The following is a 57,671-nucleotide window of genomic DNA, read 5'->3' as shown; positions in this document are numbered from 1 at the left end:
ATGCTTTCATCGGACATGGCGGGAACATACGCACCACCCGCGGTGCAGGATCCCATGACAACGGCAATCTGCGGGATGCCCTTGGATGACATGGTTGCCTGATTAAAGAAGATGCGCCCGAAATGATCGCGGTCAGGGAAAACATCATCCTGACGGGGCAAGTTGGCGCCGCCACTATCGACCAGATAGATACAGGGCAGATTGTTTTCCAGCGCGATTTCCTGTGCACGAAGATGCTTTTTGACAGTCATCGGATAGTAGGAACCACCCTTGACCGTCGCATCGTTGGCGACAATGACGCATTCAACACCCGAAACACGACCGATGCCTGTAATGATGCCTGCTGCCGGGACATCCTCGTCACCATACATGCCGTATGCGGCAAGCTGGGAAAGTTCAAGGAACGGGGAGCCGATATCAAGAAGCTGGCGAATACGTTCACGCGGCAACAGTTTTCCGCGGCTTGTATGCCGGTCGCGTGCGCGTTCCCCGCCACCAAGTTTGACTGTCGCGATCTGGTCACGCAGATCGGCAACCAGCTTTTCCATGTGTTCGGCATTGTTGCGGAATTCTTCCGAACGGGAATTTACCGCAGATTTCAGTACCGTCATTGTCCGTCTACACCGTTTGTTATGGGCAAAATTGCGCCCGAGTGAGTGGCGTTCATGAGGTTGTTATGGGGTAAGTTTACGTAAGCGTCAATATTAAATCGGTATTTCAGTACCGGAATTGTATATATACAATAAGTTCAACCGTTATTCGCAGTTTTCTGCGGTTTTTACGTTTGGGTGATCCGGTGTGCCGGTCCGGGCGACACCGTATTCCATATCCATATTGCACCGGATTTCGTGAAATCCAGTGGTCGGGTCGTGCTGATTGCGGTTGTTGGCGTTTGGCCGTGGCAATCCTAGATGGATTGGTTGTCTGCTGTGCTTCGGCGCAGTGAAATCCACTGTTCCAGCTGATCTAGCCGGTCATTCCCGAAAAACGGTTCATCTTCATAAAAGAAGAAGGGGGAGCCGAATGCACCAAGGGCAATGGCCTCGTCGGTGACTTCGCGTGTGCGATCTTTCCAGCGTTGCGATTCGACCGCCAGGCGCATTTCACCGGGATTGATGGAATGGCGGGTCGCCGCGGCAAAGACGTTTTCCGGGTTTGCCATATCCAGCCCGTCGGCGAAATAGCCACGATAGATATCCTTGGCAAACCGGCGTGCCAGTGCCGGGGATCGCGAATCAAGCCAGTAAAAGGCCCGCGTCGGCACAAGGGCGGAATAGGGGAAGTTTTCCGGGATGTTGAACGGTGTCCCTTGCAGGCGTGCGCACCGTTCCATGTCGTGGCGGAAATACTTGCCGCGAATCGGTTGGCTGAGAAGTGGCGTTTGGCCGGTATGTTTGAATGCGGCTCCGATCATGAAGGGGCGCCAGATTACGGTAACCCCGACACGCGATTCGAATTCTTCCATCCGTTCGGCTGCAAGGTAACCGTAGGGTGAAGAGAAATCGAAATAGAAACTGACCTCGGACATGTTCCTTCACCTGCTTTGTTTGGTTTCTTATGGGCAATAGCCGGTTGTGACAGAGTTTTATCCTGTCTGTGTTGCCGCGATTGTGCGGCATTAAGCTATTGCAAAGCAACCAAAAAGCAGATGATCAGGGGATTGTGATGCCCGGACGCACTTTTACTTCTTCCATGACGACATATGTATGAGTCTGGCTGACGCCCTGTACCGATGACAGGCGTTCAAGGAACTCGCGATAGGCATACATATCTTCAACCCGAAGTTTTGCCAGATAATCGAAGCCGCCTGCGACCATGTGACATTCTTCGATTTCCGGCAGCTTGCGGATTGCTGCGGCAAAGACGTCAAAAACATCCGGCGTGGTGCGATCAAGCGTGATTTCAACGAACACGACCAGTGATTGATTGAGTTTGCGCGGGTCAAGGGTCGCCATATAGCCGGTAATAAAGCCGTGCTGTTCAAGGCGGCGAACGCGTTCAAGGCATGGTGTCGGGCTAAGATTGACGCGACGGGAAAGCTCGACATTGGACATGCGTCCGTCGTTCTGAAGTTCGCGCAGGATCTGTTTGTCGATCTTGTCGAGGCTTTTTTGGTTCTTCTGCATATTAAATGACTTACCAGTGTTTGTGACTGCACAAAGGCGAATTGTTTGGATGATATATCGTATTTCTTGAAAAATTGGCAGCACATTTTTTGGGTGAAATAATAATGTCTGTCGTCATAGAGGTGCCATCAGGCTCTGAAGGTAGTGCATTGTGCTGCTTGTGGGGTCAGAGACAGTCAATAATACAGGGAGAGGTCGAACTAGATGTTCCGCGCTGAATTGCCCCAACCAAATGCCATCCGTAGCCAGATCCGCGACGCTTATCGTGCCGACGAAGAATCTGCGGTCGAACGCCTGATCGAAAAAGCCCGTCTGACGACCGAGGAGACGGCACGTGTGCAGTCACGTGCCTATCAGCTGGTCGCCAATGTCCGCAAAGCCGACAACGGCAAAAGCGGCATCGACGCGTTGCTTCATGAATATGAATTGTCGAGCAAAGAGGGCGTCATTCTGATGTGCCTGGCCGAAGCCCTGCTTCGTGTGCCCGATGCGGTAACCGCCGACAAACTTATTCAGGACAAGCTGTTTGACGCGAACTGGCAAAGCCATCTGGGCAATTCAGACAGTTTCTTTGTCAATGCCTCGACCTGGGGCTTGATGCTGACCGGTAAGGTCATCAAGTTTGGCAAGGCGGAAAAGGCCGATCCGGGCCGTTTGCTTAAACGCATGATCGCCCGTTCGGGCGAGCCGGTCATTCGCAAGGCCTTCAACCATGCCATGCGCATCATGGGGCGCCAGTTCGTTATGGGCCGCACCATTGACGAGGCATCCGAACGCGCCAAAGTGAATGAGGAAAAAGGCTATCGCTATTCCTATGACATGCTGGGCGAAGCCGCCCGCACCATGGAAGATGCTGACCGTTACTACAAGGCATATGAAATCGCGATCCATGACATTGGCCGCGTCGCCAATGGCCGTGGTCCGATCAACAGCCCGGGTATCTCGGTCAAGCTGTCGGCGATCCATCCGCGCTATGACTTTGCCAATTACGAGCGCGTCAAAAATGAACTGATCCCGCGCCTTAAACAATTGGCACTCCTCGCCAAGAAGTACGATATCGGCTTCACGGTTGATGCCGAGGAAGCCAACCGCCTTGACCTGTCGCTTGATGTGATTGGTGCTGTGTTTGCTGATCCGGAACTGGATGGCTGGGAAGGCTATGGTCTGGCGGTGCAGGCCTATCAGAAACGTGCTTATTACGTTCTGGAATGGCTGGCTGATTTGTCGGTTCAGGTCGGTCGCAAAATGATGGTGCGCCTTGTGAAAGGTGCCTATTGGGATACCGAAGTAAAATTCAGCCAGGAAAACGGCTTTGAGGGCTATCCGTGCTTTACGCGTAAAGCTTCGACCGACGTTTCTTATCTGGCCTGTGCCAAGCTGATGCTGTCACGCCGCGATGCTTTTTATTGCCAGTTCGCAAGCCACAATGCCCACACGGTGGCATCGGTTCTGGAAATGGCGGGCAATGACCGCACGTTTGAATTCCAGCGCCTGCATGGCATGGGCGAAGCGCTTTATGAGCAGATCGTCGACAAGGCCGGTGAAAATGTTCCATGCCGTGTCTATGCCCCGGTCGGCACCCATGAAGACCTTCTGGCCTATTTGGTGCGTCGTCTTTTGGAAAACGGTGCAAACACCAGCTTTGTGAATCGTATTCAGGATGAACAGCTGCCGATCGAAGAAATGATCGCCGATCCGATCGAAAAGATGGCCGCACTTCCGCGCAAAGGTCATCCGAAGATCCCGGCACCGGTTGATCTTTATGGTGCGGGCCGCGTCAATTCGTGCGGTATCGATCTGACTGATACCAACAAGTTGCTTCCGCTGAATGCCAAGCTTGCCGAAATTCAGGGCAAGACCTGGAATGCCGCGCCGCTGATTGACGGCAAGCTTGTTTCAGGTACGCCGGTTGATGTCGTCAATCCGGCGAAGCTTGGCGAAAAGGTCGGTGATCTGGTTCAGGCAACTTCTGACGACGTCGAAGCCGCAGTGGTTGCTGCTGTCAAAGGGTATGAAGTCTGGAATAGAACACCGGCTTCTGACCGTGCGGCCGCATTGCGTCGTTTGGGTGATCTGCTTGAAGAAAACATGGACGAGTTTATCGCCCTGTGCCAGCGCGAAGCAGGCAAGCTTTATTCCGATGGTGTTGCCGAAGTTCGCGAAGCGGTTGATTTCTGCCGCTACTACGCTAACCGCGCCGAGGAAACCTTCCGCGAGGGAACCGCACTTGAAGGCCGTGGTGTGATCGTTTGTATCAGCCCGTGGAACTTCCCGCTTGCGATCTTCCTTGGTCAGGTGACCGCTGCACTGGCAGCAGGTAATGCTGTCATTGCCAAACCGGCAGAGCAGACTTCACTGGTTGCCGCCCGTGCCGCAGAGCTGATCCTTGAAGCAGGTGTTCCCGGTGCCGCATTCAATCTGGTCCCCGGGCCGGGGCGTGTGATTGGTAATCAACTGATCAATGATCCGCGCATTGCAGGTGTGGCCTTTACCGGTTCGACCGAAACCGCACAGGTGATCAACCAGGCGCTGGCAAAGCGTCCGGGCGTTCCGTTGCCTCTGATTGCGGAAACTGGTGGCCAGAACGCCATGATCGTTGACTCGACCGCATTGCCGGAACAGGTGGTGCAGGACGCGATCATTTCCGGCTTCCAGTCCGCTGGTCAGCGTTGCTCGGCCCTGCGTGTCCTGTTCGTTCAGGAAGATATCGCAGACAAGCTTTGCCACATGCTGGTTGGTGCGATGAAAGAGCTGCGGGTCGGTGATCCGAAGTTCCTTGATATCGATGTCGGTCCGGTGATTGACGAGAAATCGCGCAAAACCCTCGAAGCCCATGCCGAGCGAATGAAAAAAGAAGCCAAGCTGCTTCATGCCTGTGACGTTCTGCCGGAATGCAATGACGGTACATTCTTTGCGCCGCATTGCTTTGAAATTCCGTCGATTGATGTTCTTGAACGCGAAGTCTTCGGGCCGGTTGTGCACGTCGTTCGGTTCAAGGCGCGTGATCTTGACAAGGTTCTTGATCAGATCAATGCGTCCGGCTATGGCCTGACCATGGGTATCCATTCCCGTATTGACGGCACCGTGCGCCAGATTTCGCAGAAGCTGCGTGTTGGCAACTGCTATGTGAACCGTAACATGATCGGTGCCGTGGTTGGTGTGCAGCCATTTGGCGGGCAGGGCAAGTCGGGAACCGGTCCAAAAGCCGGTGGTCCGCACTATGTCGAACGTTTCGCCAAACCGATTGCCGTTGCCAATAGTGTGGCTTCCGATCCGGTTTCTGACGATCGCGCACCGATCATCGTCAAGGATGTCATTCCGTCCAGTGAATATGCCGCAATGTTGGCAGCACAGGAAGAATGGCAGGCTGTGGATGGTAATGAACGTGTCCGTATTCTGGAAAAGCTTGCGGCGAAACTGAACGCATCGGGCAAGGAAGAGCTGGCCGGTGGGGCAAACCACGTTGCCAACTTTGCCGCCCTTTCGGAAAACGGTTTCGTTGCCCCCAAACGGATGCCTGGGCCGACCGGTGAAACCAATGACCTTTATTGCCTTGGTCGTGGTGTCTATCTGGTGCAGGTCGACAAGGAGGCCGAACCAACCCGTGTGATCCGCCATCTTGGTGCCGCACTTGCTGCTGGTAACGCGGTTATTCTGGCAGGTGATCAGAAATGGCTGGGCGACATTCCGGCACTGGTGATCGAGGCAGGCCTTCCGGCCAAGCTGGTCAAGGCGGTTGGCACCAATACCGGTCTGGGTGCCATGTATGATGGCGATATTGCCGGTGTGTCCTGTGTAGCATCGCTTGATCGCGTCACATCATTCAAGCAGCTTCTGGCCAAACGCGATGGCGCAATCCTGTCGCTGATTTCTGACAGTGGTACCGAGGATGACGGTGCACTTCCTGATGAAGCTTTCCTGCATCGCTTTGCCACGGAAAAAACCATCACGATTAACACCACGGCCGCAGGGGGCAACGCATCCCTGATGTCGATGGACGAGAATTGATCTGGCTGTAACGAAAGCTGGATCAGAAAAGGTCCGGGAAACCGGATGATGAGCCTGCAAGATAGCAATATCTAGACTTTGGACCGGAAAGAAATTTCCGGTCCATTTTTCTTTTATTCATGTTCGGTTATGTAAGGTGCGGTGCCGCAGTTTTTTATGGCGGGCTTTTTTTTGTCAAATTTCATTGCGATAGATAAAACAGGAACAGATCGGGGTTTGCCGCGTTGGTCTTTTTAGATCACATGATCAGGGCAGATACAGACCGCCATCATTTTGAACCATGCCAACGGCATGAAAAGGAGAACATTGATGATCAAGGTTAACCGAGGCTTGCGCAGTGTGTTGAAGACCATATCTGTCTGTGCAGTTTTGGCAGCGCCTCTTGCCGCTTGCGGGCCGCTTCAAATGCCGCTTGAAGACCGTACCGGCAATGATCAGTGGCTTGATACCCAGATCAAGTCAGGCATCCTTGGCGAGTTCTCCAAGGTCGATCATACCTATCTGATGGATGTGAATGTCGACATCTGGAAACAGAATGTCATGGTAACCGGCATGGTCGATTCCAAAGGCAAATATTATGATGTGACCTCGCTGGTCAAACAGGATACCCGCATCAAGAATGTTTATGATCATCTTGTGATCGCCGATCAGGAAACCATCGATTCCTATCACAAGGCAGAAGATGAATATGGCAAGAACGCCGTACCAACGGATTCGGCCACCCAGTCGGTGTCTGACGTCTGGATCGAAAGCCAGATCAAGGCATTGTTATTGGCCGAAAAAGGTGTGAGCTCGGTCAACTATCGTTGGCAGTCGGTACAGAATATCGTCTACATGATGGGTGAAGCGCAGACCGAGGAAGAGCTCAATAAGGTGCTTTCCATCGTGCGCCGGATCAAAGGTGTGACCAAAGTGGTAAGCCACATCAGCGTTGCCTGATCTTACTGTAAGTAAACAGTTTTTCGAAAATTCCCCGCAGAGATTAAACTCTGCGGGGAATTTTTTATCTGCAAAGTTTGCGAAAGTGTTTGAAAACTATTCGCAGTTACCTTAGATGTGAGTGCACGTAATTAATAACTGATTGCAATCGCACCTATGTATGTCTGCATCTGCAACGCGCTAAGGGAAAAAGACGTCCGTCGTGCCGCCGAAGAAGGTGGTGCAACACGTCCGGCAGAAGTATTCCGCTTCCACGGCTGCGCACCACAATGTGGTAAATGTGCCTGTCACATGCGCGCTGAACTGCTTCAGGCGAAAACCTGTGGCAATTGCGATTGCGAGGATGCAGCAGCGGTGACCGCGAATATCGCGCCGATTGCAGCAGAATAAAATCACCCGATCCGATCAGGATATGAAAAAGGCGAAGCCGTTTGGGCCTCGCCTTTTTGTTTGCCGGTTTTAATCCCGAAACGATGCGGAAGATCAGGCTGCTTTGCGGATCAGGCCAAAGCGTTCTTCTGCCAAACGATCAGCGACAAAGCCGGTCGACAGGTTTTGCTGTTTGGCGCGTTCAAATATTTCGCGCACGGTGCTGGCGATGCCTTCGATATGCTTGTTGGTTTCGGCAACCGATTTGCCTTCGCGGCAATAATGGACTTCAACCACACCGCCGGCATTGATCACATAATCAGGTGCATAAAGAACGCCCTTTTCACGCAGCATTTCGCCATGGCGATCATGTTGGAGCTGATTGTTCGACGCCCCGGCGATGATCCCGGCCTTGAGGGTATCAATGCTGCGATCATTAATGATGCCACCCAGCGCGCAAGGGGCAAGAATATCCGCATCTGCGGCAAGGATATCCTCGACGGAAACGGCCTTGGCGCCAAACTCGTTCACCGCAGCGGCCACACTGTTGTTGTTAAGGTCCGCAACAATCAGTTTCGCACCGGCTTCATGAAGCATGCGGCACAGGTGATATCCGACATGACCAAGGCCCTGAACAGCAACGCGCATACCTGTCAGGTTATCGGTGCCTAGTTTAAAGCGTACTGCTTCCTTCAGGCCGATGAAAACGCCATAGGCCGTGAAGGGTGACGGGTCGCCGGTTCGGGCCGGGTCAGAGCCATCATTGATGCCGCCAACATGTTTGGTCTGGCTTGCGATTTGTTCCATGTCTTCGGGGCTGGTGCCAACATCTTCGGCAACGATGTAGCGTCCGCCAACCTGTTCAACGGCGCGACCCATGGCGCGGAACAGTTCCGGTGTTTTCTGGCTTCTGGGGTCGCCAATAATCACGGATTTGCCGCCGCCAAGTGGAAGGTTGGCAAGGGCAGACTTGTAAGTCATGCCGCGTGACAGGCGAAGCACATCATGAATGGCTTCCTGTTCGCTGGCATAGGGCCACATGCGACAACCACCAAGCGACGGACCAAGATTGGTGTTGTGGACGGCGATGATGGTTTTCAGGCCAGTGGCTTTGTCATTGGCAAACACGACCTGTTCATGGCCATCAAATGCGGTATCGGAAAAGACGTTCATCCTATTGCAGCCTCCTGGCAGCATCATTGTTCTGGTGCAGGCTTTTGCCTGCTTATTCTTTTATGTTTGATGCATTGGCCGCCGGATCAATTTCAAATTCATCGCAACCTGAAAAAAGAACGTTTCGGTTGGGGCAGGAAGGCCGGGGTGGAATTTTATGATCATTGCGGATGCGGTTTGAAATATTATTTCGCGACCTGTGCGGTGCAGCAAAAATTCTGGAGGGAAAATTACTCAAATCGGTCATCCGGGTGATTCTTTTTTCTTCTGATATTTGGCTTTCAAAATCGTCTTTGGCGATTAATTGGGGGATCGGGACAGACCATTTATTTTCCAGAACAGCAATTCGGGCGTGATTTCTGCTGATTGGTGTAGGGCGGGCGTTGCAGGGTGATGCAGCCATGACATTTTCGCACTTGAAACAGGAGCAATTAACCTAGAAATACAAATCAACCGGACGATTTACGGCTCGTTAAGGCACGAAACGTAAACTGATGGTTGGGTATCTTGTGGTTGAGATTCCCTGTTCAGGACACGACGGCGTCTGGGCGGCGCCGACGGACAAAAGTAAGGAGATCGGCGGAAATGTCTGCATTTACAGACCATCGCCAGACCGTTTTCGAAGTTGAGCTGCACAACCAAGCCGTTCGCGAATGCGTCAAAGAAAACCGTTCCCACGATATCTTTGACGACCGCTGGGCGGATGTGCAGACCCGTGAGATCGCAGCATGCGACGAGATCAAGGCCCTTGCCATGATCGAAAACACTTATCCGTCTTGTGACGGGTTTGTTGTCGATCACGTCAAACGCCTTGGCTAAACGGACAAGAAATCTGGTTACTGATCTGATCAAAAACCAAAACGAACGGGGCGGGAAAATTGGAAAATTTCCCGCCCCGTTCGTTTTCAGGCCTGAAGATCAATTTTAACCAATCCGGTCAGCCGAGCGCGCGATCAACAAAATCAAGACGATCCTGTCCCCAGAACATTTCATTGCCAATAAAATAGGTCGGGACGCCAAAGATATTGTGGTCGCGTGCAGACTGGCTGTTGCTGTCATAGGTTGCGGTGGTTTCGGGAAGGTCCGCGTTTTCAAGATACTCCGGCGATAATCCGCACGAGATCAGGGCTTCGCGGACAATTGCCGGATCGGCAATATCGCGTTCACGCAACCAGATATCGCCCATCAGGGTCTCCGTCAGTTGGGAGACGTCCTTGCCATCTTCCTGAGCCGCAATGATTGTTCGTGCTGCAAGGGCCTCATCGACCGGAAAGAATTTGGGATGCAGGTTGATCGGAATGCCAAGGAACTCGGACCAGCGTTTTAGTTCAACCAGCCGGTAATCCTGACGGGGTTTGGGGCGTTTTGCCAGCGGCACGCCACCACCATGCTCCCAGACATCGGCGGCACGACACGGCTTATGGATGATTGTTGTGTTGTGCTTCTTTGTGATGTCGACCGCACGGCGAAATCCGAAAAATGACCAGGGTGATTGAACAAAGAAATAATGAATGATGGGCTCGGACAAACTTGCCTCCTGTGTCTACAGCGCAGATCATGTTTTATCGATGCGCTACAGTGCCCAAGCATGACCAAGTCGTCAAATATCAGGCGGTGATTTTTGACAAGAGAACCATCATAAATTCGTGATGAAGTAGGGGCGGTGCGGTTCAGTAATCCTGCCACCAGGCATATTCATCAAGCCCACCCAAAAGCACGCCGTCAAAGCCCAGTTTCATGATGCCGCCAAGGTAGCTTCCTTCGCTGCCATAAATCAGGTTTTGCCATTCACGCTTCCAGAAATAAACGTGATGTTCCTGCCCCCAACGCGACAGAAGATTGCCTTCGCCGATAAAGTCGGGTGATCCGGTGCGCCAGTTGCTTTTCCAGTAATACCGGAATGTTTCGGCTGTCCCGATATTGAGATAGGCCATAATCGTGCGCGGTGTGCCGGTCCTTTTATAGCGCAGCCGCTTCATGTCATCATAGGTCAGCGGGATGGTACCGCGGTGGAACGGATCAATGATCAGCGTGTCATAGTTGGTTTCAACAAGCGCATCCAGATAGGCTTCTTTGGTACCATAGGGCGAGCTGTCCAAGACCAATGCAAAGTTCTTGGCCTGCCTTAGATTATCGATGACATGCGGGTTCGATCCGATCGGTGTTCTGGGAACTTTGGCCAGGCTCGAAAGCTGCTTTCCGGGCGGGGGGGCTGCGTAATAAAGCGCGTCCAGACCAGACAATTGTTCGCGTGCGGCCTGCATTTCATCGGAATTGTTCGTGTAATCAACGACCAGATATTGCAGGCCTTCATATTTAAGCCGTTCCAGATAGCCAAGGATATACTTGGTTTCTGCTTCCTTGGTCTTTTCGCCGTAATGCTCATATCCGTAAAACGGCGCCTCGCTCAGAATGCCATCAAGGGCACGCAAATAATCACGTGCGGGCTCGGCTGTGCCACGGGTTGCAAACAATGTGGTTTCAAGAAACTCGGTCAGTTCCAGCCCGTTCATTGCGATGACTGAAAAGTCATTGCGATAGCTTTTTGCCCAGCGACTGATCGCAATGACGTAGGAACGCATTTCCTCGGTGAACTGAACACGGGGTTTGCCGTTATCTGAGTCAAGGTTTCTGCCGTTGCTCAGGCTATTTGGGGCTGGAATAAACGGTTCAAGTTGCTGGGCGTGCAGGGAAAACGGACGGGATGCCAATATCGCACTGCCAAGTCCCAGCGCGCTGCCAGCCAGAAAACGACGACGGGACAAGTCCGGGCCGGATCGCAGCGTTTCTTGTTCTGCGATTGTACCCCTGTTTTGCGATGTCATGTCCTGGCGCCGTTTGACCATAATTTACCCGCCGCTGTTTATCTCAGACGGCATCAGGATGCCGCCAAAACTTCGCCTTGTTGCGTGATCAGGTTTGCGACCTGTTCCCCGATTGCAAGGGATGCTGTCAGGCCAGGTGATTCAATACCATAGAGCATTACAAGTCCATTAAGACCGTGCGACTTTTCGCCGGCGATCATGAAGTCGCGGGCAGCTTCGCCGGGGGCCTGGATTTTTGGGCGAACGCCGGCATAGCCGGTTTGAAGCGCATCTTCGTTCAGGTCCGGATAGTATTTCCGGATCGCTTCGGCAAATGCAGCTCGGCGTTCCTCGGGAACGTCATAGTTGGGTTGGTCGACCCAGGTTACATCCGGGCCAAACCGCGCCTGACCGCCCAGATCGAGCGTCAGATGAATACCAAGCCCGGCCTGTTCCGGTGCCGGATAGATCAGGGTCGAAAATGGTGCCTTGCCCGACAGGGTAAAGTAACAGCCCCGCGCATAATGCTGCGGGGGAACAGTATCCTGACCAAGGCCGGTAAAGTTTCGGCCGATGGTTTGAGTGTGCAAGCCGCCTGCGACAATCAGTTCCGCGCAGGTCAGGCTCATTTCCTCGCCATCGGCATCACATGTGGTCACGCTATAAAGACCATTCGCGTAATCCACTGATGTGACTTTTGAATTCAGGGCAAGCGTTGCGCCATGATTTTCCGCTTCGCCCAGCAAGGTGACCATCAGCTGATGTGAGTCAACGATCCCTGTTGACGGGCTGTTAAGGGCACCAACACAGTTCAGGGCCGGTTCACGTTCGAGTGCCTCGGTCTGGGAAAGCCAGACAAGGTCTTCTACGCCATTTTCGCGGGCCTTGTGTTCAATGCCGCGCAGGGCTTCCAACTGATCTTCGGCAGTCGCAACAATCAGTTTGCCGGTCCGTTTGTGGCTAATGCCGTTTTCTGCGCAATAGCGATACAGCATCTCGCGGCCCGATACACACAGTTTGGCCTTCAGGCTGCCCTTCGGATAATAGATGCCAGCATGAATGACTTCGCTGTTACGTGCGCTTGTTTCGGTACCAATGGAATCATGCTGTTCAATGATCAGGACTTCGCGGCCGGTGCGGGCAAGAGAACGTGCACAGGCCAGTCCGACGACGCCGGCGCCGATGACGATGGTTTGGATATCTGCGGTCATTTTGGTCTTAACTCTCGGGCGGAAATTCGGGTTCTTGTATCTGGATGGTCATCAGTTGTTCTGGCGGAAATAGACCGCCTGACCCTGATTATCCTGACCGTCGCCGGTCACGGATGCAGCGCTTTCACTGGTGTAATAGCCGCGGGCAAAGCTGCTGTCATTGCAGTAAACATACCAGCTGCCGAACGGCAATGTACTGGTTTCATATGCCCCACCTTCATGACGCCAGATGCCTTCGCAATGGCGCTGGGCGTCATCGAGTATCATGGTTCCTTCGCCTGATGGCTGGTCAAAAAGCAATTTTCCGGTGCCGCGAACACCTTGCCAGTTTGTGATAATCGCAATGCCGTCGCTGGGTGGTAAAGCACCGGTTTCAGCCGACGGTGCAACATCCCCGGTGGCAGCGACTTCGGTTGTTGCCGGTGCATTTTCCGGTAGTGCGATCATCATCCGGCCAAAGAACGATGCTGCAAATTCCTGGGCATCAATCATCGGAATGAAGGATTGCGGGGACAGGGCTCCGTTTTGCGCCTGAACACGGGCGGGGGTACAATAATATCCCAATATTCTGCTACCGCGCTGGGCTTGTGTTTGCGGGTCCCATTGACCGACAAATGCAATACATTGCGATCCCTGGCGAATGAAGGGTGCCATCGCAACCGGTCCATAACGGGTATCCTGGACAAAGTTTACGCCATTGATGCTTGTTCGATCCTTTAGGGTATCGAACATTTCCAAAAGCCGTTCCGGTGCCATGGCGGTACTGAACTTAAAGCCCGGCGCAGACGTGGTGTAGACGGTTTCGAGATACAGATCACTTGCCGCATTTTGCGGTTCGTTCTGGGTGCGGGGTGCAAACCAGCGACCGACAAATACCGTGCTGTTGTCGCGATACTGCCGCAAAAAGGCAGTCTGGCCATCGATGCTGGTGGAAAACGTGACGGGGCTTTGAGTGTCGGGAATTTGTTCAAACCCGCCAGCTTGCTGCGCGAAGGCCGCGTGCGAGGCTGAAATTACCAAGCCGGCAAAAATGCCGCCAATCACTGTCGCCCGATACCCCACATCGTGTCCTTTCATTTTGTTTTCAGGCGCATTTTTGCGTTGCGCTACCCTTATCTTTACCTTTGTGTTCCTAGATTGGCTAGAGGTCAGTCTTCGGACATTTTCAAGATGGGTTTCTTTTACCTTGATTTTTACCGGTAAAGTGGCTCATTGGGGGAAGATTGGTCGTGGGGACAGAACCAATAAGCCTGAATAACGGAGCAAACATTCATGACGGTGCAAGAGACCAGCGCAAGCGGGGACAGCGCAGGCCAGCAGACTGCGACGGACAAACAACCGCAGTCCAACCGCGCCCATGTGATCGTTATTGGTAACGAAAAAGGCGGGTCGGGCAAATCGACAACCGCGATGCATCTGATCGTTTCCCTGATGAAAATGGGATTCAAGGTCGGATCGCTTGATATTGACGCCCGTCAGGGAACCCTGACCCGTTATGTCGAAAACCGCGCGGCGTTTAATGACAAAAAGCGCCTTAAGCTGCCATTGCCGGATCACCGCCCGATTTACCGCAGCGAGTTGCCCGACGCCAATGAAGCCAAGCTTGACGAGCGCGAACGTTTTACGACTGCCCTTGGCGAGATGGTGTTGAATTGCAGTTTTGTCGTGATGGATTGCCCGGGCAGTGACAATTACCTCTCGCGGCTTGCCCATGCCTGCGCCGATACACTGATCACCCCGATCAATGACAGCTTCATTGATCTTGATATGCTTGCCCGCATCGACCCTGACAGTCTGGCGATCAAGGGTCCCAGCATCTATGCCGAAATGGTGTGGGATGCGCGCAAACGTCGTGCGGCGATTGATGGCGGGACTATTGACTGGATCGTTATGCGCAACCGTTTGTCGCATCTCGATGCCCGCAATAAACGCGACATCGCCGAAATCGTTGACAAACTGGCCGATCGTATCCGGTTCCGTCAGGCCCCCGGATTTGGCGAGCGCGTGATCTATCGCGAGCTTTTCCTCAAAGGTTTGACCTTGCTTGATCTTCGCGAAAAGGGGGTTGGTATTCCGATGAGCATGTCACATATGGCGGCCCGTCAGGAGGTCCGTTCCCTGCTGGAAGTGATCGGCTTCAAACCGGCCGAGGGCGAAGAGTTGCCGATCTAACTGTCTGTGGCCTATATCTAGGGGGCACTTGTGAAGGTGCCCGGACAGAATGTAGAACAGGCAGGTTTCCTTGGTTCGCAAAGACATTATCGCCGACACGTCAAGCACGCAGGAAGTGAATGACTTTCTGAACCGTGCGCGCGACCTTTCTGTGCGTGCGCCGGCGTCGGGCCCAACGCAAGGTCGACTGATCTTTGCCATGGATGCGACTGCAAGCCGTCAGCCAAGCTGGGACAGGGCGGCTGAAATTCAGGCCGAGCTGTTTGACGCCGTTGACGGGCTTGGGTCACTTGATATCCAGCTGGTTTTCTTTCGCGGGCTGTCGGAATGCAAGGCCAGTGGATGGTGTCGCAATGCCAATACGCTGCGCAACTATATCACCAAGGTAAGTTGCCATGCTGGCCACACCCAGATCGAGCGCGTTCTGGCCCATGTCGAACGCGAAGCCAATGACAAAAAGATCGATGCCTTGATCTATGTTGGTGACTGCATTGAAGAAAACCCCGATCATCTGGCCCCGATTGCAGGCAACCTGGCGCTTAAGGGGGTAAAGGCGTTCATGTTTCAGGAAGGTTATGACAAGGATGCCAGTTTCGCCTTTGGCGAAATTGCCCGCATAACCGGTGGTGCCTTTATGCAATTTGATCACAGTTCGGCTGCAAAACTGCGCCGCCTGCTTGGCGCGGTGGCAAGTTATGCGGTTGGCGGACAGGATGGTCTTGCCGTCTATCAAAAGAAAACCGGTTCCGAGGATGTTCTTCGCCTTGGTCATCAATTGCGAAAGCCGCGTTGATGCAGTGGTTTTTGATTGGAATTGCTGTTTTCGTTGCAGTGGGGTTCTTCATCCGATGGATGACAGAGGCCGAACCAAAAGACATCCGTAAAGTCGGATTGATCCTGATCGTTGCAGTCCTGGTAATTTTGGCAGCATGGCTGCTTTTGACCGGAAAAATTGCCGCAATGTCAGCAGCTTTGGCCGCAACATTGCCATTTTTAATTCGGATGATGAAGCTTGGTTTTTTGTGGCCATTGTTTCGTCGGATATTTGCTCATTCCCGCCGTCGTGCCCGTCCGGGTAACATGGGGGGAGCATCACAAGGTTCTGCTGGTGCGGGTAAAATATCCGAAATTCGAACGGAAATTTTGCATATGCTGCTTGATCTTGAAACCGGACAAATGAAAGGAACGGTTTTGACCGGACCTTATGCCGGTGCAGATTTAGACAGCTTGGGGGTTGACGACCTGCGGTTGCTTTTTGTTGACTGTTGTCGTGCGACTGACCAAAGCCGGACAGTTCTTGAGGCCTATTTTGACCGTCGTCCCGATTGTCAGGGATGGCAGGAATGGCCCGGAACAAAACACGGCAATCATGATGCGCATTCCGGGGGAAGCGAACGTAATGATGGCTATGAAAACCATGATCGTAACAGGAGTAACAGCAAGGCGGATATGAGTGTCGAGGAAGCCCGAAAGATCCTCGGTGTGGGGGCAAATGCAACCCGCAAGGAGATTGACCGGGCCTACAAGATCCAGATCAAGGCGGTTCATCCCGATCATGGTGGATCTGACTATCTGGCCGCCAAAATCAATGACGCCCGAAGCCTTTTGTTACGGCTATGTAAAGATTAGCGTGAATTATGCGCAGGCTTGCTTGATCCAAGTTCTGGAAGTGTGGCAGAAGCATATATGCGGCACTTTCGATACAAACGAGCGTGCAGCGGTTGAAAAGGGATATGATTGAATGTCGAAGAAAATCAAAAAGGCTGTTTTTCCGGTTGCAGGGATGGGGACCCGCTTTTTGCCTGCGACAAAGGCAATGCCAAAGGAAATGCTGCCCGTTGTTGATAAGCCCCTTATCCAATACGCTGTCGAAGAGGCGATTGCTGCCGGTATTGAAGAATTCATTTTCGTGACAGGTCGTGGCAAGACCGCGATCGAAGATCACTTTGACCGTTCAGCCGAACTTGAAGCCATTCTGACCGAGCGCGGTAAGACCGATGCCTTGGACCTGGCTTTGTCGATGATCCCGGAAAATGGTCGTGTGACCTATACTCGCCAGGGTAATCCGCTTGGCTTGGGTCATGCTGTTCTGTGTGCCAAATCTCTTGTCGGGGACGAGCCGTTCGTTGTGCTGCTGGCAGATGACCTTATTCAGGCCAAAACGCCCTGCATGAAGCAGATGGTTGAAAGTTACGGCCGTACGGGCGGTAACATGGTTGCTGTCATGGATGTTCCGCGCGAAGAAACCCAGCGTTATGGCGTTCTTGAGGTCGAAGGCACGAACGGCCGTCTGGTCAGTGCATGTGGCATGGTGGAAAAGCCAAAGCCCGAAGATGCGCCCTCGACCCTGTCGGCAATTGGTCGCTACATCCTTGATCCGGGTATCTTCGAGGTGCTGGAAAATATTCCGCGTGGTGCTGGTAACGAAATTCAGCTGACCGATGCCCTTGCCGCAATGATCGGTCATGTGCCGTTCTACGGTTATCGTTTCGAAGGCCGACGTTTCGATTGCGGCAACAAGATCGGCTTCCTGCGTGCGACCATGGCATTTGCCCTTGCGCGTGATGACATGCGTGATGACGTCCGTGAACTCATCCATGAATTTGCTGCTGGCGAAGCAGCAGAATAATCTTTTGATTTCAATGATAACCGACCGGAATGTCTTGATATTCTGTTTCGGTCGGTTCCCACTTACTAGGATTATACCTCCATGCGCGTAGCAATGATCGGGACCGGATATGTTGGACTTGTATCCGGTGCCTGTTTCTCTGAATTCGGTACAGACGTGATCTGTGTCGACAAGGACGTGGAAAAAATCAACCGTCTCGAAGACGGTATCATGCCGATCTACGAGCCTGGTCTGGATGTTCTGGTTGAAAACAACGTCAAGGCAGGCCGCCTGACCTTTACGACCGACCTTAAGGAAGGTGTGAAGGGGGCGGATGCCGTCTTTATCGCCGTTGGCACGCCGACCCGTCGTGGCGACGGTCATGCCGATCTCAGCTATGTCTATGCTGCTGCCGAAGAAATCGCCGATGCGATGGAAGGTTTCACAGTTATTGTCACCAAATCGACGGTGCCGGTTGGCACGGGCCGCGAAGTTGAACGTATTATCCGTGCCCGCCGTCCGGACGCCGATTTTGCGGTGGTCTCGAACCCGGAATTCTTGCGGGAAGGTTCGGCGATTGGCGATTTCATGCGCCCCGATCGTGTCGTAATCGGTACCAGTGACGAACGCGCCCGCGAAGTGATGTCCGATCTTTACCGTCCGCTATATCTGATCGAAACGCCGATTGTTTTCACCACGCGTGAAACCTCGGAAATGATCAAATATGCGGCCAATACTTTCCTGGCGGCCAAGATCACCTTCATCAACGAAATCGCCGATCTGTGTGAAAAGGTTGGTGCTGATGTGCATGATGTTGCCCGTGGCATTGGCCTTGATGGTCGTATTGGCAAGAAATTCCTGCATCCGGGGCCGGGCTATGGCGGGTCGTGCTTCCCGAAAGATACGCTGGCACTTGTGCGTACCGCACAAGAACATGGCAGCCCGCTTCGTATCATCGAAACAGTGGTCGACGTGAATGCCAAACGTAAAAAGGCGATGGCAGATCGCGTGATCGCCGCATGTGGTGGTTCGGTCGAAGGCAAGACCATCGGCATTCTTGGTCTGGCATTCAAACCCAACACCGATGATATGCGCGATGCGCCAAGCCTTGATATCGTTCCGGCACTGATTGCAGCGGGCGCAAAGATCAAGGCGTTTGATCCCGAAGCAATGGCAGAGGCCAAAAAGCTTCTGGACGGAATTGAATATTGCGATGGCGCCTATGACGCGCTTGAAGGTGCAGATGCAATGGTCGTTCTGACTGAATGGAACGAGTTCCGCGGTATGGATCTTGGGCGCGTTAAGAATGCGCTGGTAAATCCGATCGTGGTTGATCTGCGCAACGTTTATGACCCGACCGAAATGGCTGAAAGCGGTTTCAGCTATTCCTGTGTCGGACGTGCAAATATTGGAGGCTAATTCTGACTATGACGAATTCCGCCGGACATAATTTTGATCGTTCCGTATTGCGTGAATATGACGTTCGCGGTGTTGTCGGTGATACCCTTCATGCCGAAGACGCCAATGCACTGGGCAAGGCTTTTGGCACCATGGTGCGCCGTTCCGGCGGCAAGCGCGTAGCATTGGGCCGTGACGGTCGGTTAAGCTCGCCTGAACTGGCGGCTGCGCTTGCCGAAGGTATCCTTTCGACCGGGTGCGACGTTGTTCGTATCGGGCGTGGTCCGACGCCGATGCTGTATTTCACGGTTTATGACGAAAAAACCGATGCCGGCATTATGGTGACAGGGTCGCATAACCCGTCGAACTACAACGGCTTCAAAATGTTGAATGCTGGCAAGTCCGTATTTGGCGAAGCCATTCAGGAACTCGGTAAGATTGCCGCAGCCGGTGATTATGAAACCGGGCAGGGCACTGCGACCGATATTGATGTCGAAGATCGTTTTGTGACGCGCCTTCTTGCCGAACTGGATTGTGAAGTCCCGAAGCCGATGACCATCGTCTGGGATTGCGGGAATGGTGCCGCGGGCGATGTTGTCCGCAAATTGACTGCCAAGCTTCCGGGGACGCATCATCTGCTGTTTGATGACATTGATGGCAACTTCCCGAACCATCATCCGGACCCGACGGTTGAGGCAAATCTGGTCGACCTTAAGGCCGCGGTTGCCAAACACAGCGCTGATTGGGGTGTTGCGTTTGACGGTGATGGTGATCGTATTGGTGTGGTTGATGGTAATGGCAACGTTCTTTGGGGCGATCAGTTGCTTCAGATTTACGCGGCCGATGTTCTTGAACGTCAGCCCGGTGCATCAATCATTGCCGACGTTAAGGCAAGCCAGACCCTGTTTGACGAGGTTAACCGCCTTGGTGGCAATGCCATCATGTGGAAAACCGGTCATTCGCTGATCAAGACCAAGATGATCGAGGCCAAGGCACCGATTGCCGGGGAAATGAGCGGCCATATCTTCTTTGCCGAACGTTATTACGGCTATGACGATGCAACCTATGCCGCTGTTCGCCTGTATCGCATTCTGGTCCAAAGCGGCAAAAGCCTTGCGGATTGGCGCGAAGCCATGCCGGTTGCGGTCAATACACCGGAAACCCGCATCGATTGCCCGGATGATCGGAAATTTGCATTGATTGAAGAAGTCCGTGCACGTCTTGCCGAAGCCGGTGCCGAAGTCAGCGGGATTGATGGTGTGCGTGTCAGCACCGAGGACGGCTGGTGGTTGCTGCGTGCCTCCAACACCCAGCCTGCAATCGTTGCTCGTTGCGAAGCAGGTGATGACGCGGGCCTGGTCCGCCTTAAGGCGCAGGTTACCGATCAGCTGGTCAAAAGCGGTCTGGCGTCGGATGATTTCTTTGCGCCCGGTGCTGGCCATTAATGCTTGATACCGATACGTACATTGTATCGGTAAAGATAAAAACAAAGGCTGTCAGAGCAATCTGACAGCCTTTGTTTTATTCGGAATTTGATTTGCGAACTTATCCGGCGTCCCCGGCATTGACCGGGATGCAGGCAACGTTTTCGCGACGAAGGGCTGCGCAAGCGGCGCGTGCTTCGCTTTCACCGCCAAAACCAAGAAGTCGGGCGCGATAGACAACACCGGTGCCGCTTGCCTGTTGCTCAACCGCCGCACGGGTCAAACGCAAGACATCCGGGGCAGTACGTGCTGCTGCCAGAACGGCTTCCTGTGCGCGGCGTTGGTCGCTGAATGCGCCAACCTGAATGGCCCAACCACCGTCGGTGTCCGGTTTCATGCGTGTGACGATCGTTTGGGTATCGACACGGCCCGGCTGTTCTGCCTCGCGGATGGTTTCACGCTTTGCCATCAGCAACTGGGTATCAGCAGGCAGGATTTTATCGTTCGGGCTGATACGCGGGCGCGGAACGGAAACATCGCCTTCCTTAAGCAGATCAACATAGGCGCGGTCCAGAAGCTTCTTCATCTGGTCGTCACGGGTGCGCGCGGTACGGCCACCAAACACAACGCCGATCAGACGCTTGCCATTGCGATTTACCGACGCGACAAGGTTAAAGCCCGATGCATTGATATAGCCGGTCTTGATTCCGTCGGTGCCGTAATAGGACGCCAGAAGGTTGTTGTGGTTTCCGTAAGTGCGGTTGCCAAAGCGGAACTTCTGGGTCGAAAAATAATGATAATAGCTGCCGAAATTCTTGCGCAGGGCAACGGCCAGTTTGATCATGTCGCGTGCGGTGGTCATCTGCCCGCGGTTGGGAAGGCCCGAAGCATTGCGGAACGTGGTCTGTTTCATGCCAATGCGACGTGCCTCGGCGGTCATCATCTGGGCAAATTTGACTTCGGTACCGCCAAGATGTTCGGCAACAACGACGGCAATGTCGTTGGCCGATTTGGTCACCAGCGCAAGAATGGCATCCTTGACCGAAATTGTTTGACCAGCTTTCAGGCCAAGTTTCGATGGTGCCTGTCCCCAAGCGCGCTGGGAGACTTTCATCGGGGTCGACAGGGATACCTTGCCGTTATCCAGAGCATCAAACAGCATATACAGCGTCATGATCTTGGTCAGAGATGCCGGATAAACCTTGTGATCTGCTCGATATTCATGAAGAACGTCGCCAGTATCACCATCAATTACCATGGCCGTATAGGTTCGCGCCATCGCCGCATTTGGCGTTAACGTTACTGAAAGGCAGATTGCTGTCAGACACAAAAACGCAGCCATACAGGCGCGCAGGAAAAGACTGCGCGATACAAGTGGTGTCTTGGCCAACGCATTTGGCCCGGAAGGGGTCATTAAACGCATTATTCGGGCTCGGCTTTCGGTAGTCCCCAAGAACTAAATAAGACCAGTCTGGCACTTCAGCCTTAAACAAATGTTTAAGGTCCGGAAAATTTCGGCTTTTCTAATCGCGGCCATTCTGTGACCATCTTTTTGCGCGAACGTCATGTTTATATCTCCAGATCGGCAAAAAATCGAGGATCGAATGGTTAAATTAATCGCCCCACTTCTCAACAAGATAGGTACATATCGCGCCAGTTTAAGGGGGATCGGTGTTGTTACGCTTGCTGCGGTTGGGCTTGCCGGTTGCGCATTTACGCAAAATAGCGACATCAGCAATCCGGTGGTGCGCAAGTCCGCATGGTTCTCGTATCTGAATGCGGATGATCTGCGCACGGCCTGTTCGGCCGGTGATGCAGAAGGCCGGATTCGTGTCATCTATAATGCTGATTATTACGATGAAGTGCGTGTGTTCGAGCTTGATCCGAAATCGGGCAATCAGCAGTTTGATCTGACGACGCGTGTCTTTGGTCCGGCACAAGTGAAAGAAATTAATGTCGAGATCAGTGCGCCCCTTGGTGCGTTTGGTGGGCAGGCTGCAACTGATGTCATTGGATATGACGATTATATCGCTGTTACCGACGCGTTGCAGAAGGACGGATTTGGAACCCAGACCGGGCGCGACGGTATTCGTCTTTATTCTGATGATTATTACTGGGTCGCACTTGGCTGTTCGTCGGGGTATGTGACGCTTGGAACCTGGATGTCAGGTGTTGATGATTTGCGTGCCCTTGATTTCCCGAACGTTCTGACAGGACTGTCCAGCATTGAGCGGAAATTGCCCGTGCCCCCCGCAAAGGACAAGGCCCGTTCACAGTCCGCTGCCCAGATGAATGCGGTCCAGAATAACGAGTCTGGTACATTTTATCGTACGGTACGTGGCAACATGCTGCGTTAAACACCGATCAGATCACTGAGCTTTTGAAACGGGGATGCAAAAAATGTATCCCCGTTTTTTTATGTTCTGTTGCGATGCGGAATTATTCCATTTGCTAAGTCGTTGGTGAAACCCGGGTTTTTGCCGAGTTGCTGCCAACGGCAGGCAAAGTTTGAGTGTTTCCAAAGAAGTCAGTCGCGATTTTGTCACCAAACTGTTCTTGACCTTGGTTGCTAATTCCATCTAGGGTTATGTTGCAATGCAGCATGAAATTGGGGCATTTGCCCCGGCAAGAACGAGGTTCGAGGCAATGGCTGTTTCACGACAAAAGACCTCCGCGAAATCAGGGAAAAAGACATCTGTTTCCGCCAGGGCAAAGCCCGTTGCGGCTGTCTCGGCGCCTGCGCCGTTAAAATCAAATTCTAAACCATCACTATCGACGGCCTCGTCTGAAAAAGATGCCCCGGCCAAGCGGGTGGTGGTGACATCGTCCGAGATCGAGGCGGCGGCAAAGCAGGGTGATGGTTCTTCGGTTCCATCTGTCGCAACGGAAACTCCGGCGGCGCCGTCGACAAAGGAAGCAACGGCTGCTGGATCGGCTGATGCGCCAGCGAAAGCTGCTTCTTCTCCTGCTGATGTCAGTGAACCGCTGCCGGATGCAGCGCCTGCGAACATTCCCGCTCAACAACCGGTGAAGCAGGCTGCGCCAGTTTCAGAACCTTCTTTGCCCAAGGTGGAGGTGCCAAAATCTTCGCCGGTGGCGAAAATGGCATCGCCGACCAAACCAAAGACAGCTTCACCCGCAAAGACGGCGAAAACAGCTGTCAAATCACCTGTTAAGTCACCGGCATCGACTGCAACGTCCGATGTGGCGCCGCCTGCCGCGAAAGCAGTTGCGACATCACCTAAACCGGTATCCTCCGCCAAAACTGAAAGGGCTCGTACCGTGACCACATCAAGCAAGCCTGCGACGGCAACCAAAAAGGCCGCAACGCCGAGTGCCCCGAAAAAAGCAGCAGCCCCGAAAAAAGTGGCTGCTGTTACAGCGGCAAAGCCGGCAATGACAGAATCCCCGAAACCGGTTGTCGCGAAGGTGGCGGGGCCGAAGCCTGTTTCCGAACCGGCAAAGGCTTCGCCAAAGGTTGACGATGCATTCGGCTTTGGGGCGATGTTCATGGCACCGGATGCGATGGATAAGTATCTTGCCCTTTGGAAAGCCCCGGAACTCGATGCGATGATGTCCGCAGGCACTGATGCATTCGAAGAAAGCATGTCGGTTGCCAACGAGGCCTTTACCAAGCTTTTTGATACCATGACCGGTCAATCGGATGTGTTTTCCGATGCCGGGTCGCGTATGGCTGCCCAGTGCGAGGAACTGTTTGGAACCCATCAGAAGAATGTCGAGGAATTCTGGCAGACTTCGATGGCCTTGTTTGAAAAGACCGGTGGAATCGGCACCGAGCTTGCGACCTGGATGCAGCGCGAGATCGAAGCGTCACAAGCCGATATTGATGCGCTGACCAAAGCAGAAAGCGTATCCGACATTCAGGAACTTCAATCGAAAATCATGACGCGTTATGTTGAAAGCACGGTCGCAGAAAGCGAAAAGGTTCAGGAGATCATGTTTGCGGCGATGACCGACAGTTTTAACGCGATGTCCAAGGCGGCCGGTGCTGTTATGAAATGAATGGGAAATACCCGGACGACCGGACCTCATTTTGAAGATTGTAGCGGGCATGGCAGTTGGTCATGCCCGCTTTTTTTCTGGGCGCAGGGGCGGATTCCTGTGGGTTTTTGCACATGCCCAATTCCGGCATGCATGAAGTTTGTCAACTGATCTTGCAGCGGAACGTTATTAGCCTAAATGAATGGAAGATAGACGTTTAGTAACATGAATTTAAGCTGCGGCCTTTGAAAGCGCCTGGCAATGACCTATCATGAAGTTCATGCAGGAAATAAGGGTTCCGGTAAGTAGACGATGACTGAACAGGATAATGACGGCACTGATCTGCCGAACACGGGGATCGTAACAAAGACACGGCCCAAAACCAAAAAGCCGTCCATGTACAAGGTGCTGTTGCTGAATGACGACTACACTCCGATGGAGTTTGTCGTGCATGTACTGGAAAGGTTTTTTGAAAAGGGTCGGGAAGAGGCCACCGAAATCATGCTTCAGGTACACCGCAAAGGTGTTGGGGTATGTGGTGTGTTCACTTACGAAATTGCGGAAACCAAGGTTAACCAGGTCATGGATCTGGCGCGCCAGAATCAGCATCCGCTGCAGTGTACCTTAGAGAAGGAGTGACATATGCTATCGCGCAATCTTGAAGAAAGCCTGCACCGCGCACTCGCATATGCGTCGGAGCGTCGTCACGAATATGCCACTCTAGAACATCTTCTTTTATCCCTGACCGAAGATCAGGACGCGCTTGCCGTGCTTAAGGCATGTCGGGTCGATATTGATCGGTTGCGTTCGGATTTGCTGGAATTCGCAGACAGCGAACTTTCAGGCCTGATCAGCGCGCGACTGATTGATCCGAAACCGACCGCCGGTTTCCAGCGGGTTATCCAGCGTGCCGCAATTCATGTCCAGTCATCGGGCCGCGAAGAAGTCACCGGTGCCAATGTGCTGGTTGCTCTGTTTTCCGAACGGGAATCGCACGCGGTCTATTATCTGCAGCTTCAGGACATGACCCGTCTTGATGCCGTGAACTATATTTCGCACGGAATTGCCAAGGCGTCCGAGCTGAATGAGCGCCGCATTCCGCGCGGCGCAGACGAAGAGCCGGTTTCCGGTATGTCTGCTGAAAGTGATGATAGCACCCCGGCCGAGGGCGAAGCCCTTAAAGCATATTGCGTTAACCTGAATGTAAAGGCGCAAAAGGGTAAGATTGACCCGCTGATTGGCCGTCAAAGCGAGATCGAGCGCACCATTCAGGTTCTTTGCCGCCGGACCAAGAATAACCCGCTTTATGTCGGTGACCCGGGGGTTGGTAAAACCGCCATCGCCGAGGGCCTTGCACGGCGCATCAATGATGGCGATGTGCCCGAGGTGCTTGCAGATGCCACGATCTTTGCCCTTGATATGGGCGCGTTGTTGGCCGGGACCCGCTATCGCGGTGATTTCGAGGAACGTCTGAAAGCGGTCGTCAAGGAACTGGAAGAGTACGAAGGTGCTGTTCTGTTCATTGATGAAATTCACACTGTAATCGGCGCAGGTGCGACGTCTGGCGGGGCGATGGATGCCTCCAACCTTCTGAAGCCGGCCCTGGCAAGCGGATCGCTTCGCTGCATCGGGTCGACGACCTATAAGGAATTCCGTGGCCACTTTGAAAAGGACCGTGCCCTTGTTCGTCGTTTCCAGAAAATCGATGTGGAAGAGCCGTCCGAGGAAGATACGGTCAAAATTCTCAAGGGTTTGAAGCCCTATTACGAGGATCACCACAAGGTCAAATACACCAACGAGGCCATCCGGTCGGCTGTCGAGCTTGCATCGCGCTATATCAATGATCGCAAGCGTCCCGACAGTGCGATCGACGTGATCGACGAGGTCGGTGCGTCAAGGATGTTGCTGGCACCAAGCAAGCGTAAGCGCACGGTGGGCAAACGCGATGTCGAAGAAATCGTCGCGAAAATTGCCCGCATACCACCAAAATCTGTTTCGACCGATGATCGCAAGGCGCTGGCTAATCTTGAGCGCGACCTTAAGACGGTTGTGTTTGGTCAGGGCAAGGCCATCGAGGCTGTTGCAAGTGCGATCAAGTTGGCGCGTGCCGGTTTGCGCGAGCCTGAAAAGCCGATTGGCAGTTATCTGTTTTCCGGCCCGACCGGGGTAGGCAAGACCGAGGTGACCAAACAGCTGGCAACTGTCATGGGGATCGAATTTGTCCGCTTTGACATGTCGGAATATATGGAACGTCATAGCGTTTCGCGCCTGATTGGTGCCCCGCCGGGCTATGTTGGTTTTGATCAGGGTGGTCTTTTGACCGACGCTGTTGATCAGCATCCGCATGCGGTGGTTCTGCTTGATGAGATTGAAAAGGCCCATCCGGATCTGTTCAATATTCTTCTGCAGGTCATGGATCATGGCAAGTTGACGGATAACAACGGAAAGACTGTTGATTTCCGCAATGTTGTTCTGGTCATGACGACCAATGCCGGCGCATCGGACATGGCAAAGCCGCCAATCGGCTTTAAGCGCGAAATGCGGATCGGTGAAGATGAAGAGGCGATCAAGCGTACCTTCTCGCCTGAATTCCGCAACCGCCTGGATGCGGTCATTCCGTTCGCGAACTTGCAGCCCGAAGTGGTCAAGATGGTGGTCGACAAATTCATCCTGCAGCTTGAAGTTCAGCTTGCTGATCGGAATGTGTCGATTGAATTGACCGAAGCTGCCCGCACATGGTTGGCAGAACGTGGCTATGATGCTGCCTTTGGGGCGCGACCACTTGGTCGTGTTATTCAGGAGTACGTCAAAAAGCCGTTGGCCGAGGAGCTGCTGTTTGGCAAGCTTTCCAAGGGTGGGGCTGTTCTTGTTGATGTCGAAGATGATGCCGTAGTCTTCCGTTATCCGGATGCCGGTAGTGATCTTGAGCACATCGAAAAGAACCCGGAAATGGTTGACGGTTAAAACAGCATCAGGATTTGTGGTGTTGTTAATCATTGGCGGTTAGATTGTGCCCGGGGAGTTGTTTTCCCGGGCACAATTATAGAATAAGAACGCCAGAGCGATATGAGCCAAGCTGCACAAAGAAAATATCGAACCGAAGTCGAGGAATTTCTTTCCCGACTTGAATTGCGTGCGCGCAGACTGGTTGCGTTGGCGGATAATCTTGAAAAAACCACCGACAAGATGGATGTGACCGGCTATCGGCCGTTCCGCGAAGAAGTCGATAACTTCAAGGCGTTGTCGCTTGTGATTTCAGAGCGCCTTAAGAAGCTTGAAAAACATCCCAAAAAAGAAGAGCTCGAAGGGCAGTTTCACAAGCTTCAGGTGCTGATGTTGCGGCTGGTGATTAAAACCAGCCTTAAATTCTTCTTTGTCATGAGTGCCAAGGAAAACCTGCCGCTGGGCGCGCGCGAAATGTTCCAGAGCGAGCTTCGGACCTTGTTCGAAGCTGAGCGTATGATCTCCGACCCGCGTTATATCAGTCAGCTTGATGAGTCTGCGCGCGATGATCTGGAAACGGCCAAATCCATTCTTGAAGAAATCATCGAGAAGGCGCCTGCCTTGTTGAACTTTGGTCTCCGGAAGAAGAAAAAACGCCGCTAGGCTCTTCCTTCAATGTAAATGGTGTCGCTGTTTCAGGTTGTGCAAGTTACCTCGATGTGATGCGTTTTGCAAAATGCAAAGACCGATAATTGCATTTTGCAATCTTTGCATTTTGAAATGCAAAGATCATGTGTTCCTGTTCAACTGGTCAGGAATTGATTCGCTAAAAACCCCAGAAAAAATGCGATTTTTCACAGATTTAAAAAACTGGCACGCTTCCTGCTTATGTTGTCGTGGACAGTTGTTCTTTGCAGGGGCGCGTTTCGCGCCTGGAACAACGTAATCTTCTGCAGTTTGCTCGTGTCCCAACCAAACTCAGCGGCGGTTTTACCGCCGCTTTTTTCTTGTCCAAATTTCAAATGCTTGCAGATGGCGCTCTTGTTGCTGCGCTTGTAATCCACATATAACCCTGTGTGGAAGTTCAGCTGTTGCGTTTCGACTAAAGCCTTGTTTCTAAAAAAAGTTGTATAGAGAATTTTTCTTTAGTATAAGAACCTATACTTTAAGTTAGTTTTTTCTTAGATGAAGAACAAGATTTGGGAGGGAAACTGATGAAATCTGCGAGAAGTATGGTTTTGACGGGCATGTTTGCAACGGTGCTGCTTGCTGCTCCCGGTGCTGTCATGGCCAAGGCCGAGTTGCCTGGGGATCCGAATGTTCTGATTACCGATGCGCTGATTAAAGATATTCGTGATTGGCTGGCAAACCCGGTGGTTGCGTTGTCGATCAACTCCCAGAACCGGTTGCGAAAAGATATGACGCAGGATCAGATCGATGCTGCTGACAATCAATGGAAGGCCGAGCGTGAAGCGCAGGATCAGCCGCTTGTCGCAGCTATTCTGACGAACCCTTTATCCAGCTATTTGACACAGGTGCAGGCGCGATCCGGCGGTCTATATGCCGAAATTTTCGTGATGGATGCTATTGGCCTGAATGTAGGGCAAAGTTCGATCACCTCTGACTTCTGGCAGGGGGACGAGGCCAAATATCAGAACACCTTCCCGAAAGGTGCGAATGCGGTTTTCATCGATGATGCCGAGTATAATGAAGAATCTGACAGCTGGCGTTCGCAATTGAACATGACGATGAACGATGAAAACCGGCAACCGATCGGTGCCGTGACCATCGAAGTCAATCTGAACGAACTTGCGCGTCGCGGCGGCCAGTAGGGAGAAAAGTCATGAACTTCTTCAAAAACCTTTCAATTCCGGCAAAGCTGACAACCTGTTTTGCTGTCATGATTGCTGTCATCCTGATGGTTGCTGCTGCTGGCATGTTTTCGACCATGCAAGTCAACAACGCGGATGAGCAACGCGACTATCTGTCAAAATTTGAACGCGATTATCGCAATCTTGATCGCTCATACCTGATGGCGCGTCAGGAGCTGATCTATTTCCTGACGACCGGCGACCGTGCCGGTTTGGAAAGCTATCAGAAATCGCTCGAAGAAATTGATGTTCGCACCGACGTTCTCAAAAGCTACTCCACGATCAATAGTGATGTTGCCAATCTGATCGAAGAAATGGATGGGGCAATTGACCGGTGGGAAGAAATCGCAGGCGAGCAGGCGCAATTGATGCGTCACTATCTGACCGTCAACCACGCCCGTGCAATCGAAGCATCCGGTGAACCTCGCGAACTGTCTGATCGGGTTAGTACTATTGCAGGTGAGTTGTCGCGCGCTATTGATGGTCTGGTGTCTGATGTCGAACGGAAAGTCGATCAGGCCATGTGGATCTTCCAGACCACACTTGGTGTTGGCGTTGTGTTGCTGATTGCGATGGCAGCGTTGTTCGGCGGCACTTTGTCCCGGATGATTGCAACTCCGATCCGCAAGATGACCGAAGCTATGGGAAGCCTTGCGTCGGGCAATCTGGATATTCAGATCCTTGATATGCAGCGCAATGACGAAGTCGGCGCAATGGCCAAGTCGCTGGAGGTGTTTAAGGAAAACGCCCGTGAACGTGCCCGTATGGCCGATCAGGAAAAGGTCGAGGCCGAACGCCAGGTCGCACGCAGCAAGCGCATGGGGGTTCTGACCAAGGGCTTTGATGAAAAGATCCAGGACGTTCTGCGTGCGGTCAATGCCGCGCTTGATGAAGTGCGTTCTGCATCGGAAACCCTGACATCCCACGCAGTGCGCGCCAACCACGATGCGCAGAACGTGGCAGAACAGGCGCAGGAATCGTCAAGCAACATTGAAACTGTTGCCTCGGCAACGGCTCAGCTTTCGGCGTCGATTTCCGAAATTTCTTCGCAGATTGCCCGGGTTACCGAAATCACCCAGATTGCCGTTGGCGAAACCGAACGTACCAACGAACGGGTCGAGAAACTGAATGAAGCGGCGCAAAGTGTGGGTGAGGTTGTCAATCTGATCAGTGATATCGCCGATCAGACCAATCTTCTGGCGCTGAACGCGACCATTGAGTCTGCCCGTGCGGGTGAGGCTGGCAAAGGCTTTGCTGTTGTGGCGGGCGAGGTGAAAAACCTTGCATCCCAGACCGTTAAGGCAACCGAACAGATCACGGCCAAGATCGTTGAAATGCAAAGCGAAACCGGTGCCGCATCCGAGGCAGTGCGCGGCTTTGCCGAAACAATTCAGAAGATCGATGAACTGATGTCCGTCGTTGCCAGTGCGGTCGAGGAGCAGGGGGCTGCAACCGAGGAAATTTCGCGCAGTGTCGAAGGAGCTGCAAACGGCAATATCGCAATTTCCAACGCGGTGAAAAACGTTGCCGAAGCCACCACCGAAAGCGGTGATCTTTCAAACGGTCAGCTTGACAGTGTTGGTAAACTTGCCGCCGCCAATGACGAGTTGCGCACCCATGTGAACGGGTTCCTCGACGACGTTCGCACGGTCTAAAATCCGGCGATGTCCGGTAAAAAGGCGCAGGGCACATGCCTTGCGCCTTTTTTGTTGGGCTATTGGTCCCGTCCGGTGTTTCGATATGGGCTGTGTTCGGCCAGGATATAGTCGCGATCCTGGGCGATGTGCCCCTGTTCCTGACGCAGGAACTGGTCAACCGCACGACGAAGCCCCGGATCGGCAATCAGATGTGCGGAATGGGTAATTACGGGTTCATAGCCGCGCTGGATTTTATGTTCGCCCTGTGCCCCGGCCTCAACCGTCTGAAGGCCGTTTTCAATGGCGATATCAATGGCCTGATAATAGCAGGTTTCAAAATGCAGAAGCGGGGTGCGATCAATTGTGCCCCAGTTTCGGCCATAGAGCGTTTTGGTTCCAATCAGGTTCAATGCACCTGCGACCATCTGGTCATCGTGAAAGGCCGCAACTAGAACAGTTTTGTCGCGAATGCGTTCATGCAAAAGGTCAAAGAACTCCCGGGTCAGGTAGGCCTGCCCCCATTTACGATCAGACGTGTCGCGATAGAATTGGTAAAACCGGTCCCAATGATGGGGTTTAAGGTCATCACCGCGCAGGGCTTCAAACCGGTATCCGGCCTCAAGAACCTGTTTGCGTTCCTTGCGCAGGTTTTTGCGCTTGCGCGAATTCAGGGCTCCCAGAAAATCATCGAAATTCTGATAGTCCCGATTGCACCAGTGATATTGCAGGCCGGTACGACGCAGGAAACCGGCATCTTCCATCAACTGGCTTTCACCGTCGCTGCAAAACGTGACGTGTAATGTCGCCATGCCAAGCTTTTCGGGAAGCATCGCCAAACCGTCAATCAGGATACGCCGTACAGAGTCCGGATCGTGATGATCCGATGCGATCAAAAGGCGCGGGCCTGGCACGGGGGAAAAGGGTACGGCAGATTGCAGTTTCGGATAATATTTTCCCCCGGCGCGCTCATAGGCCTCGGCCCAGCTCCAGTCGAAAACATATTCACCGTATGAATGTGCTTTGACATAAAGTGGCACAATCCCGATGGCCTGACCGGCGTCATCATTCAAAACCAGATGGAATGGTTGCCAGCCGGTTTGTGCCGTGGTCGATCCGCTGTCTTCCATCGCTGACAGAAAGGCAAAGCTGACAAAGGGATTGTCGGTGCCTGCGCATCTGTCCCATTGCTCTTGCCCGATGGCATGAATATCGGTCACGGTCTTGATTTCGGCAGGCAAATCTTTATCCCCTGAGCAGGCAATGATCGTGTGGCGAGCCCTTGGCAGGCCTCGTTTTTGTACGCATTAGCCGGTATATGCGTTCAGAAGATAGGGGGAATGCATATTTACGCAAGGGAAAGCCTTTGACGGACGCGCTTTGAGGCCCTATTTCATTGGTCCACGGGCCGTTATGGAACGGCCTGACAAACGGCTCGGGATGATCCCGTGTCGCCCTCGCGAAGAAAAGGATGGTGCGCCGTGAACAGCAAACTTTCGTTGGAGAAGGACAAGATCAAGATCGTCCTGCTCGAAGGTATCCATGAAAACGCTGTAAAGATGTTCAAAGAGGCCGGCTACTCTAATGTCGACCATTACCCAGCTGCGCTCGACGCGGACGAACTGAAGTCCGTCGTCTCCGATGCGCACTTCCTGGGCATCCGTTCCCGCACCAAACTGACCGAAGAAGTTATTGAAGCTGCTTCCAAACTGACCTCGATCGGCTGTTTCTGTATCGGTACCAACCAGGTTGATCTGACGGCTGCTGCGATGCGCGGTATTCCGGTGTTCAATGCGCCGTACTCGAACACCCGTTCGGTTGCCGAACTGGTGCTTGGTCAGATCATCATGCTGTTGCGTGGCGTCCCGCAGCGTAGTGCGGCAGCGCATAAAGGTGGCTGGCTGAAAAATGCCAAGGGTTCGTACGAAGCACGCGGCAAGACCCTGGGTATCATTGGTTACGGCCATATCGGTTCGCAGCTGTCGGTTCTTGCAGAATCGCTTGGCATGAACGTCATTTACTTTGACGTGATCAACAAGCTTGCCATGGGCAATGCGTCGGCTTGTAGCTCTATGGATGAACTGCTTGCGAAATCCGACGTGGTTTCGCTGCATGTTCCGGCCAATGATCAGACCAAGAACATGATCACTGCGGCCGAAATCGCCAAAATGAAACAGGGTGCGCATTTGATCAACGCGGCACGCGGCAATGTCATCGTCATTGATGATCTGGCGGCGGCCCTTGAAAGCGGCCATCTGGCGGGTGCCGCCCTTGACGTGTTCCCGGTTGAGCCGGCAGGCAAGGACGAAGAGTTCGAAAGCCCGCTGCGTGGTATGGATAACGTTATCCTGACCCCGCATATCGGTGGTTCTACCCAGGAAGCACAGGAAAATATCGGGATCGAAGTGGCTGACAAGCTGATCACCTATTCCGATAACGGTTCGACCCTTGGGGCCGTCAACTTCCCGGAAGTTTCCCTTCCGGTCAAGGATCGCACCCATACCCGTTTCCTGCATATTCACCGCAACGTTCCGGGTGTGCTTCTGAAAATCAACGATGTTTTCGCATCGCGTGGCATCAATATCAGCGGCCAGTATCTGCGTTCTGAAGGCGGTGTTGGCTACGTGGTTGTTGAAGTCGACGAAGAAATCAAACCGGGTGCAGGTGTTCGCAAAGAACTCGCAGCGATTGAAGGCACCCTGCGGGTTCGCTTCCTGTTCTGATTTCGGTCAAGCGTCGGTAACTTTATAAAAATGGGGCGGGTGCCAGATGGTGCCCGCCCTTTTTCTTTTCGGTCCGCCGGTCTGGTCCTTAAAGCTTGCGATACATCACCAGGGCATCGGTTTCGCCAAGGGTAGGGTGCATAAAGGCACCGGGCAGGCGACCAACAATTTCAAAGCCCAGTTTCGGCCAAAGATGCACCGCTGCGGCGTTGCTGGCGATCACGAAATTATACTGCATCGCCCGGTATCCAAGTTCTTTGGCGCGGACAAAGGAATCTTCGCCCATGCGGCGCGCAATGCCGCGCCCGGTTGCCTTGGGCGATGTCATGTAACCGCAATTACACACATGTGATCCGCCACCGCCCTGGTTTTGGCGGATGTAATAGGTGCCAACGATCTCGCCATCTTCCTCGGCAACCGGTGTTACCTTGTCCAGCCCCATCCAATAGGCAATCACCTGATCATCATTCATGTTGCTATCAATGGCATAGGTCTCGCCTGACCGAAGGGTTGGCGCGACAATTTCAAGAATGGCAGAGGTGTCTTGTTGGGTGGCAAGGCGGATATTCATGAACTGGCTCGTACGGTAATATTGAAAGGCGGGGTTAAATATCACCGCCCGACAGCGTTTGTTCAAGAACTTCCGGTTCGACTTCAAACGGAAGATTGGCACGCCCTGCCAATGCCTTGGCCAATTCATTGCGGTAACGTTCACGCGGAATTTCCAGAACACCGAATTGTTTAAGGTGATCATTGACAAATTGCGTATCAAGAAGGCTGAAGCCCCCCTGACGCATCAGGGCGACCAGATGAACCAGCGCAACTTTTGACGCGTTTGTTGCGCGTGAAAACATGCTTTCGCCAAAGAATGCCTTGCCAAGACTGACGCCATACAGGCCGCCAACCAGTTTGCCGTCTTTCCATGCCTCAATCGAATGGGCACAGCCCATTTTGTGAAGCGCGCAATAGGCATCAAGGATGTTTTCGTTGATCCATGTATCGTCACGGGTGTCGGTTTGCTCGGCGCAGGCACGAATGACGTCGGGAAATGCCCGGTCAACATGGATTTTGTAAATACCTTTACGCACAGCCTTTTTCAGGCTGCGCGGCACGTGAAACCCATCAAGTGGCAAAATGCCCCGCCATTCTGGATCAATCCAGTACAGGGTCGGATCATCATGGCTTTCGGCCATGGGAAACAAACCGACCGAATAGGCACGGATCAACAGATCGGGGGTCAGCTGGTTGGACATGATGGCAGTGATGATCTTCTTGGTCCTGTAACCGATATGTATTTGGCATCACTTGATGCCCATAAGCATTTAAATATGTGTGCAACCACTTTGTAACAAGATACCAGTTGGGTAACGACAAGAACTTTGCTCTATCAATTACAACCCATAGACTAATGTAAAAATATGGCGTAAAATTCAACCTATCTGTTTTGGCCGTCGTCTGCGGCATTTATCGGAGACTGTGAAATGAAGTCCTTGATCGTTAAAGGGGCAATGTTTGGTTTGGTCGCTGCAATGGCCAGTATGCCACTTTCAGCCACGCTTTCGACCTCCGCCCATGCGCAGGCTGCGCAGCAGGGCGCGCCATTGCCTCCGGCACTGCAGGCGGCATTGAATTCCGGCAATCCTCAGCTTATCCAGCAGGCAATCAATGCGCTTTCTGGTGGGAACCCGGCAACGGCTGCTGCATTGGCAGGTCAGGTTGCTGCTGCTGCTGAAACACTTATTGCAACGAATCCTGCCGCGGCTGCTGCTGCAAGTCAGGCGGCTGTGGCCATTTCTCAGGCACCGGCCGTTATTGCGGCCAACCCGACTGCTGTTTCACAGGTGATTGCGGCGGCTTCGCGTGTTGCTTCAAACCAGGCTGTTCAGACTGTGGCACCGCAAGCTGCAGCGACCATTGCAACGACGGCATCGGCGGTTGCAGCGAACCCGACTGTTTATGCCGCATCGCCGCAGGCGGCTACTGCGGTGATGACCCAGGCGGTAGCCGTGACGCGTTCGGCTGCTGTGGTTGCAGCAGTGCCGCAGGCTGCCAACGCTGTTAACAACACGGTCAGTCAGGCTGCTGTTAACCCGCAGCTGACAGCGATCAACCCGTCGATCAGTAACCAGGTTGCGCAGGCCCTGGCGACGACGCCGACGCAAACCGTAACGCAGCAGCAGACCGTTGGTGGTACCCAGCCGACGCAAACAGTGGTTACGACGCCTGTTGTAGTTGATCAACTGCCTCCCGATGTGCCTGAACCAGATTCGGAAGCTCAGAATAATGCCTCTCCGACCTGAGGACTGGTTTAAGTTTCTAGTATTTAAAAAACGGGGCCAATTTCTTGGCCCCGTTTTTTGTTTCGTATCTTTGCCTGGTCAGAGGGTCTTTTTCATGCCCATGAACTTTTCCAGCCAGTGGATGTCATATGCACCTTTCTGGATGTCCGGGTTGGCAAGAAGGGTCTGATGCAGCGGGATGGTGGTTTTAATGCCGCCAATCGCGTATTCCGCCAATGCACGGCGCAGGCGCATCATGCATTCTTCGCGGTCACGACCATGCACGATCAGTTTTGCGATCATGCTGTCGTAATAGGGCGGGATCGAATAGCCGGTATAGATGCCGCTATCGACGCGCACACCAAGGCCGCCCGGTGCATGATATTCCTTGATCTTGCCCGGTGACGGGACAAAGGTCTGCGGATCTTCTGCGTTGATACGGCATTCAATGGCATGACCATGAATTTCAAGGTCTTCCTGCTTGAATGACAGTTCCAGGCCCGCGGCAACACGGATCTGTTCACGCACAAGGTCAACGCCGGAAATCATTTCCGTAACCGGGTGTTCCACCTGAAGACGGGTGTTCATTTCGATGAAATAGAACTCGCCATTTTCATAAAGGAACTCGATCGTGCCGGCATTGCGATAGCCCATACCGATCATGGCATTGGCAACGGTAGAGCCGATGCGTTCGCGTTCTTCCGGTGTCAGGGTCGGTGACGGTGCTTCTTCCAGAACCTTCTGGTGGCGACGCTGCAAGGAGCAATCACGTTCAAACAGGTGAACGGCGTTGCCGTGGCTGTCACCAATGACCTGCAATTCGATGTGACGCGGCTTGCCAAGGTATTTTTCCATGTACACGGCTGCATTGCCAAAGTTCTGCAATGCTTCTTTACGGGTCATGGAAAACGCTTCGGCAAGCTCTTCTTCGCGCTCGACCACTTTCATGCCGCGACCGCCGCCGCCGCCCGATGCCTTGATCAGGACCGGATAGCCGATTTCCTTGGCGCATTTGCGGGCTTCATCAACGGTGGTGATTTCACCATCGGAACCCGGAACACACGGAATGCCAAGCTTTTCAGCAGTCTGCTTTGCCGTAATCTTATCGCCCATCATGCGGATATGTTCCGCGGTCGGGCCGATAAAGACAAAGCCGTGTTCTTCGACCATTGCCGCGAAATCGGCATTTTCCGACAGGAAGCCGTAACCCGGATGGATGGCTTCAGCGCCGGTGATTTCAGCAGCCGACAGAATGGCCGGAATATTCAGATAGCTGTCTTTGGATGCAGCCGGACCGATGCAAACCGATTCGTCGGCAAGACGCACATGCATGGCGTCCGCATCGGCGGTGGAATGCACCGCGACAGTTTTGATGCCCATTTCACGGCAGGCGCGCTGAATTCGAAGCGCGATTTCGCCGCGGTTGGCAATCAGGATTTTGTCGAACATGCGGTTATTACCCCGGCTTATTCAATAATGATCAGCGGTTCGTCATATTCGACCGGATGGCCGTCGGTCGCCAGAATCTGGGTCACTTTGCCCGATTTCGGTGCGCGGATCGGGTTGAAGGTTTTCATTGCCTCGATCAGCATCACGGTCTGGCCTTCGGAAATGTTCGAGCCAACCGAGATGAACGGAGCAGCGCCCGGTTCCGGTGCAAAGTAAACAACGCCGACCATCGGTGATTTGACAGCACCCGGATGCGAAGCCGCATCAGAAGGTGCAGCAGCAACAGGCGCAGCCACAGAGGCCGGTGCCGCAACCGGTGCAACAGCCGGGGCCGCAGCAACCATGGTGCCCTGGCGGGCAACGCGAATGCGGTTGTCACCAGCGGCAACTTCAATTTCGGTCAGATTGGTGTCGTCCAGCAGCTCGGCGAGCTGGCGAATGGCGTCATTGTCGATGTTGAACTTGCTCATTTCGATATCTTTTATGATGGTGTGTGGATCAATTCGTGCACGGCATCCAGGGTGTGGTGATAACTCTGGTAGCCATTACCATAGATCAAACCGTTTGCAGCTTCTGGAACGTCTGGATCAAATCCGAACGCGTCCCGCTTTTGAATATTGGACAGATGGACCTCGATCATCGGCAAATCTGATGCCCCAATCGCATCGAGGATCGCAACCGATGTGTGCGTATATGCCCCAGCATTACAAAGAATGCCAGACTCTTCTTGTCGGGCCTTGCTAAACCAGTCAACCAGGTCACCTTCTTTGTCGTCTTCAAGGCAGATGGCCCAAAGGCATACAGCCGTGTCATTGATGTCACATTGATCTTTGATCACGTGCAATGTCATCTTACCCCGGACATCCGTTCAGGCATCGCATCAGGTTCCGTTCCCGGACCTTGTGCCCAACTTTTAGTGTTGCGTTTATAACACGACCAAAGTCTGACGCAACGTTGCAATATCCTCGTCAATGCAGCATTGCGTGACCCGTTTGGAATTCGGCGGTGTCTTCGGGGTGACTTTGTCTGCGTGAATGCGTAAAAGCCTAGGAAGACAACTTGCCTCAAACCATGTCGCTGCGCATACTGCGCGGCAATCATGAAGATTTTGATACCACAGGGATTGAACGAAAAAGATGCTTCTGACGATCAACGGTGAAGACCGCACTATCGAGAATGCCGCCACTGTTGCCGACCTTCTTGGCGAACTTGGAATTGCAGCAACCAAAGTTGCGGTCGAGCGTAACCTCGAAATTGTGCCCAAGACGGCCTATGGTGAAACTGCACTGGTCGATGGTGACAAGTTTGAAATCGTTCATTTCATTGGTGGCGGATCGCAGGAAGCCGATCTGGCAGCCGCCGATGATGATGGCTTTGTCGTTGCAGGCAAAAAGTTCTCGTCCCGTTTGCTGGTCGGGACCGGAAAATACAAGGATTTCGAAGAAACCAAAATCGCCATCGAGGCATCCGGGGCCGAAATCGTCACGGTTGCCGTACGTCGTGTCAATCTGACCGATCCGAACCAGCCGATGCTGGTCGATTATGTCGATCCGAGCAAATACACCTATCTGCCCAACACGGCGGGCTGTTTTACCGCTGATGATGCGGTGCGCACATTGCGCCTTGCCCGTGAAGCCGGTGGCTGGAATTTGGTGAAGCTTGAAGTGCTTGGCGATCAGGCAACGCTTTATCCGAACATGCCCGAAACGCTTAAGGCGGCCGAGGCCCTGATCAAGGACGGCTTTGACGTCATGGTTTATTGCAGCGACGATCCCATTCAGGCCAAGATGCTTGAAGATATGGGCTGCTGTGCGATCATGCCGTTGGGCTCATTGATCGGGTCGGGCATGGGCATTCTTAATCCGGTCAATATCGCCTTGATCAAGGAAAACGCCAATGTCCCGGTACTGGTCGATGCCGGTGTCGGTACGGCATCAGATGCCGCGGTTGCAATGGAACTGGGTTGTGATGGTGTCCTGATGAATACCGCAATTGCCGGGGCAAAGGATCCGATCCGCATGGCGTGTGCGATGAAGCACGCAATCATTGCCGGACGTGAATCCTTCCTTGCCGGACGTATGCCCAAGAAAAAATACGCCGATCCTTCTTCGCCGCTGGCCGGTATTATCTGATTTTCAGACATTCCAGTTATTGACAACAAAGGCCCGTTTCGAAATCGAAACGGGCCTTTGTTGTATCGTTCGGGATGCGAAACAGGGTGACTGCAAATGTAGTCAAACGGCTTCAAACCGGTTTTGAAAATCAGGATGCCTCTTCAAGGCCTGCCTGAACCAGTGCGTTGACGCGATCCATGTCGGCACCGGAAACCATCGATCCATTAATGATGAAGGCAGGCGTGCCGCTGATACCAACGGTACGGGCCATTGCCGAATATTGCGCGATCATCGCGCTGATTTCCGGGGAGCCCATATCTTCGCGCATCTTGGCAACGTCAATCCCGGCCGCAGTTGCCAGTTCGTCAATACGGGCATCATCGAGAAGTCCGCGGTTATCCATGAAGGCCTTGTGAACTTCCATGTATTTACCCTGCTTCTGGGCTGCCAGTGCCGCACGTGCGGCCGTTACGCTTTCTTCACGCAGGATCGGGAATTCGACAAAGATGGTGCGGACCTTGTCATCATGCTTTTCGGCGATTTCCATCACGCCTTCGAATGCACGTTTGCAATAACCGCAATGATAGTCAAAAAACTCGATTACGGTGACAGGGGCGTCTACCGGCCCAAAGGACGGAACAGTGCTGTCGGCAACCAGTGCGTCCCAGACCGGTGTAATGGCTTCGGCCTGTTGGCGGGCCTTTTCATTTGCCTGCCAAAGCTGAACATTCTGGATGGCACGCAGAAGTGCTTCCGGGTTGTTTTGAAGGTATTGTTCAATCAGGCTTTCGACTTCGGCCTTTTGCCCGGCGCTAAGTGCTTCATCAGCCTGCGCATAGGATGCGCCAAACAGCATGGTCGTGGCAATTGCACTACAGCCAAGGAAGCGTTTAACAATCTGGGAATTCATCGGGTGTCCTTCTGTGACTGTGGCCGCTTATGGCCTTCGAATGGATGTCTTGGTTCTGTGATACGTGATCAGGGCGCTAACGGGAAAGTAAAATATGCGTTAGATAGGTGATCCCACTCACAGGCGGTTGATGGTCGCGACCGGGCACGACCCCTATCCATACAAGACGGACCTGATCGTTTGGTGTGTCGGGCCAATAGCGGCGATAAAGGGTTGAAAGATCAAAATATTCGCGCTGCCATTGCCCGTATTGTACCGAACGTTGGCCAATCGGGATTCGGACAAGCTGATCAATTGACGGTTTGCCTAATCCAAGATCGCCTTCAGTCCAGCTGTTTTGCCCCTGTTTGCGGAAACCCAGTTCAAGTTCGACATCGCCGGGCTGCGCGTGGCTGTTAAATTGCCAGTCAAACGACAAATAGGGCGATGCAAGCACAATGACATTGGTGCGACGCCCGATTTCAAACGTGCCAAGGTCCGGGCGCAGGGCAAGGGCGATGCGTTCATCCTTATCCTGCCATTGCAGCGGCGTATCTTCGGGCGATTGTCGGTGGCTGTTTGGGCGTTGATTGACCGTCCAGTAGGGTGGCGGTGTTTCGAGAGAGAACGGCGCATAAAACAGCTTAAGATCACCAGCTGAATCGACGCCTGCACCGGGCAATGAACAGCTTGCAATTGGCATCACCGCAAATCCCCATACCAAAACGCCGCGAAGGCGTTTCAGTAGGGGATGTTTCGGGTGAGCCGGATTGATTGATGCTTTTTGCGTCACACGGCCAACCAGATTGGCGATCACTTTGGCGCATCCTTGTCCGCATCACGGTCAGGATTGGTTGCCTGCAAGATATCTTGTGCGCGTAGCCAGGCAGCCGTTCCTTTTTCAAGTTTACGGTCGGCTTGGACCGCATGATAGCTGGCGGCTTGTCGATCACCACTTAGAAGGCTGTATTCGGCCTGCGACAGAGATGCTTCGCCTTCGTTGCCAAGGCGGTTTTCAACAATGGCCCTGAAACGCCAGGCCGATGCATTGCCGCGTTCACGCGACAAGACACCCATCAGGCTGGCTTTGGCAGGTTCAAGATATGCCGCGTCCCCGGTTTCAATCATGGCATGGGCCAGCAACAAGCGGATCAATGGCGCGCCATTTGAAAGCTCGACCGATTTCTGAAGCGGGTCAATGGCTTCTCGGGCCTTGCCAAATTCAAGCAGGACCTGGCCTTTCAACTCCTCGAAATACGGATTGTTCGGCTCGATACCGATCAGTTTTTCAATGATTTCAAGCGCCGGGGCCAATTCCGAATTCCGGTAATAGGCAATCGCACGCGCATATTGTCCGGCAACGCTGGTATCGCTTTCGGGATAGGTGCGCAGCGTATTCTGGATGTGATTGGTAAAGGCATACAGTTTTGCCCGCATACGCGCATGATGTTCATAAAGTTCCGGACTGACTTTCGCGTCTTTCAGGGCTGAGTTCGCCACATAGTTTTCCAGAAACTCGACACGTTCGGTCGTCAACGGGTGACTGCGCATATAGGGATCCTGGCTTGCCGTACTCAGCAATTCCTGGCCTTCAAGCGTTTCCATGAATTCCATCATGCCGCGCGCCGAAATTCCCGCCGCTGTCAAATATTTCACACCGGCCTGATCGGCACTGCTTTCCTGTGTACGGGAATATGCAAGGAAGTTACGCGTCGCAATATTCTGACCGCCCAGAATCGCCGCAGTTCCGACGTCAGATCGGCCCGCAGCAACGCCCGCAGCAACACCGGCGATGGTTGACAGGATCGAAATTGCAGACGCATTGCGCAACTGGTCATGCACACGCGAAAGGTGGCCGCCGGTGATGTGACCGGTCTCGTGGGCCATCACGCCGATAACCTGTTCTGGAGTCTCTGCTTTTAACAACAGCCCAGTATTGATAAAAAGCTTTTGTCCACCGGCAACAAATGCGTTCAAGCTGTTGTCAGAAACGATATAAACAGACACACCGTTTGGATCGAGCCCCGCCGCCTTGAAGATTGGCGTGGCATAGAGACGAAGGGTGTCCTCGATCTCGGTATCGCGGATAAAAGAACGACCCTGCGCCAAAACCATGCTAGGCAGGGCAACGAGGAAAATGGCAGTGAGAGTTAAAATGCGTCTGAGCAAAATGTGCGTTCCATATTTTCGTTCGACTGATGTCGGTTCCGAGCCGACGCGCAAGCCATCATGGCGGATCGCGTTTGCAATCGCAATGACTGCCGGACTTGCGGCCTGTGGTAGTACTAATACAGAGAATCTTGGTCAAATAGGGGCAGTTAGCGGATATTTCGGTGGTGTCGTCGCCGACGAGCCGCGCGCCGTAAGGGTTGCGCGCGATGTTCTGTCTGCTGGCGGGACCGCGGCGGACGCCTCTGTTGCACTTTATGCAACCATGACTGTGACCAAACCGTCTGTCGCCGGAATCGGCGGTGGTGGTGTTTGTGTTGTTCATGAACGTGAAGCCAAAAAGGTCGAGGTTCTTGATTTCTGGCCGCGTCCGGGCACGCGTACCCGTGCCGATCAAACTGCAACAACCATCCCGTCCGTACCGCGTGGGCTTTATGCGCTTAGTGCACGTTTCGGACGTTTGCAGTGGGGATCGTTGCTCAGTGCGGCTGAGCAATATGCCCGTCTTGGCGTTCCGGCTTCGCGGTCGCTGGTAAATGATATCGAGGCAAACCGGGCCCGCATCGAAGCAAGCCCGGCACTGCGTGCGACCTTTATGCCCGATGGTAAACTGCTTCAGGTCGGGGACCGTGTACGTGCGGTCAATCTGGCGGCGCTTCTGACATCCCTTCGGGTCAAGGGGCCTGGCGATTTCTATAACGGCTCGCTTGGTGCTGATATCGCCGCGGCCGTTCAGAATGCGGGCGGCACCCTGACGGCGGATGATTTGCGCAATTACCGTCCGGAATGGAAAGCCGCCACCGAAGTCAAACATGGCAATGAAATTCTGTATCTTGCCTATCCGCCGCGCGCGCAATCTGCATCGCCGGTTATTACCGATGGCAGTGATGTGGCTGCGATGCTGAATCGTTATCTTGCCGATGTCGTATCGGGTGATACATCCGGTCAGTCTTTGTCGGGTCGTAGCGGCTTTGTCGTGGTTGACCGGGCGGCGAACGCTGTTGCCTGCATGACCACCATGAACACACCATTTGGCGCAGGACTTGGCGCAGATGCGTTTGGACTTAACCTTGCGGCGGGGGATGCTGCACAGGCGGCGACACCGCTGATTGGTCCGGCTCTTATGGTCAACCCGTTTGTCAGTGAATATTACTACGGGATCGCCGGAACCGGTACGCCGGCTGGTGCGACCAAACAGATCGCGACCATGGCCGAAGACCTGATTGGGACGGGCGCTGCATCGGGCGTCGCGCTTAATTCACAGGGCGCATCGTCGGTTAATATTATCCGCTGCCTTGAAGGGACGCCCCCACATCCTGAAAGTTGCCAATTCATTGCCGATCCTGCCGGCGGTGGCATGGCAGGCGTTCGATAAAAACAAATACAACAGGGCAGGGACATTCCTGCCCTGTTGCACTTAAACATCAATTGGGACCCCACAAGATGGCTTTGAAACAATCGCTTCGCGGTGCAATTTCGCCCTTTATTGTTATGGATGTGATGCGTGCCGCCAATGCGCGCGAGACCGAGGGTAAAGCCGTTTACCACCTTGAAGTCGGTCAGCCGGGTACACCCGCACCACGCAAGGTCCGCGAAGCTGCTGTCAAGGCGCTTGAGTCCGATCTGATCGGCTATACCAATGCTATGGGCATTGATCCCCTGCGCGAAGCCATTGCCGGTCATTACAAAACCAAATTCGGTGTGTCGGTTGATCCGTCCCGTGTTTGCGTTGCCAGCGGGTCGTCATCCATCTTTGTTCTGGCCTTCCTTGCGGCATTTGATGCGGGTGATCGTGTGGCGATGGCTGCACCGGGCTATCCGGCCTATCACAACATTCTAAGCGCGCTGGGGATTGATACGGTCAATCTGCCCGCAGGACCGGAAACCCACTATCAGCCGACTGTACAGATGCTGCGTGATCTTGACGAGCCGGTTGATGGCCTGATCGTTGCCAGCCCGTCCAACCCGGCAGGCAGCATGATTGACGTTGATACCTATCGCGAACTGGCGACCTATTGCCGTGAAAACGGCATCCGCCTGATCAGTGACGAGATTTATCAGGGCATTTCATTTGGCGACGTCAAGGAATGCACGGCCCTTGAGTTTGGCGATGATGCGATCATCATCAACAGTTTCTCAAAATACTTTTCCATGACCGGCTGGCGTCTGGGGTGGGCGATTGTGCCGCCTGATCTGATGCGTGCGGTGGAATGCTTGCAGCAGAACCTGTTTATTTCTGCCCCGGCATTGTCACAGATCGCAGCGGTGGCTGCCTTTGATTGCGAAGAAGAGCTTCAGGCCAATATCGCGGCCTATGCGCGCAATCGTGAAATCCTGCTTGAAGGCCTTCCCAAGGCGGGCTTCACCAAATTCGCACCGGCCGATGGCGCATTCTATCTTTATGCTGATGTCCGCGAACTGACCAAGGACAGCGAAGCATTCTGTCGTCAGATGCTTGAAGAAACCGGTGTCGCCACCACACCGGGTACCGATTTCGACCGGATGCGCGGCAAGGGCTATGTGCGCTTCTCTTTCGCGCATAGTGAGGCAACCATGATCGGTGCCGTCAAGGCGTTGCAGAATTGGAAGCGCTAGACGACGGCGTTCCGCTGGTAGCGACCATCTAGTCCTTTTCTGCCGGCGTTTTCGACAACGTCCTTGATGAGATACAGTGTGAGAGGTGTCTGTCGAACTTTGTCAGTCATTGAGTGGATGCCACGTCTGGAGAAAAACGCATAGAAGTGACTGTGCAGCACCGAACCCAAACACAAGAAAAGTGATGATAGTGTCGCAAAGACAAGAATTGTTATCGGTATTGATAAATCTTTGATGGTTGCTGCCGTCATTGAAAGCAAGCCGTAAACAATGAGAACGGCAGAGATGTCTAGGGTAACGACGATGCCGATAATCTTGCCCCATCGCCTGTAAGTCATCTGAGGATGGAATAGTTTTTTGCTCATTGTGACCTATCTGATCCGTCAACGCTGACAGTTATCATTGCTCAAACCTTCAAAGGTTTGAACAAAAAAAGACCGCTGAATTTCAGCGGTCTTTTTCTTTCAATGACTTCGATCGTGTTAACGACCAAGGCTCCACCAGCCGCGTTTTTTCGACTTGGGCTTTTCGTCCTTTGCCGGTTCCGCAGCCGGGGCTGCTTCCGGGGCAGGGGCCTGAACAGGTTCAGGGGCCGGTGTCGGTGCTTCGGCTTTCGGTTCAGCCGGTTTTTCAGCCGGGGCTTCAACCTTCGGGGCTTCAACCTTCGGGGCTTCGACCTTTGGTGCTTCAGCTTTCGGTGCCGGGGCACTTACTTCTGCCGGTGTGCTTGCCGTTGCCGCTGCTGCGACTTCCGGTTTGCTTTCAACAGCTGCTTCGGGTGCCGGACCGCTCTGGATCGGGATGTTTTTAACATCGCCGCGCTCGTTGCCACCTTCGTTGCGATCAGAACGGCTGTTGCGATCACGGCGGTTGCGGCGATTGTCATTACGATCACGACGCGGACGGGCCGGTGCCGGGGCGGTGGTGCTGCGCGAACGGCCAGTACGAACGCCTTCCTGATCAAAGCTGTCGGCATCCTGACCTTCGCTTTCGGCGTCGATCACGGTGTCTTCTTCCGAACCGGTCGGGGCTTCGTGATCGCGGTCACGGCGTGCTGCCGTCAGGGCCGGATCATCGTTGGGCGAACGGGTACGGTTGGCGTCAAAGTCCTGGCGACGCGAACGGCGACGGCCACCACGCTTGCCGCGACGGCGGCGCTTGCGCTGGCTTTCTTCGTCATCATCGTCAAGGCTGTTGCGATCATCGCCGTCAACATCATCGGCATCGTTGTCGGATGCTTCCTGTTCGGTTTCGGTACGATCATCGCGGTCATCATTGCGACCACGGCGACGACGGCGACGGCGACGGCGTTTGCCGCCCTGATCGTCATCATCGCTGCGGGCGGTTTCTTCGTCTTCTTCGTCGGCTTCTACCGGGCTTTCAATCGCGGTCAGCGAAACGCTGTCGGTATTGAGAACCGGTGTGGCTTCCTCGATCTCGTCACCCTTTTTCGCGCGGGTGCGCTCGATACGGTGATCCGGCGAAATCAGGCTGTCATCGCCAAAGATCATCACGGTGAAGCCGTAACGCTGTTCGATTTCGGCAAGCGAATCACGTTTACGGTTCAGGATGTAAAGGGCGACTTCACTTGCGACATGGACGGTCAGTGCGCCGGAGCGACGACGCATGCCTTCTTCTTCGATTACGCGCAGCAGATGCAGGGCTGCGCTTTCAATCGAACGAACAAGGCCGACACCACGGCAATGCGAGCAAACCTCGAACGCGCTTTCAACAAGCGACGGACGCAGGCGCTGACGCGACATTTCAAGCAGACCAAACGGGCTGATGCGGCCGATCTGAAGACGGGCGCGGTCATTGCGCATCGCTTCTTTCAGCTTGCGTTCGACCGATGCCTGATTGCGGTGATCTTCCATGTCGATAAAGTCGACAACGATCAGACCGGCAAGGTCGCGCAGGCGAAGCTGGCGTGCCAGTTCTTCGGCGGCTTCAAGGTTGGTCTTGTAAGCGGTTTCTTCGATATTGCGTTCACGGGTCGAGCGGCCGGAGTTCACGTCAATCGCGACCAGTGCTTCGGTCGGGTTGATGACGATATAGCCACCGGATTTAAGCTGAACGACCGGGTTGAGCATCGCATCAAGCTGGCTTTCCACCTGGAAACGGTGGAACAGCGGCACGCCCTGATCCTTATAGGGCTGCACGCGCTTGGCATGTGACGGCATCAACATTTTCATGAAGTCTTTGGCAACGCGGTAACCTTCGTCACCCTCGACCAGGACTTCATCGACATCACGTGCATAAAGGTCACGGATGGAACGCTTGATCAGGTCGGCTTCTTCGTAAATCAGGCATGGTGCCTGACTCTGAAGGGTGGTTTCGCGGATACGGTCCCACAGACGCATCAGATAATCGAAGTCGCGTTTGATCTCGGCTTTGGTTCGTTCTGCACCGGCGGTACGAACGATCACGGCCATGCCGTCCGGAATCTCCAGCTCGGCCAGAATTGATTTCAGACGCTTGCGGTCCTTGGCGTTGGTGATCTTGCGCGAAATGCCGCCACCACGCGGGGTGTTGGGCATAAGAACGCAATAACGACCGGCCAGCGACAGGAAGGTCGAAAGGGCAGCACCCTTGTTGCCGCGCTCTTCCTTGACGACCTGAACCAGAATGATCTGGCGGCGTTTGATGACTTCCTGGATTTTATAGCGTTTCTGAAGCTGACGGCTGTGAGATTCGACGAACTCGTCGGCATCATCACCGCCAAGATCTTCGATCTCTTCTTCTTCGCCAGCAGCATCCGCAGTCGCGTCAGTTGCGTCACCTTCTTCGTCTTCGTCGGCATCGACGTCAACGGTCAGTTCGGCGACTTCTGCGCTCATCGCGGCGTTGCCACCGGTCGGCGCATCGTCGCCATCGCTGTCAGAATTTTCTTCTACAACGGCATCATCCGAAGATGCTTCGACATCATCGGACTTCTTGCGACGGTTACGGGGGCGGCGACGGCGCGGCTTTGCTTCCTCTTCTTCGGAAGAAGGCGCAGCATCCGATACAGCATCGGTATCCGCTGGGGCATCGACAATGACTTCGGCCTCAACCGCATCTGCGCCAGCGTCGGCAGCATCAGCAGTTTCATCCTTGTCTTTCACACGCGGTTTGCGGCGCGAACGCGACCGGGTCTGTTTCTTTTCTTTTTTCGGGCTGTCGTCGGTTTCGCCAATATTGTCTTCGACAATTTCAGCGTCCTTGACCTGCGCATGTCCCTGACTCAGGGCTTCGCGGTCGGCAACCGGGATTTGATAGTAGTCGGAATGGATTTCGCTGAAGGCAAGGAAACCATGGCGGTTTCCGCCATAGTCAACAAAGGCCGCCTGCAAAGACGGTTCTACTCGCGTTACTTTCGCGAGATAGATGTTTCCCTTGATTTGCTTTTTGGTCGATGTTTCGACGTCGTATTCTTCTAGGCGATTTCCATTAATAACAACGACGCGGCTTTCTTCCGCGTGCGTTGCATCGATAAGCATGCGTTTAACCATTCGGAACCTGTTCCTGGAGGTCCCGCCAGTTCAATGCTACGCGCATTGCTGCGCTGATATGCAAACAAACCGGCGTGACCGGAGGCGCCGTCCAAGAGGGTCGCGATATGTCCTGTATGTCTCTGGTTCATCGCGTGTCGGCTGCTCTTCCGGTTCGGACCTGGTTTTGATGTTGAAACAAAATAGGTTGCGTATTTTCGAGCGCGCCAAGGCAGCCTTTTTCAGGAGGGCTCTATCGGGAGCGGGAATTGCCGCGTCACCGAGACACCGACCGTAAGAACTGATCTAGTCGCGTCCTCAGCCTGGTGGGGTTATAGGTTCATACCACAAAGCATAGGAATCTCGGGTGCAACATATCCGGTTTATTCGCCTGCGACAAACAGTTTTGTTGCACCATATGACGACTTTCTGACACTGGTCTGTCAAAAGGCGAAGAATTCCGGGATATTTCGCCTGCCGCGATTAATCGTTGGCAAATGTATGAAAAAGCAAAGCTTTTGCTCGACTTGCCATATCGTCGCCAAAGATAGCAGGTTGATAAGGAGCCGACCTAACTTCTTTCTTTGGTCAATTGCCCGTTAACCAACGCATTGCTATAAGCGATTATCTTACCTTTGACAGGGTCATCAGGCGCAAGCACGACAAATGAATTCATCGCATGCAAACACATATTCCGAAGTGCGATCCGCACCGTCGTTTCCGGGTTTACCAAAACTCGTGAAATTTGCGACCATATTGTTTTTGCTGCTGTTTTCAGCCCATCTTGCAGTTTCGACCGCCAACGCACAGGCCGCCAAGGTTCTTGGTGCGCGGCTTGGTGTCTATCCTGATTATACCCGTTTTGTGATCGATCTCGACCGGGATGTGGATTTTACATATTTCCTGCTGCCTGATCCGTATCGCATCATCATAGACTTGCCCGAAATCGATTGGAGTGCGCCTCCCGGCAAGGTGACTGCCGGTGGCGGGCTTATTTCCGGTTTGCGCTATGGCCTGTTTAAACCCGGTACATTCCGTGTGGTTCTTGACGTTGCCGAACCGTCACTGGTTTCCAAGATTTTTGCCCTGCCATCATCGGAAGGAAAGCCCAACCGTCTGGTCGTCGATTTGAAACCGGCACAAAGACAGGCATTCCTTGACGCATCACGCGACAGCATGGCGGCCTATTCTGCACGTAGCCGTAACGACACCAGTGCAACCGAACAAAGTGTTGATGTCGGTGTTAAGTCCGGTCGGGGCGGGGACGAAAAACCGTTGATTGCAATCGATGCAGGCCATGGCGGTGTTGATCCGGGCGCGATTGGCGTTGGCAATGTCTATGAAAAAGACCTGACCTTGGCGGCGGCCCGTCAGCTTGCCGATACTTTGACGGCTTCCGGGCGCTATCGCGTGTTGCTGACGCGTGACAAGGATGTGTTCCTGAAGCTGCGGCAACGTGTCGAAATCGCGCGTAAAAACGGGGCGGACCTGTTTATCTCGTTGCATGCGGATTCCATTGGCAATCCGAAACATCGCGGCGGTTCTGTTTACACTCTGTCTGAAAATGCATCGGACAAAGAGGCCGCAGCACTTGCATCCAAGGAAAACAAGGCCGACGTCATTGCCGGTATTGATCTTTCAGATGAAAACTCGTTGGTGCAAAGCATTCTGATCGATCTGGCCCAGCGTGAAACCATGAACCTGTCGGCCACCCTTGCGGCCAACATGGTCAGTCAATTGTCTGACAGTATCGAGCTTCAACGCAGAACCCACCGGTTTGCCGGTTTTGCAGTGCTTAAGGCGCCGGATATCCCGTCAGCCCTGTTTGAAATGGGATATCTTTCCAACGCCGCCGACGCCAAGCTTTTGCAAAGTGCAGCACATCGTAAAAAGATTGCCGAGGCCGTGCTTCGGGCAATTGATATCTATTTCGAGAAGCACAAATTCTAAGCCACAGATTAGACAGGTCATGAATGCCCGCATTCTTGTTCGGGCATCGGGAACGCGTATATTCGTACTGTATGAATAAAAAATCAGCTTGGCGTGCCGGGCGTCACAACCTTGTCACTTTTTTGCCGCTATAGTTCGAATATGTACGGTTGGCTGTCCGGATCGGACGGATAATCTGCTGGGACATTGCAATTACGATGATAGTGCATGAATATGCGCGGTCATCGGTTCAGGTAACAAATCGAAAAAAGACCTGCTTATATGCGCATTTTACTAAGTATTTTCGGCTTTCTGTTTTTGATGGGGATTGCTGGCGGGATCGGCGTTCTGGCGATCTTCTGGCATTTCGGTCAGGGCCTGCCTGACTACACCCAGCTTGAAAATTATGAGCCGGAGGTCATGACACGTGTTCATGCCTCTGATGGTGCGCTGATTGCAGAATATGCGCGCGAGAAACGTGTTTTTGTTCCGATTACCGCTGTCCCGCACAAGGTGATTGATGCATTTGTCGCGGCCGAGGACAAAAACTTCTACTCGCATCCGGGGATCGATTTCGCGTCGGTCTTGCGCGCCGCTGTGACCAACGTGATCAATCTTGGCACCGGGCGTCGTCCGGTCGGTGCATCGACCATCACCCAGCAGGTCGCCAAGAACTTCCTTTTGACCAGTGAAGTGTCCTATGAGCGCAAGATCAAGGAAGCAATTCTGTCCTTCCGCATCGAACGCGCGTTCTCCAAGGATCACATTCTGGAACTGTATCTGAACGAAATTTACCTTGGCAGTGGTGCTTATGGTGTTGCTGCGGCGTCGCTTCGCTATTTTGACAAATCGCTTGATGAGCTGAATGTCGAAGAAGCGGCTTATCTTGCCGCCTTGCCAAAGGCCCCGTCAAACTACCATCCGGTTCGCAACCATGACGAAGCCAAAGCCCGTCGTAACTGGGTCATTGGCCGGATGCTGGAAGAAAAATACATTACCGAGGCCGAAGCACAGACCGCGTGGGCGTCCCCACTGGTCAGCAAGACCCGTGAATCTGTTGATACCTATCAGGCCGATTTCTTCGCCGAGGAAGTCCGTCGTCAACTTGTTGATCGTTACGGCGAGGGCATGCTTTACGACGGTGGTCTTTCGGTGCGTTCGACCGTTGATCCGCGCATGCAGTCGGTTGCGGATAAGGCATTGTTTGACGGTTTGGTGGCCTATGACCGTCGTCATGGCTGGCGCGGGCCGGTTACCCAGATTGATATGAGTGGCGACTGGCAGCAGAAACTTCGCGAAGTCGAAAAGCCAAGTGACATTCCGTGGGACTTGGCGGTGGTCCTTGGCACCGATGCCAAGGAAGCAACCCTTGGCCTGCAATCGGGCGAGCAGGGGCGTATTCCGCTGCGCTTCCTGACATGGGCGCGACCCTGGCAAAAAGGTCAGACCCTTGGCCCGGTCGTGAACAAGCCGTCTGATGTTTTGACGGTCGGTGATGTCGTCTATGTAAAGCACTTTGCCGAACTTGATGGCGAAAAGCTTCCGCCAAACACCTATGGCCTGCGTCAGATCCCTAACGCCAATGGCGGCCTGGTTGCGATGGACCCGCATACCGGTCGCGTTCTTGCGATGACGGGTGGTTTTTCCCACGCACTTTCGAAATTCAACCGCGCGACACAGGCCCGTCGTCAGCCGGGTTCGGCGTTTAAGCCGTTTGTGTATCTGGCCGCCCTTGATCAGGGCTTTACGCCGTCGACCCTTGTTCTGGATGCGCCGTTCGTGATTGATCAGGGGCCGGGACTTGGAAAATGGAAGCCGGGTAACTACAGCGGTAACTTCTATGGCCCGTCGACCATGCGTCTGGGCATTGAAAAATCCCGTAACCTGATGACCGTTCGACTGGCGCAAACCATCGGTATGCCGACGGTTGCCGAATATGCCGAACGGTTTGGCATTGTTGATGATCTGCCCGAAGTTCTGTCGATGTCACTTGGTGCGGCAGAAACGACTGTGATGCGTTTGACTGCGGCCTATGCCGAGCTGGTCAATGGCGGCAAGAAAATCACCCCGACCCTGATTGACCGTATTCAGGACCGTCGCGGTAATGTGATTTACCGTCGCGACGAACGCGAATGCGCACAATGTCAGAATGTTGCCTTCCGTAATCAGATGCCGCCTGATCTTCCTGATACCCGTGAACAACTGACCGATCCGGCCAGTGCCTTCCAGATGGTCCATATCATGGAAGGTGTGGTGTCGCGCGGTACGGGCCGTACGATTGCCGAACTTGGTTATCCGCTGGCGGGTAAAACCGGTACGACCAACGATTCACGTGATGCCTGGTTTGTCGGCTTCTCGCCTGACCTTGCTGTCGGTGTTTATGTTGGCTTTGATGACAACCGGTCTCTTGGTGACAAGGAACAGGGTGCCAGTGCCGCAGCCCCGATCTGGAAGGAATTCATGCGCGGTGCGCTTGAAGGCACCAAAGCCATTCCGTTCCGTACCCCGCCGGGTATTCGCATGGTCCGTGTTGAATCACGTACCGGCATTCCTGCCCGTCCGGGTGATCAGGACGTGATCTGGGAGGCCTTCAAACCCGGGACCATTCCGGCATCAAACGACAATGTCATTGATGGTGGTTATAACGGATTTGGTGGTTCGGACGGCGGTAATGGTGGTGCGGTTTCCGGACCGGGCGGCATTTACTAAGTACCGGTTTGACCCGAAATCAACCGATGCAAAACCCGGCGGGGAAACCTTGCCGGGTTTTTGCATGGTTGCAGGGGTTTCAAGCCGGACAAAAACTGTTATAAGCGGCGCCGAAGTTGCCGCTTTTATATGTGGCCAAACAAATTTCAGATGAATAACGGAGACATCAATGCGCGCTGAAGCACAGGCATTGGTCGATGAAATCAAGCAGTCGATGGCACTGCTGAGGAGGCATCTTTGACTGGGATAACGCTCTTAGACGCCTGGACGAACTGAACGCACTGGCCGAAGACCCGACTCTTTGGGACAACGCCGCCAATGCGCAGAAAGTCATGCGTGAACGTACCCAGCTTGATGATGCCATCAATGGCTATAAAAAGCTCGCCCAGGAGCTTGAAGACAATATCGGTCTGATCGAACTTGGCGAAGCCGAGGACGATGCGGAAACGGTTGCCGAGGCCGAAGAAGGCCTGCGTGCGATCCGCGAGATTGCCGCACAACGCGAACTTGAAAGCCTGCTTTCTGGCGAAGCAGACGCCAACGACGCCTATCTTGAAATCCATGCCGGTGCCGGTGGTACCGAGGCACAGGATTGGGCATCGATGATGGCGCGCATGTATTACCGTTGGGCAGAGTCCAAGGGTTACAAGCTTGAGATGCTCGAAGAAAGTGATGGCGAGGAAGCCGGTATCAAATCGGTGACCTACAAGATTTCGGGTCTCAATGCCTATGGCTGGCTGAAGAACGAAGTGGGGGTGCATCGTCTGGTGCGTATTTCGCCCTATGACAGTTCTGCACGTCGCCATACCAGCTTCTCGTCGGTTTGGGTCTATCCGGTGATTGACGACAATATCGAGATTGAAATCCTTGATAAGGACCTTCGTGTCGATACCTATCGTGCATCGGGTGCCGGTGGTCAGCACGTTAACCGTACAGATTCGGCGGTTCGTATTACCCACATTCCGACCGGCATTGTTGCCCAGTGTCAGAACGACCGTTCGCAGCATAAAAACCGCGACACGGCGATGAAGATGCTCAAAGCGCGTTTGTATGAAGCCGAACTTCAGAAACGCGAAGCCGAGGCACAGGCGGTTGAAGACAGCAAAACCGATATCGGTTGGGGCCATCAGATCCGTTCCTATGTCCTGCAGCCTTATCAGATGATCAAGGATCTGCGTACCGGCACCGAAACGTCCGATACCCAGGGCGTGCTGAACGGCGATCTTGATGCCTTTATGGCAGCGGCCCTTGCCGCCAAAGTCACCGGATCGGCTGGCGAGGTCGAAGACATCGATTGATCGGTTGACGATAACCGGTTGAAATATAAAGCACCCCGCTGTTTTTTCGGCGGGGTGTTTTGATTTTGGACTTTGTTTTCCTGAAAATGCCATCGCCACGAAACCGGTGAAAAAGGCGGTTTGCCCCCAAAAATCCCATTTCTGTCACACAATTGCCGAATAGCTTTGCCATGGTGTGGCCATGCAAGACCCGCCAAGCAATAACAAAGCGCCAGACGATGACTGGTCAAAGGCGGGCTGGCTCAGAGCAAACATCTTTTGTCAGGTGAAGTCCCAAATGGTCCAGCACTCTCTTGGTCCGGTCGCAGTCGGCGACCAGTTCAAACTCGCAACTCCGAACGGCCCGGTTTTCGAGGTTGTCAAAATCCGTCAGATGGCACCGGTCGATCATGCCCTGATCACCAAGGTGCGTGATACCAAATCTCCGACCCTGATTTCGGTCACGACCCTTTTGAACCGGGACTTCTATATTCCGGTTGCCCCGGAAAACCGTCAGATGCCTGATAGTGACGGGATTCTGCGTGGCATTTGATTGTTAAGCGGCACTTTACGCTGTTTCGTTGAAAAACAGGTTGGCATGGCGGCCCCGGCACGGTGAAATGATGCAAACATAAAATGCATTTCATCAGGGGCCTCCATCATGTCTGACGCCACGGCAAATCAGAATATCCTCGAACGTCTTTTTTCGGTTCTTGAAAACGATATCCTGCCCAAAACACGTGCGGGTGTTTCGGATGGTAACAAGCTTTTCGGGGCGGCGATCCTGCGCAAATCCGATTTGTCGCTGGTGATTGCCGAAACCAACAACGAAACCGAAAACCCGCTATGGCATGGCGAGGTCCATTGTCTTAAGCGGTTCTATGAAATCCCGGCCAATCAACGCCCGGCGACATCAGAGCTTATTTTCCTGTCGACCCATGAACCTTGTTCGATGTGCCTCTCGGCCATCACCTGGGCCGGTTTTGACAATTTCTATTATTTCTTCTCGTACGAAGATTCCCGTGATGCCTTTGCCATTCCCCATGATCTGAAAATCATGAAAGAGGTCTTCACACTTGCAGACGGGGAATACAACAAGTCCAACGCATTCTGGGACAGTCATTCGATGATGGGCATGGTGGCCGAACTGTCGGAAAATGACCGGGCAGGGTATGTGGCACGGGCCAAGGCAATCTCGGATGAATATGATCGCCTTTCGGCGCAATATCAGGACGGCAAGTCCGATAACGACATCCCCCTGAACTAAGCAATTCCTTCGGTTTTACGTCTGAGTCCGAATCTGGCGAGTTTTGATCACCAGTTCTGATAAACTGCCGGGCATGGAACAGCTCAATAACGATATATGCTATCAGGCACTCAAAACCCGGGACCGTCGGTTTGACGGGCGGTTTTACACCGCGGTTCTGACCACCGGAATTTTCTGTCGCCCGATATGCCCCGCAGTCACGCCAAAGCGTGCCAATGTGGAATTTTATCCCAGTGCCGAGGCGGCAATCGCCCACGGGTTCCGCCCGTGCCTGCGCTGTCGCCCCGAAGCCGCCCCCGGAAGTCCGGCCAGTGCCGGCGTTCATGCAACCGTGGCCCGTGCCGTACGTCTGATAGATCAGGGTGCACTTGAAACCGGATCGATTGCCGATCTGGCGGATCGGCTTGGGGTCGGGGACCGGCATTTGCGCCGCATCTTTAAGGAACATACCGGTGTAACGCCCCAAGAACACGCCAAGGCCAGACGCCTTTTGCGGGCGCGCCAACTGATTGTTGATAGCAATCTGACCATGATTGAAATTGCCGATATTGCCGGTTTTGGCAGTTTGCGGCGGTTCAATGATGCGATGAAGCAGGCCTATGGGCAGGCGCCGACGGCCTTTCGCCGCGGTGTAAAATTGAAAACCCCAGCCAATGACGGATCGGATGACCCGTTTGCGCCGCGCAATGATGATCTGATCTTGCGATTGCGGGCCAGACAGCCGTTTGATGCCGAATATCTTTTGGCATTCTTCCGGGCGCGCGCCATTCCGGGATTGGAAACGGTACGTGACCGCATCTATGCCCGTGGTTTTCGGATGGGCGATGGCGTCGGTTTGATGATCTGTCATTTCAGCCCGGATCAAAGCGGGGTGGATGTGATCCTGCGCGGTCCGGCCCGCGAAGCTGTCCTTGAAATCGGGGCGCGGGTTCGGCGTCTGTTCGATCTTGATGCCGACGTGCCATCCATTACCGCACAGTTTGCCGAGGATGTGCTGCTTGCGCCGCTGATTGAAAAGCGTCCGGGATTGCGTGTGCCGGGATGCTGGGACCGGTTTGAACTGGCCATGCGCGCCGTGCTTGGACAACAGGTTTCGGTTGCTGCGGCCCGTACCTTGGCGGGGCGGATTGTGGCACGGTTTGGCACAACATTGCCTGATGATCTGGTTGCAGACACGGGTGTGACGCATCTGTTCCCTGATGCTGCAATGCTTGTCGATCAGGAACTGATTTCCATCGGGTTGACAACCAGACGGGCCCAAACATTGGCCGATGTCATCGATTTGTTTGCCGATCCCGCCTGCGATCAGAAACCGGGCGATGCCCTGATTGCCGACATGACGGCGATCAAGGGGATCGGTCCTTGGACGTTGAATTATTTCGGTCTGCGCGGGCTTGGTGACCCGGATGCCTTTCCCGCCGCCGACCTTGGTATCCTGAAGGCATCAGGCATGGGCGGCGGGCCCGACAAGGCCAAGGCACTTGATAGCCTGTCTGAAAACTGGCGGCCCTGGCGGGCCTATGCCGCGCAATATCTTTGGTCCGCATTGGAAGGAGAAGGATGATGACAACCACAATCAACGTCGTTCGTTACGCCAGCCCGATCGGGATGCTTTCATTATCATCGGTCGACGGAAAACTTGTGCATCTTGATTTCGAAGACAACGATGATCGTCTTAAAACCATCCAGACACGGCGTTTCAAAAAACTCGACTGGATCGAAGGCGGTTCTGCACCGAAAGCCATCACTAATTGGCTCGATGGTTATTTCGCTGGTGTCGTAGGTGATCTTCCGATGGCGGCGATCACGATGATTGGTACCGATTTTCAGAAATCCGTCTGGGATGCCCTGATCAACATTCCCAATGGCAAAAGTGTTTCCTATGCCGGGCTTGCGGTTCAGCTTGGAAAGCCAAATGCGGTGCGTGCCGTGGCCCGTGCCAATGCACTGAATCCGGTTTCGATCATTGTGCCGTGTCATCGCGTGATTGGATCAAACGGCACCTTGACCGGCTATGCCGGCGGGCTTGATCGCAAGAAATGGCTGCTTGATCACGAAGCTGCCATGTTGGCCCGTGCCGCATAAGGCGTGTGCCGTCCTAAAATAGGTTGACGGTTTT

The 57,671-nt window shown here is 53.6% G+C and carries 53 protein-coding genes (1 of these 53 running past the window's edge); 29 read left to right on the top strand and 24 right to left on the bottom strand.

What is annotated here, in order from left to right; all coding sequences use genetic code 11:
• The 3 genes from TH19_RS16685 to TH19_RS16675 form a co-directional block, all read right to left on the bottom strand.
• Nucleotides 1-611: the beginning of a carboxyl transferase domain-containing protein gene (locus TH19_RS16685; protein WP_114103499.1), read on the bottom strand. The gene continues 1,000 nt to the left of window position 1, outside the view; only the first 611 of its 1,611 coding nucleotides appear in the window; it begins with the start codon at nt 609-611; its stop codon lies off the left edge, out of view.
• Between the two features lie 296 nt (nt 612-907).
• Nucleotides 908-1,528, bottom strand: a complete 621-nt coding sequence (locus tag TH19_RS16680) for a 2-hydroxychromene-2-carboxylate isomerase (RefSeq protein WP_114103498.1) — start codon at nt 1,526-1,528, stop codon at nt 908-910.
• A gap of 124 nt (nt 1,529-1,652) precedes the next feature.
• Complete coding sequence (locus TH19_RS16675; RefSeq protein ID WP_068518581.1) at nt 1,653-2,126, bottom strand: Lrp/AsnC ligand binding domain-containing protein; 474 nt, start codon at nt 2,124-2,126, stop codon at nt 1,653-1,655.
• 204 nt (nt 2,127-2,330) lie between these two features.
• On the opposite strand from TH19_RS16675, the gene putA reads away from it, so the two are divergent.
• The 3 genes from putA (at nt 2,331) to TH19_RS16660 (ending at nt 7,463) form a co-directional block, all read left to right on the top strand.
• On the top strand, nt 2,331-6,134 hold the full coding sequence (gene putA, locus TH19_RS16670; RefSeq protein WP_114103497.1) for a bifunctional proline dehydrogenase/L-glutamate gamma-semialdehyde dehydrogenase PutA: 3,804 nt from the start codon (nt 2,331-2,333) through the stop codon (nt 6,132-6,134).
• A gap of 309 nt (nt 6,135-6,443) precedes the next feature.
• Nucleotides 6,444-7,073, top strand: coding sequence for a BON domain-containing protein (locus tag TH19_RS16665; RefSeq protein WP_114103496.1), 630 nt, complete (start codon nt 6,444-6,446; stop codon nt 7,071-7,073).
• Between the two features lie 156 nt (nt 7,074-7,229).
• Nucleotides 7,230-7,463, top strand: a complete 234-nt coding sequence (locus TH19_RS16660; RefSeq protein WP_114103495.1) for a (2Fe-2S)-binding protein — start codon at nt 7,230-7,232, stop codon at nt 7,461-7,463.
• A 93-nt stretch (nt 7,464-7,556) separates the two neighbouring features.
• Here the strand turns inward: TH19_RS16660 and TH19_RS16655 are convergent, their stop codons facing one another.
• Both TH19_RS16655 and TH19_RS22435 read right to left on the bottom strand, forming a co-directional pair.
• A complete protein-coding gene (locus tag TH19_RS16655; RefSeq protein WP_114103494.1) occupies nt 7,557-8,615 on the bottom strand; it encodes a Glu/Leu/Phe/Val dehydrogenase dimerization domain-containing protein in 1,059 nt (352 codons plus the stop codon).
• A gap of 52 nt (nt 8,616-8,667) precedes the next feature.
• Nucleotides 8,668-9,018 carry a hypothetical protein gene (locus TH19_RS22435; protein ID WP_147250784.1) on the bottom strand — a complete coding sequence of 117 codons (351 nt, stop codon included), beginning with the start codon at nt 9,016-9,018 and terminating at the stop codon, nt 8,668-8,670.
• 182 nt (nt 9,019-9,200) lie between these two features.
• On the opposite strand from TH19_RS22435, the gene TH19_RS16645 reads away from it, so the two are divergent.
• Nucleotides 9,201-9,434, top strand: coding sequence for a hypothetical protein (locus TH19_RS16645; protein WP_114103492.1), 234 nt, complete (start codon nt 9,201-9,203; stop codon nt 9,432-9,434).
• A 118-nt stretch (nt 9,435-9,552) separates the two neighbouring features.
• On the opposite strand, the gene TH19_RS16640 is transcribed toward TH19_RS16645, so the two are convergent.
• The 4 genes from TH19_RS16640 to TH19_RS16625 form a co-directional block, all read right to left on the bottom strand.
• Entirely contained in the window at nt 9,553-10,143 is a 591-nt protein-coding gene (locus tag TH19_RS16640) for a 2-hydroxychromene-2-carboxylate isomerase (RefSeq protein WP_114103491.1), read from the bottom strand.
• 142 nt (nt 10,144-10,285) lie between these two features.
• On the bottom strand, nt 10,286-11,461 hold the full coding sequence (locus TH19_RS16635; protein WP_114103490.1) for an endo alpha-1,4 polygalactosaminidase: 1,176 nt from the start codon (nt 11,459-11,461) through the stop codon (nt 10,286-10,288).
• A 32-nt stretch (nt 11,462-11,493) separates the two neighbouring features.
• Nucleotides 11,494-12,630, bottom strand: a complete 1,137-nt coding sequence (locus TH19_RS16630) for an NAD(P)/FAD-dependent oxidoreductase (RefSeq protein WP_114103489.1) — start codon at nt 12,628-12,630, stop codon at nt 11,494-11,496.
• A 51-nt stretch (nt 12,631-12,681) separates the two neighbouring features.
• Entirely contained in the window at nt 12,682-13,707 is a 1,026-nt protein-coding gene (locus TH19_RS16625; protein ID WP_258548007.1) for a hypothetical protein, read from the bottom strand.
• Between the two features lie 195 nt (nt 13,708-13,902).
• Here TH19_RS16625 and TH19_RS16620 point away from each other — a divergent pair, with 195 nt between their 5' ends.
• The 6 genes from TH19_RS16620 (at nt 13,903) to pgmG (ending at nt 20,253) form a co-directional block, all read left to right on the top strand.
• On the top strand, nt 13,903-14,802 hold the full coding sequence (locus tag TH19_RS16620; RefSeq protein WP_114103487.1) for a division plane positioning ATPase MipZ: 900 nt from the start codon (nt 13,903-13,905) through the stop codon (nt 14,800-14,802).
• 70 nt (nt 14,803-14,872) lie between these two features.
• Nucleotides 14,873-15,595, top strand: a complete 723-nt coding sequence (locus TH19_RS16615) for a VWA domain-containing protein (RefSeq protein WP_114103486.1) — start codon at nt 14,873-14,875, stop codon at nt 15,593-15,595.
• A gap of 356 nt (nt 15,596-15,951) precedes the next feature.
• On the top strand, nt 15,952-16,431 hold the full coding sequence (locus tag TH19_RS23105) for a J domain-containing protein (protein ID WP_258548006.1): 480 nt from the start codon (nt 15,952-15,954) through the stop codon (nt 16,429-16,431).
• A 112-nt stretch (nt 16,432-16,543) separates the two neighbouring features.
• Nucleotides 16,544-17,431: a UTP--glucose-1-phosphate uridylyltransferase GalU gene (galU, locus tag TH19_RS16605; RefSeq protein WP_114103484.1), complete on the top strand. Its 888-nt coding sequence runs from the start codon at nt 16,544-16,546 to the stop codon at nt 17,429-17,431.
• Between the two features lie 81 nt (nt 17,432-17,512).
• A complete protein-coding gene (locus tag TH19_RS16600) occupies nt 17,513-18,829 on the top strand; it encodes a UDP-glucose dehydrogenase family protein (protein WP_114103483.1) in 1,317 nt (438 codons plus the stop codon).
• A gap of 8 nt (nt 18,830-18,837) precedes the next feature.
• Nucleotides 18,838-20,253 carry a phosphoglucomutase/phosphomannomutase PgmG gene (gene pgmG, locus TH19_RS16595; RefSeq protein WP_114103482.1) on the top strand — a complete coding sequence of 472 codons (1,416 nt, stop codon included), beginning with the start codon at nt 18,838-18,840 and terminating at the stop codon, nt 20,251-20,253.
• Nucleotides 20,254-20,353: 100 nt separating this feature from the next.
• On the opposite strand, the gene TH19_RS16590 is transcribed toward pgmG, so the two are convergent.
• On the bottom strand, nt 20,354-21,655 hold the full coding sequence (locus tag TH19_RS16590; RefSeq protein WP_258548005.1) for a D-alanyl-D-alanine carboxypeptidase family protein: 1,302 nt from the start codon (nt 21,653-21,655) through the stop codon (nt 20,354-20,356).
• A gap of 181 nt (nt 21,656-21,836) precedes the next feature.
• On the opposite strand from TH19_RS16590, the gene TH19_RS16585 reads away from it, so the two are divergent.
• A complete protein-coding gene (locus TH19_RS16585; RefSeq protein WP_258548004.1) occupies nt 21,837-22,589 on the top strand; it encodes a hypothetical protein in 753 nt (250 codons plus the stop codon).
• A 228-nt stretch (nt 22,590-22,817) separates the two neighbouring features.
• On the opposite strand, the gene TH19_RS16580 is transcribed toward TH19_RS16585, so the two are convergent.
• Nucleotides 22,818-23,243, bottom strand: coding sequence for a hypothetical protein (locus tag TH19_RS16580; RefSeq protein WP_114103481.1), 426 nt, complete (start codon nt 23,241-23,243; stop codon nt 22,818-22,820).
• A 6-nt stretch (nt 23,244-23,249) separates the two neighbouring features.
• Entirely contained in the window at nt 23,250-23,495 is a 246-nt protein-coding gene (locus TH19_RS22780; protein WP_181846452.1) for a hypothetical protein, read from the bottom strand.
• A 19-nt stretch (nt 23,496-23,514) separates the two neighbouring features.
• Between TH19_RS22780 and TH19_RS16575 the strand changes: the two genes are divergently transcribed.
• From TH19_RS16575 to TH19_RS16560, 4 genes are all read left to right on the top strand, one after another.
• On the top strand, nt 23,515-24,255 hold the full coding sequence (locus TH19_RS16575; RefSeq protein ID WP_181846451.1) for a phasin family protein: 741 nt from the start codon (nt 23,515-23,517) through the stop codon (nt 24,253-24,255).
• Nucleotides 24,256-24,546: 291 nt separating this feature from the next.
• Complete coding sequence (gene clpS / locus TH19_RS16570; RefSeq protein WP_008890601.1) at nt 24,547-24,873, top strand: ATP-dependent Clp protease adapter ClpS; 327 nt, start codon at nt 24,547-24,549, stop codon at nt 24,871-24,873.
• A gap of 3 nt (nt 24,874-24,876) precedes the next feature.
• On the top strand, nt 24,877-27,198 hold the full coding sequence (gene clpA / locus TH19_RS16565) for an ATP-dependent Clp protease ATP-binding subunit ClpA (RefSeq protein WP_114103479.1): 2,322 nt from the start codon (nt 24,877-24,879) through the stop codon (nt 27,196-27,198).
• Nucleotides 27,199-27,300: 102 nt separating this feature from the next.
• Nucleotides 27,301-27,840 carry a hypothetical protein gene (locus TH19_RS16560; RefSeq protein ID WP_114103478.1) on the top strand — a complete coding sequence of 180 codons (540 nt, stop codon included), beginning with the start codon at nt 27,301-27,303 and terminating at the stop codon, nt 27,838-27,840.
• Between the two features lie 191 nt (nt 27,841-28,031).
• Here the strand turns inward: TH19_RS16560 and TH19_RS22425 are convergent, their stop codons facing one another.
• Complete coding sequence (locus TH19_RS22425; protein WP_147250781.1) at nt 28,032-28,241, bottom strand: hypothetical protein; 210 nt, start codon at nt 28,239-28,241, stop codon at nt 28,032-28,034.
• A gap of 150 nt (nt 28,242-28,391) precedes the next feature.
• On the opposite strand from TH19_RS22425, the gene TH19_RS16555 reads away from it, so the two are divergent.
• On the top strand, nt 28,392-29,009 hold the full coding sequence (locus tag TH19_RS16555) for a hypothetical protein (protein ID WP_114103477.1): 618 nt from the start codon (nt 28,392-28,394) through the stop codon (nt 29,007-29,009).
• Between the two features lie 11 nt (nt 29,010-29,020).
• Complete coding sequence (locus tag TH19_RS16550) at nt 29,021-30,703, top strand: methyl-accepting chemotaxis protein (RefSeq protein ID WP_114103476.1); 1,683 nt, start codon at nt 29,021-29,023, stop codon at nt 30,701-30,703.
• A gap of 59 nt (nt 30,704-30,762) precedes the next feature.
• On the opposite strand, the gene TH19_RS16545 is transcribed toward TH19_RS16550, so the two are convergent.
• Complete coding sequence (locus TH19_RS16545) at nt 30,763-31,923, bottom strand: GNAT family N-acetyltransferase (RefSeq protein ID WP_114103475.1); 1,161 nt, start codon at nt 31,921-31,923, stop codon at nt 30,763-30,765.
• A gap of 240 nt (nt 31,924-32,163) precedes the next feature.
• Here TH19_RS16545 and serA point away from each other — a divergent pair, with 240 nt between their 5' ends.
• Entirely contained in the window at nt 32,164-33,405 is a 1,242-nt protein-coding gene (gene serA, locus TH19_RS16540; RefSeq protein ID WP_114103474.1) for a phosphoglycerate dehydrogenase, read from the top strand.
• Nucleotides 33,406-33,493: 88 nt separating this feature from the next.
• On the opposite strand, the gene TH19_RS16535 is transcribed toward serA, so the two are convergent.
• Together TH19_RS16535 and aat are read right to left on the bottom strand one after the other, a co-directional pair.
• Nucleotides 33,494-33,976 carry a GNAT family N-acetyltransferase gene (locus TH19_RS16535; RefSeq protein WP_114103473.1) on the bottom strand — a complete coding sequence of 161 codons (483 nt, stop codon included), beginning with the start codon at nt 33,974-33,976 and terminating at the stop codon, nt 33,494-33,496.
• A gap of 34 nt (nt 33,977-34,010) precedes the next feature.
• Complete coding sequence (gene aat / locus TH19_RS16530) at nt 34,011-34,658, bottom strand: leucyl/phenylalanyl-tRNA--protein transferase (RefSeq protein WP_114103472.1); 648 nt, start codon at nt 34,656-34,658, stop codon at nt 34,011-34,013.
• A 228-nt stretch (nt 34,659-34,886) separates the two neighbouring features.
• On the opposite strand from aat, the gene TH19_RS16525 reads away from it, so the two are divergent.
• Nucleotides 34,887-35,705, top strand: a complete 819-nt coding sequence (locus tag TH19_RS16525) for a hypothetical protein (protein WP_114103471.1) — start codon at nt 34,887-34,889, stop codon at nt 35,703-35,705.
• 78 nt (nt 35,706-35,783) lie between these two features.
• On the opposite strand, the gene accC is transcribed toward TH19_RS16525, so the two are convergent.
• Genes accC through TH19_RS16510 form a run of 3 tightly spaced genes read right to left on the bottom strand, consistent with a single transcriptional unit; the run spans nt 35,784 to nt 37,983 of the window.
• Entirely contained in the window at nt 35,784-37,133 is a 1,350-nt protein-coding gene (accC, locus tag TH19_RS16520; RefSeq protein WP_114103470.1) for an acetyl-CoA carboxylase biotin carboxylase subunit, read from the bottom strand.
• Nucleotides 37,134-37,150: 17 nt separating this feature from the next.
• Nucleotides 37,151-37,603, bottom strand: a complete 453-nt coding sequence (gene accB / locus TH19_RS16515; RefSeq protein WP_114103469.1) for an acetyl-CoA carboxylase biotin carboxyl carrier protein — start codon at nt 37,601-37,603, stop codon at nt 37,151-37,153.
• An 11-nt stretch (nt 37,604-37,614) separates the two neighbouring features.
• On the bottom strand, nt 37,615-37,983 hold the full coding sequence (locus TH19_RS16510) for a type II 3-dehydroquinate dehydratase (RefSeq protein WP_114103468.1): 369 nt from the start codon (nt 37,981-37,983) through the stop codon (nt 37,615-37,617).
• 286 nt (nt 37,984-38,269) lie between these two features.
• Here TH19_RS16510 and thiS point away from each other — a divergent pair, with 286 nt between their 5' ends.
• Nucleotides 38,270-39,265 carry a sulfur carrier protein ThiS gene (gene thiS, locus TH19_RS16505; protein WP_114103467.1) on the top strand — a complete coding sequence of 332 codons (996 nt, stop codon included), beginning with the start codon at nt 38,270-38,272 and terminating at the stop codon, nt 39,263-39,265.
• Nucleotides 39,266-39,395: 130 nt separating this feature from the next.
• Here thiS and TH19_RS16500 read toward each other — a convergent pair whose 3' ends face one another.
• From TH19_RS16500 to TH19_RS16490, 3 genes are all read right to left on the bottom strand, one after another.
• Entirely contained in the window at nt 39,396-40,157 is a 762-nt protein-coding gene (locus TH19_RS16500) for a DsbA family protein (protein ID WP_114103466.1), read from the bottom strand.
• A gap of 76 nt (nt 40,158-40,233) precedes the next feature.
• On the bottom strand, nt 40,234-40,953 hold the full coding sequence (locus tag TH19_RS16495; RefSeq protein ID WP_258548003.1) for a hypothetical protein: 720 nt from the start codon (nt 40,951-40,953) through the stop codon (nt 40,234-40,236).
• Nucleotides 40,950-42,305, bottom strand: a complete 1,356-nt coding sequence (locus tag TH19_RS16490) for a M48 family metalloprotease (protein ID WP_258548002.1) — start codon at nt 42,303-42,305, stop codon at nt 40,950-40,952. Before TH19_RS16490 ends, TH19_RS16495 begins: the two co-directional genes overlap by 4 nt.
• On the opposite strand from TH19_RS16490, the gene TH19_RS16485 reads away from it, so the two are divergent.
• Nucleotides 42,292-43,680 (top strand): gamma-glutamyltransferase, encoded by a 1,389-nt coding sequence (locus tag TH19_RS16485; RefSeq protein ID WP_114103464.1) that lies wholly within the window; start codon nt 42,292-42,294, stop codon nt 43,678-43,680. The two genes, TH19_RS16490 and TH19_RS16485, sit on opposite strands and share 14 nt — an antisense overlap.
• 68 nt (nt 43,681-43,748) lie before the next feature.
• Nucleotides 43,749-44,900: a pyridoxal phosphate-dependent aminotransferase gene (locus TH19_RS16480; protein ID WP_114103463.1), complete on the top strand. Its 1,152-nt coding sequence runs from the start codon at nt 43,749-43,751 to the stop codon at nt 44,898-44,900.
• Here the strand turns inward: TH19_RS16480 and TH19_RS16475 are convergent.
• Nucleotides 44,897-45,265 (bottom strand): hypothetical protein, encoded by a 369-nt coding sequence (locus TH19_RS16475; protein WP_114103462.1) that lies wholly within the window; start codon nt 45,263-45,265, stop codon nt 44,897-44,899. The two genes, TH19_RS16480 and TH19_RS16475, sit on opposite strands and share 4 nt — an antisense overlap.
• 117 nt (nt 45,266-45,382) lie before the next feature.
• On the bottom strand, nt 45,383-48,391 hold the full coding sequence (locus tag TH19_RS16470) for an Rne/Rng family ribonuclease (RefSeq protein ID WP_114103461.1): 3,009 nt from the start codon (nt 48,389-48,391) through the stop codon (nt 45,383-45,385).
• 645 nt (nt 48,392-49,036) lie between these two features.
• Here TH19_RS16470 and TH19_RS16465 point away from each other — a divergent pair.
• The 7 genes from TH19_RS16465 (at nt 49,037) to TH19_RS16435 (ending at nt 57,637) form a co-directional block, all read left to right on the top strand.
• A complete protein-coding gene (locus TH19_RS16465; RefSeq protein ID WP_114103460.1) occupies nt 49,037-50,320 on the top strand; it encodes an N-acetylmuramoyl-L-alanine amidase in 1,284 nt (427 codons plus the stop codon).
• Between the two features lie 261 nt (nt 50,321-50,581).
• Complete coding sequence (locus TH19_RS16460; RefSeq protein WP_114103459.1) at nt 50,582-53,008, top strand: penicillin-binding protein 1A; 2,427 nt, start codon at nt 50,582-50,584, stop codon at nt 53,006-53,008.
• Between the two features lie 169 nt (nt 53,009-53,177).
• A protein-coding gene (prfB, locus tag TH19_RS16455) for a peptide chain release factor 2 (protein WP_114103458.1) occupies nt 53,178-54,306 on the top strand; the annotation gives its coding sequence in 2 pieces (ribosomal slippage) (nt 53,178-53,246 and nt 53,248-54,306; 1,128 coding nt in all).
• A 277-nt stretch (nt 54,307-54,583) separates the two neighbouring features.
• Nucleotides 54,584-54,838: a hypothetical protein gene (locus tag TH19_RS16450; RefSeq protein WP_114103457.1), complete on the top strand. Its 255-nt coding sequence runs from the start codon at nt 54,584-54,586 to the stop codon at nt 54,836-54,838.
• Nucleotides 54,839-54,946: 108 nt separating this feature from the next.
• A complete protein-coding gene (locus TH19_RS16445) occupies nt 54,947-55,552 on the top strand; it encodes a nucleoside deaminase (protein WP_114103456.1) in 606 nt (201 codons plus the stop codon).
• Between the two features lie 43 nt (nt 55,553-55,595).
• Nucleotides 55,596-57,116 (top strand): DNA-3-methyladenine glycosylase 2 family protein, encoded by a 1,521-nt coding sequence (locus TH19_RS16440; RefSeq protein ID WP_258548000.1) that lies wholly within the window; start codon nt 55,596-55,598, stop codon nt 57,114-57,116.
• A complete protein-coding gene (locus TH19_RS16435; RefSeq protein ID WP_114103569.1) occupies nt 57,116-57,637 on the top strand; it encodes a methylated-DNA--[protein]-cysteine S-methyltransferase in 522 nt (173 codons plus the stop codon). Before TH19_RS16440 ends, TH19_RS16435 begins: the two co-directional genes overlap by 1 nt.
• Nucleotides 57,638-57,671 lie beyond the last annotated feature (34 nt).

Origin of the sequence: Thalassospira profundimaris (assembly GCF_003326675.1) — a bacterium.
Lineage (GTDB): Bacteria > Pseudomonadota > Alphaproteobacteria > Rhodospirillales > Thalassospiraceae > Thalassospira > Thalassospira aquimaris.
Note: the sequence above shows the minus strand (reverse complement) of the source record. Positions and strands in the feature narration are given on the sequence as shown.

Excerpts from the sequence above, each read along its gene's own strand:
- TH19_RS16500 (WP_114103466.1), bottom strand. The coding sequence starts at position 40,157 with ATGAATTCCCAGATTGTTAAACGCTTCCTTGGCTGTAGTGCAATTGCC.
- TH19_RS16480 (WP_114103463.1), top strand. The coding sequence starts at position 43,749 with ATGGCTTTGAAACAATCGCTTCGCGGTGCAATTTCGCCCTTTATTGTT.
- TH19_RS16625 (WP_258548007.1), bottom strand. The coding sequence starts at position 13,707 with ATGAAAGGACACGATGTGGGGTATCGGGCGACAGTGATTGGCGGCATT.
- TH19_RS16660 (WP_114103495.1), top strand. The coding sequence starts at position 7,230 with ATGTATGTCTGCATCTGCAACGCGCTAAGGGAAAAAGACGTCCGTCGT.
- TH19_RS16560 (WP_114103478.1), top strand. The coding sequence starts at position 27,301 with ATGAGCCAAGCTGCACAAAGAAAATATCGAACCGAAGTCGAGGAATTT.
- TH19_RS23105 (WP_258548006.1), top strand. The coding sequence starts at position 15,952 with ATGCTGCTTGATCTTGAAACCGGACAAATGAAAGGAACGGTTTTGACC.
- TH19_RS16465 (WP_114103460.1), top strand. The coding sequence starts at position 49,037 with ATGAATTCATCGCATGCAAACACATATTCCGAAGTGCGATCCGCACCG.
- TH19_RS16475 (WP_114103462.1), bottom strand. The coding sequence starts at position 45,265 with ATGAGCAAAAAACTATTCCATCCTCAGATGACTTACAGGCGATGGGGC.
- thiS (WP_114103467.1), top strand. The coding sequence starts at position 38,270 with ATGCTTCTGACGATCAACGGTGAAGACCGCACTATCGAGAATGCCGCC.
- TH19_RS16525 (WP_114103471.1), top strand. The coding sequence starts at position 34,887 with ATGAAGTCCTTGATCGTTAAAGGGGCAATGTTTGGTTTGGTCGCTGCA.
- TH19_RS16510 (WP_114103468.1), bottom strand. The coding sequence starts at position 37,983 with ATGACATTGCACGTGATCAAAGATCAATGTGACATCAATGACACGGCT.
- TH19_RS16665 (WP_114103496.1), top strand. The coding sequence starts at position 6,444 with ATGATCAAGGTTAACCGAGGCTTGCGCAGTGTGTTGAAGACCATATCT.
- TH19_RS16580 (WP_114103481.1), bottom strand. The coding sequence starts at position 23,243 with ATGTTCGCAGGCGCTGCATCCGGCAGCGGTTCACTGACATCAGCAGGA.
- TH19_RS16535 (WP_114103473.1), bottom strand. The coding sequence starts at position 33,976 with ATGAATATCCGCCTTGCCACCCAACAAGACACCTCTGCCATTCTTGAA.
- putA (WP_114103497.1), top strand. The coding sequence starts at position 2,331 with ATGTTCCGCGCTGAATTGCCCCAACCAAATGCCATCCGTAGCCAGATC.
- TH19_RS16620 (WP_114103487.1), top strand. The coding sequence starts at position 13,903 with ATGACGGTGCAAGAGACCAGCGCAAGCGGGGACAGCGCAGGCCAGCAG.
- TH19_RS16635 (WP_114103490.1), bottom strand. The coding sequence starts at position 11,461 with ATGGTCAAACGGCGCCAGGACATGACATCGCAAAACAGGGGTACAATC.
- accC (WP_114103470.1), bottom strand. The coding sequence starts at position 37,133 with ATGTTCGACAAAATCCTGATTGCCAACCGCGGCGAAATCGCGCTTCGA.
- TH19_RS16470 (WP_114103461.1), bottom strand. The coding sequence starts at position 48,391 with ATGGTTAAACGCATGCTTATCGATGCAACGCACGCGGAAGAAAGCCGC.
- TH19_RS22435 (WP_147250784.1), bottom strand. The coding sequence starts at position 9,018 with ATGGCTGCATCACCCTGCAACGCCCGCCCTACACCAATCAGCAGAAAT.
- galU (WP_114103484.1), top strand. The coding sequence starts at position 16,544 with ATGTCGAAGAAAATCAAAAAGGCTGTTTTTCCGGTTGCAGGGATGGGG.
- TH19_RS16585 (WP_258548004.1), top strand. The coding sequence starts at position 21,837 with ATGGTTAAATTAATCGCCCCACTTCTCAACAAGATAGGTACATATCGC.
- TH19_RS16675 (WP_068518581.1), bottom strand. The coding sequence starts at position 2,126 with ATGCAGAAGAACCAAAAAAGCCTCGACAAGATCGACAAACAGATCCTG.
- TH19_RS16655 (WP_114103494.1), bottom strand. The coding sequence starts at position 8,615 with ATGAACGTCTTTTCCGATACCGCATTTGATGGCCATGAACAGGTCGTG.
- TH19_RS16555 (WP_114103477.1), top strand. The coding sequence starts at position 28,392 with ATGAAATCTGCGAGAAGTATGGTTTTGACGGGCATGTTTGCAACGGTG.
- accB (WP_114103469.1), bottom strand. The coding sequence starts at position 37,603 with ATGAGCAAGTTCAACATCGACAATGACGCCATTCGCCAGCTCGCCGAG.
- TH19_RS16485 (WP_114103464.1), top strand. The coding sequence starts at position 42,292 with ATGCGTCTGAGCAAAATGTGCGTTCCATATTTTCGTTCGACTGATGTC.
- TH19_RS16450 (WP_114103457.1), top strand. The coding sequence starts at position 54,584 with ATGGTCCAGCACTCTCTTGGTCCGGTCGCAGTCGGCGACCAGTTCAAA.
- TH19_RS16600 (WP_114103483.1), top strand. The coding sequence starts at position 17,513 with ATGCGCGTAGCAATGATCGGGACCGGATATGTTGGACTTGTATCCGGT.
- TH19_RS16550 (WP_114103476.1), top strand. The coding sequence starts at position 29,021 with ATGAACTTCTTCAAAAACCTTTCAATTCCGGCAAAGCTGACAACCTGT.
- TH19_RS16590 (WP_258548005.1), bottom strand. The coding sequence starts at position 21,655 with ATGCGTTTAATGACCCCTTCCGGGCCAAATGCGTTGGCCAAGACACCA.
- TH19_RS16460 (WP_114103459.1), top strand. The coding sequence starts at position 50,582 with ATGCGCATTTTACTAAGTATTTTCGGCTTTCTGTTTTTGATGGGGATT.
- TH19_RS16630 (WP_114103489.1), bottom strand. The coding sequence starts at position 12,630 with ATGACCGCAGATATCCAAACCATCGTCATCGGCGCCGGCGTCGTCGGA.
- aat (WP_114103472.1), bottom strand. The coding sequence starts at position 34,658 with ATGTCCAACCAGCTGACCCCCGATCTGTTGATCCGTGCCTATTCGGTC.
- clpA (WP_114103479.1), top strand. The coding sequence starts at position 24,877 with ATGCTATCGCGCAATCTTGAAGAAAGCCTGCACCGCGCACTCGCATAT.
- clpS (WP_008890601.1), top strand. The coding sequence starts at position 24,547 with ATGACTGAACAGGATAATGACGGCACTGATCTGCCGAACACGGGGATC.
- TH19_RS16445 (WP_114103456.1), top strand. The coding sequence starts at position 54,947 with ATGTCTGACGCCACGGCAAATCAGAATATCCTCGAACGTCTTTTTTCG.
- TH19_RS16645 (WP_114103492.1), top strand. The coding sequence starts at position 9,201 with ATGTCTGCATTTACAGACCATCGCCAGACCGTTTTCGAAGTTGAGCTG.
- TH19_RS16435 (WP_114103569.1), top strand. The coding sequence starts at position 57,116 with ATGACAACCACAATCAACGTCGTTCGTTACGCCAGCCCGATCGGGATG.
- TH19_RS16680 (WP_114103498.1), bottom strand. The coding sequence starts at position 1,528 with ATGTCCGAGGTCAGTTTCTATTTCGATTTCTCTTCACCCTACGGTTAC.
- pgmG (WP_114103482.1), top strand. The coding sequence starts at position 18,838 with ATGACGAATTCCGCCGGACATAATTTTGATCGTTCCGTATTGCGTGAA.